The organism is Streptomyces sp. 130, assembly GCF_007096885.1.
Classification (GTDB): Bacteria; Actinomycetota; Actinomycetes; order Streptomycetales; family Streptomycetaceae; genus Streptomyces.
This window is the reverse complement of the sequence record NZ_VJNO01000048.1, coordinates 1-44,146: the sequence shown is the minus strand read 5'-3', so window position 1 is coordinate 44,146 and position 44,146 is coordinate 1. Positions and strand designations below refer to the sequence as shown.

Annotated in this window: 44 protein-coding genes; 16 read left to right on the top strand and 28 right to left on the bottom strand. The window is 74.1% G+C overall.

What is annotated here, in order from left to right; all coding sequences use genetic code 11:
• Nucleotides 1-124: 124 nt before the first annotated feature.
• From FKN01_RS28740 to argH, 4 genes are all read right to left on the bottom strand, one after another.
• Entirely contained in the window at nt 125-1,669 is a 1,545-nt protein-coding gene (locus FKN01_RS28740) for an MFS transporter (RefSeq protein WP_143625579.1), read from the bottom strand.
• On the bottom strand, nt 1,666-2,217 hold the full coding sequence (locus FKN01_RS28735) for a TetR/AcrR family transcriptional regulator (RefSeq protein ID WP_143625578.1): 552 nt from the start codon (nt 2,215-2,217) through the stop codon (nt 1,666-1,668). Before FKN01_RS28735 ends, FKN01_RS28740 begins: the two co-directional genes overlap by 4 nt.
• A 61-nt stretch (nt 2,218-2,278) precedes the next feature.
• Nucleotides 2,279-3,250 (bottom strand): aldo/keto reductase, encoded by a 972-nt coding sequence (locus FKN01_RS28730; RefSeq protein ID WP_143625577.1) that lies wholly within the window; start codon nt 3,248-3,250, stop codon nt 2,279-2,281.
• Nucleotides 3,251-3,315: 65 nt separating this feature from the next.
• Nucleotides 3,316-4,788 (bottom strand): argininosuccinate lyase, encoded by a 1,473-nt coding sequence (gene argH, locus FKN01_RS28725; RefSeq protein WP_143625576.1) that lies wholly within the window; start codon nt 4,786-4,788, stop codon nt 3,316-3,318.
• A 91-nt stretch (nt 4,789-4,879) separates the two neighbouring features.
• Here argH and FKN01_RS28720 point away from each other — a divergent pair, with 91 nt between their 5' ends.
• Nucleotides 4,880-6,049: a hypothetical protein gene (locus FKN01_RS28720; protein WP_143625575.1), complete on the top strand. Its 1,170-nt coding sequence runs from the start codon at nt 4,880-4,882 to the stop codon at nt 6,047-6,049.
• A gap of 50 nt (nt 6,050-6,099) precedes the next feature.
• Entirely contained in the window at nt 6,100-6,807 is a 708-nt protein-coding gene (locus FKN01_RS28715; protein WP_185993025.1) for a L,D-transpeptidase family protein, read from the top strand.
• Here the strand turns inward: FKN01_RS28715 and FKN01_RS28710 are convergent.
• Genes FKN01_RS28710 through argC form a run of 5 tightly spaced genes read right to left on the bottom strand, consistent with a single transcriptional unit; the run spans nt 6,804 to nt 11,637 of the window.
• Complete coding sequence (locus FKN01_RS28710; protein ID WP_143625574.1) at nt 6,804-7,340, bottom strand: arginine repressor; 537 nt, start codon at nt 7,338-7,340, stop codon at nt 6,804-6,806. The two genes, FKN01_RS28715 and FKN01_RS28710, sit on opposite strands and share 4 nt — an antisense overlap.
• Before the next feature lie 10 nt (nt 7,341-7,350).
• On the bottom strand, nt 7,351-8,562 hold the full coding sequence (locus FKN01_RS28705) for an acetylornithine transaminase (RefSeq protein ID WP_143625573.1): 1,212 nt from the start codon (nt 8,560-8,562) through the stop codon (nt 7,351-7,353).
• Nucleotides 8,559-9,461 (bottom strand): acetylglutamate kinase, encoded by a 903-nt coding sequence (argB, locus tag FKN01_RS28700; protein ID WP_143625572.1) that lies wholly within the window; start codon nt 9,459-9,461, stop codon nt 8,559-8,561. The genes FKN01_RS28705 and argB overlap by 4 nt, the downstream gene beginning before the upstream one ends.
• Nucleotides 9,458-10,612, bottom strand: a complete 1,155-nt coding sequence (argJ, locus tag FKN01_RS28695) for a bifunctional glutamate N-acetyltransferase/amino-acid acetyltransferase ArgJ (RefSeq protein ID WP_143625571.1) — start codon at nt 10,610-10,612, stop codon at nt 9,458-9,460. The genes argB and argJ overlap by 4 nt, the downstream gene beginning before the upstream one ends.
• Nucleotides 10,609-11,637 (bottom strand): N-acetyl-gamma-glutamyl-phosphate reductase, encoded by a 1,029-nt coding sequence (gene argC, locus FKN01_RS28690; protein ID WP_143625570.1) that lies wholly within the window; start codon nt 11,635-11,637, stop codon nt 10,609-10,611. Before argC ends, argJ begins: the two co-directional genes overlap by 4 nt.
• Before the next feature lie 99 nt (nt 11,638-11,736).
• Between argC and FKN01_RS28685 the strand changes: the two genes are divergently transcribed.
• The 4 genes from FKN01_RS28685 (at nt 11,737) to FKN01_RS28670 (ending at nt 15,897) form a co-directional block, all read left to right on the top strand.
• Nucleotides 11,737-12,171, top strand: coding sequence for a VOC family protein (locus FKN01_RS28685; protein WP_143625569.1), 435 nt, complete (start codon nt 11,737-11,739; stop codon nt 12,169-12,171).
• Nucleotides 12,171-13,127, top strand: coding sequence for a GlxA family transcriptional regulator (locus FKN01_RS28680; RefSeq protein ID WP_143625568.1), 957 nt, complete (start codon nt 12,171-12,173; stop codon nt 13,125-13,127). Before FKN01_RS28685 ends, FKN01_RS28680 begins: the two co-directional genes overlap by 1 nt.
• 118 nt (nt 13,128-13,245) lie before the next feature.
• Complete coding sequence (gene gap, locus FKN01_RS28675; RefSeq protein WP_143625567.1) at nt 13,246-14,244, top strand: type I glyceraldehyde-3-phosphate dehydrogenase; 999 nt, start codon at nt 13,246-13,248, stop codon at nt 14,242-14,244.
• A gap of 162 nt (nt 14,245-14,406) precedes the next feature.
• Nucleotides 14,407-15,897 carry an FG-GAP and VCBS repeat-containing protein gene (locus FKN01_RS28670; protein ID WP_260697052.1) on the top strand — a complete coding sequence of 497 codons (1,491 nt, stop codon included), beginning with the start codon at nt 14,407-14,409 and terminating at the stop codon, nt 15,895-15,897.
• Between the two features lie 58 nt (nt 15,898-15,955).
• On the opposite strand, the gene FKN01_RS28665 is transcribed toward FKN01_RS28670, so the two are convergent.
• A complete protein-coding gene (locus FKN01_RS28665; RefSeq protein ID WP_143625566.1) occupies nt 15,956-16,360 on the bottom strand; it encodes a DUF5997 family protein in 405 nt (134 codons plus the stop codon).
• Between the two features lie 58 nt (nt 16,361-16,418).
• Between FKN01_RS28665 and FKN01_RS28660 the strand changes: the two genes are divergently transcribed.
• From FKN01_RS28660 to FKN01_RS28645, 4 genes are all read left to right on the top strand, one after another.
• On the top strand, nt 16,419-17,210 hold the full coding sequence (locus FKN01_RS28660) for a LysR family substrate-binding domain-containing protein (RefSeq protein WP_185993024.1): 792 nt from the start codon (nt 16,419-16,421) through the stop codon (nt 17,208-17,210).
• Nucleotides 17,211-17,250: 40 nt separating this feature from the next.
• The gene (locus FKN01_RS28655) at nt 17,251-17,763 is read left to right on the top strand and encodes a DinB family protein (protein WP_143625565.1); all 513 of its coding nucleotides are present in this window, start codon (nt 17,251-17,253) and stop codon (nt 17,761-17,763) included.
• A gap of 45 nt (nt 17,764-17,808) precedes the next feature.
• Nucleotides 17,809-18,306 carry a peptidylprolyl isomerase gene (locus FKN01_RS28650; protein WP_143625564.1) on the top strand — a complete coding sequence of 166 codons (498 nt, stop codon included), beginning with the start codon at nt 17,809-17,811 and terminating at the stop codon, nt 18,304-18,306.
• Nucleotides 18,307-18,459: 153 nt separating this feature from the next.
• Nucleotides 18,460-19,215: a Clp protease N-terminal domain-containing protein gene (locus FKN01_RS28645; protein WP_143625563.1), complete on the top strand. Its 756-nt coding sequence runs from the start codon at nt 18,460-18,462 to the stop codon at nt 19,213-19,215.
• 17 nt (nt 19,216-19,232) lie between these two features.
• Here the strand turns inward: FKN01_RS28645 and FKN01_RS28640 are convergent, their stop codons facing one another.
• Together FKN01_RS28640 and FKN01_RS28635 are read right to left on the bottom strand one after the other, a co-directional pair.
• Nucleotides 19,233-19,796 (bottom strand): histidine phosphatase family protein, encoded by a 564-nt coding sequence (locus FKN01_RS28640; RefSeq protein WP_185993023.1) that lies wholly within the window; start codon nt 19,794-19,796, stop codon nt 19,233-19,235.
• A 69-nt stretch (nt 19,797-19,865) separates the two neighbouring features.
• Complete coding sequence (locus tag FKN01_RS28635; protein ID WP_143625561.1) at nt 19,866-21,323, bottom strand: PLP-dependent aminotransferase family protein; 1,458 nt, start codon at nt 21,321-21,323, stop codon at nt 19,866-19,868.
• Between FKN01_RS28635 and FKN01_RS28630 the strand changes: the two genes are divergently transcribed.
• Nucleotides 21,322-22,275: a DMT family transporter gene (locus FKN01_RS28630; RefSeq protein WP_143625560.1), complete on the top strand. Its 954-nt coding sequence runs from the start codon at nt 21,322-21,324 to the stop codon at nt 22,273-22,275. The genes FKN01_RS28635 and FKN01_RS28630 overlap by 2 nt on opposite strands.
• A 50-nt stretch (nt 22,276-22,325) precedes the next feature.
• Complete coding sequence (locus tag FKN01_RS28625; protein WP_143625559.1) at nt 22,326-22,568, top strand: DUF1918 domain-containing protein; 243 nt, start codon at nt 22,326-22,328, stop codon at nt 22,566-22,568.
• Here FKN01_RS28625 and FKN01_RS28620 read toward each other — a convergent pair.
• The gene (locus FKN01_RS28620; protein WP_260697053.1) at nt 22,545-23,822 is read right to left on the bottom strand and encodes a glycoside hydrolase family 10 protein; all 1,278 of its coding nucleotides are present in this window, start codon (nt 23,820-23,822) and stop codon (nt 22,545-22,547) included. The two genes, FKN01_RS28625 and FKN01_RS28620, sit on opposite strands and share 24 nt — an antisense overlap.
• Nucleotides 23,823-24,030: 208 nt before the next feature.
• Here FKN01_RS28620 and FKN01_RS28615 point away from each other — a divergent pair, with 208 nt between their 5' ends.
• Nucleotides 24,031-24,891, top strand: coding sequence for a 3-hydroxybutyryl-CoA dehydrogenase (locus FKN01_RS28615; protein WP_143625558.1), 861 nt, complete (start codon nt 24,031-24,033; stop codon nt 24,889-24,891).
• A 211-nt stretch (nt 24,892-25,102) separates the two neighbouring features.
• Here FKN01_RS28615 and FKN01_RS28610 read toward each other — a convergent pair whose 3' ends face one another.
• The 8 genes from FKN01_RS28610 to infC all read right to left on the bottom strand — a co-directional run bounded on the left by FKN01_RS28610 (nt 25,103) and on the right by infC (nt 34,278).
• Complete coding sequence (locus FKN01_RS28610) at nt 25,103-26,455, bottom strand: transcriptional regulator (RefSeq protein ID WP_143625557.1); 1,353 nt, start codon at nt 26,453-26,455, stop codon at nt 25,103-25,105.
• Between the two features lie 310 nt (nt 26,456-26,765).
• Entirely contained in the window at nt 26,766-29,276 is a 2,511-nt protein-coding gene (gene pheT / locus FKN01_RS28605) for a phenylalanine--tRNA ligase subunit beta (protein WP_143625556.1), read from the bottom strand.
• Complete coding sequence (pheS, locus tag FKN01_RS28600; protein ID WP_143625555.1) at nt 29,276-30,403, bottom strand: phenylalanine--tRNA ligase subunit alpha; 1,128 nt, start codon at nt 30,401-30,403, stop codon at nt 29,276-29,278. The genes pheT and pheS overlap by 1 nt, the downstream gene beginning before the upstream one ends.
• A 155-nt stretch (nt 30,404-30,558) precedes the next feature.
• A complete protein-coding gene (locus tag FKN01_RS28595; protein WP_143625554.1) occupies nt 30,559-31,674 on the bottom strand; it encodes a PAS domain-containing sensor histidine kinase in 1,116 nt (371 codons plus the stop codon).
• Nucleotides 31,675-31,789: 115 nt separating this feature from the next.
• Nucleotides 31,790-32,632, bottom strand: coding sequence for an RNA methyltransferase (locus tag FKN01_RS28590; RefSeq protein ID WP_143625553.1), 843 nt, complete (start codon nt 32,630-32,632; stop codon nt 31,790-31,792).
• A gap of 129 nt (nt 32,633-32,761) precedes the next feature.
• A complete protein-coding gene (gene rplT / locus FKN01_RS28585; protein WP_143625552.1) occupies nt 32,762-33,145 on the bottom strand; it encodes a 50S ribosomal protein L20 in 384 nt (127 codons plus the stop codon).
• Nucleotides 33,146-33,252: 107 nt separating this feature from the next.
• Nucleotides 33,253-33,447, bottom strand: coding sequence for a 50S ribosomal protein L35 (gene rpmI / locus FKN01_RS28580; protein WP_018103793.1), 195 nt, complete (start codon nt 33,445-33,447; stop codon nt 33,253-33,255).
• A gap of 120 nt (nt 33,448-33,567) precedes the next feature.
• A complete protein-coding gene (gene infC / locus FKN01_RS28575; protein WP_143625551.1) occupies nt 33,568-34,278 on the bottom strand; it encodes a translation initiation factor IF-3 in 711 nt (236 codons plus the stop codon).
• Nucleotides 34,279-34,619: 341 nt separating this feature from the next.
• Here infC and FKN01_RS28570 point away from each other — a divergent pair, with 341 nt between their 5' ends.
• Nucleotides 34,620-34,982: a DUF1844 domain-containing protein gene (locus FKN01_RS28570; protein ID WP_073967877.1), complete on the top strand. Its 363-nt coding sequence runs from the start codon at nt 34,620-34,622 to the stop codon at nt 34,980-34,982.
• Between the two features lie 303 nt (nt 34,983-35,285).
• On the opposite strand, the gene FKN01_RS28565 is transcribed toward FKN01_RS28570, so the two are convergent.
• Genes FKN01_RS28565 through FKN01_RS28555 form a run of 3 tightly spaced genes read right to left on the bottom strand, consistent with a single transcriptional unit; the run spans nt 35,286 to nt 37,955 of the window.
• Entirely contained in the window at nt 35,286-36,014 is a 729-nt protein-coding gene (locus FKN01_RS28565) for an SseB family protein (protein ID WP_143625550.1), read from the bottom strand.
• 34 nt (nt 36,015-36,048) lie between these two features.
• Nucleotides 36,049-37,221 (bottom strand): type VII secretion-associated serine protease mycosin, encoded by a 1,173-nt coding sequence (gene mycP, locus FKN01_RS28560; RefSeq protein ID WP_143625549.1) that lies wholly within the window; start codon nt 37,219-37,221, stop codon nt 36,049-36,051.
• A complete protein-coding gene (locus FKN01_RS28555; protein WP_143625580.1) occupies nt 37,218-37,955 on the bottom strand; it encodes a hypothetical protein in 738 nt (245 codons plus the stop codon). The genes mycP and FKN01_RS28555 overlap by 4 nt, the downstream gene beginning before the upstream one ends.
• A 308-nt stretch (nt 37,956-38,263) precedes the next feature.
• On the opposite strand from FKN01_RS28555, the gene FKN01_RS28550 reads away from it, so the two are divergent.
• Entirely contained in the window at nt 38,264-39,466 is a 1,203-nt protein-coding gene (locus FKN01_RS28550) for an amino acid deaminase/aldolase (RefSeq protein WP_143625548.1), read from the top strand.
• A gap of 190 nt (nt 39,467-39,656) precedes the next feature.
• On the opposite strand, the gene FKN01_RS28545 is transcribed toward FKN01_RS28550, so the two are convergent.
• From FKN01_RS28545 to FKN01_RS28535, 3 genes are all read right to left on the bottom strand, one after another.
• Nucleotides 39,657-40,616, bottom strand: coding sequence for a phosphotransferase (locus FKN01_RS28545; RefSeq protein ID WP_143625547.1), 960 nt, complete (start codon nt 40,614-40,616; stop codon nt 39,657-39,659).
• A complete protein-coding gene (locus FKN01_RS28540; RefSeq protein ID WP_143625546.1) occupies nt 40,613-41,095 on the bottom strand; it encodes a GNAT family N-acetyltransferase in 483 nt (160 codons plus the stop codon). The genes FKN01_RS28545 and FKN01_RS28540 overlap by 4 nt, the downstream gene beginning before the upstream one ends.
• A gap of 113 nt (nt 41,096-41,208) precedes the next feature.
• A complete protein-coding gene (locus tag FKN01_RS28535; RefSeq protein WP_143625545.1) occupies nt 41,209-42,150 on the bottom strand; it encodes a LysR family transcriptional regulator in 942 nt (313 codons plus the stop codon).
• A 71-nt stretch (nt 42,151-42,221) separates the two neighbouring features.
• Between FKN01_RS28535 and FKN01_RS28530 the strand changes: the two genes are divergently transcribed.
• The gene (locus tag FKN01_RS28530; RefSeq protein WP_143625544.1) at nt 42,222-43,364 is read left to right on the top strand and encodes a TDT family transporter; all 1,143 of its coding nucleotides are present in this window, start codon (nt 42,222-42,224) and stop codon (nt 43,362-43,364) included.
• A gap of 28 nt (nt 43,365-43,392) precedes the next feature.
• On the opposite strand, the gene FKN01_RS28525 is transcribed toward FKN01_RS28530, so the two are convergent.
• On the bottom strand, nt 43,393-43,938 hold the full coding sequence (locus FKN01_RS28525) for a helix-turn-helix domain-containing protein (RefSeq protein ID WP_143625543.1): 546 nt from the start codon (nt 43,936-43,938) through the stop codon (nt 43,393-43,395).
• Nucleotides 43,939-44,146 lie beyond the last annotated feature (208 nt).

Sequence of the window (44,146 nt, the reverse complement as noted above, 5' to 3'; positions counted from 1 at the left end):
GGGGGGCCCGCCGGCTCTCCCGCGCCCCCCCCCCCCCCCCCCGGCCGGCCCCGCCCCCCGCGGGCCCGGCCCCGGGGCCCCCCCCCCCCGGGGGGGGGGGGGGGGGGGCCCTCTCGTACGCGTCCTACTCGTGCGTGATGCCCTCCTCCAGCTCCTGGCCGCGCAGCAGGAACCAGGCGGCGGCCGCGGTCGCCACCAGGACGACGGCGCCGACGACCGAGGCGAGGTGCAGCCCGTCCACGAAGGCGTCCTGGGCGGCGGAGACCAGCTCGTGGGCCTCGGGCGGCGGCAGCAGGTGCGAGGACTCCACGGCACCGCCGAGCGATTCGTGCGCGGCGTCCGAGACGGCGGGCGGGGTGCCGGGCGGGGCCTGGAAGCTCTTGTAGGCGCCGGTCACGATGGAGCCGAGCAGCGCGATGCCCAGCGCCGCGCCCAGCTCGTAGGCCGTCTCGGAGACCGCGGAGGCGGCGCCCGCGTGCTCCTTGGGGACGCTGGAGAGGATGACGTCGGACGTCACGGTGAACGCGAAGCCCGCGCCCACGCCGACGATCAGGAGCAGCGCGCCGATCAGCGGGTAGGCCGTGTCCCGGTGGACGGCGGCGACCGCGGCCAGCGCCAGGCCGATCGCGCCGAGCCCGCCGGACACCACCGCCCGTACGGTGAACCGCCGGGCGACCGAGCCCGCCAGCAGGCCCGCGGTGACCGCGCCCACGGCGGCGGGCAGTTCGGCGAGCCCGGCCTCCAGCGGTCCGCGGCCCTGGACCAGCTGGAGGAACTGGGAGAGGAAGAAGACGATCCCGGACAGGCCGAGGATGGTCAGCAGATCGGCGAGGACCGCGCCGGAGAAGCCCCGGTGGTGGAAGAGCCGCATGTCCAGCAGCGGCGCGGTGAGCCGGAACTGACGGCGTACGAACCAGACCAGCGCCAGCAGGCCGGCGACGCCCACCAGGGCGGAGGTCCAGCTCGCGCCGTGCGCGGCCATCTCCTTGATGGCGTAGACGACCCCGATCATGCCGACCAGCGAGAGGCCCACGCTCGGCAGGTCCCAGGGTCCGGGCGCCGGGTTCTTCGACTCGGGGATAATCTTGACGCCGACCGCCACGAGCACCGCCATGACGGGCAGGTTGATCAGGAAGACCGAGCCCCACCAGAAGTGTTCGAGCAGGAAGCCGCCGACGACCGGCCCCACGGCCGCGCCGGCCGAGGCCATCGCGCCCCAGATGCCGATGGCGAGGCTGCGCTCGCGGGGGTCGTGGAAGAGGTTGCGGATCAGGGCGAGGGTGGACGGCATCAGGGTGGCGCCCGCGACGCCGAGCAGCGCCCGCGCCACGATCATCATCTCGGGCGTGTGCGCGTAGGCGTTGAGCACCGAGACCGCGCCGAACGCGGTGGCGCCGCACAGCAGCAGCTTCTTGCGCCCGATGCGGTCACCGAGGCTGCCCATGGAGACCAGGAGCCCGGCGATGACGAAGGAGTAGACGTCACCGATCCAGAGCAGCTGGGTGCCGGTCGGCTCCAGGTCCTCGCTGAGGAACGGGGTCGCCAGGCCGAGCACGGTCGCGTCGACGGCCACCAGCAGCACGGCGAGGACGAGGACGGCCAGCGCGATCCACCGCCCGGGGCGGTACGGGTCGACGGGGGGCTCCGGGTGCTCTTCGACGCTGCTCATTGCTCCACGCTCCGGCGTGCGCCGCCGAGCAGCAACTCGGCGATCATGTACGGGAAGTCCCGCGCGGCCACCCGGCCCGCCTGAACGGCCCACGCCCCACTGCCGATGAGCCCGTACAGCGCCTCGGTGAGCCAGGCCGGGGTCAGGTCGATGCGGAATTCGCCGCGCTCCTGGCCGCGCCGGAAGAAGGCGGCGACGCGGGCGTCCAGCCGGTCCCAGCCGGCGTTCTGGTCGCCGTCCTCCCAGAGCTGGTTCTCCGTCACGAGGAACGAGAGCAGCCCGGCGCTCGGCTCCACCGCGCGGACGAAGCGGCGCAGCGCCTCCTCGCTCGTGCCCTCGTCCATCGCGGCGGCGTCGAGGGCCGCCTCGAACTCCTGGATGCCCAGCTCCTCCAACGCCCTGACCAGGGCGTCCCGGCCGGCGAAGTGCCGGTGCAGGGTGGCGCGCCCGATGCCGGCCGCCTTGGCGACCTCGTCCATGGTGGCGGTGGATTTACGGGTCAGCAGGGCGGCGGCGCTGCGCAGCACCTGCTCACGATCAAGAGTCATGGGACAACACTAACCCGAATGAGACATCAGCGTCTCATTCGGGTGAGTGGCGTCCCGCCCGTCAGCTCCAGGGCAGCGAGGCGCGGTGCCGCCAGTACGCCTCCGGCTCCTCCACCAGGGCCTCCAGCCTCGTGCGCCGTTCCTCGTCGAGGAGGGGGACGGCCGCGTGCAGGTTGCCGGAGAGCTGGGCGACGGTGGCCGCGCCGGAGAGCACGACACCGGCCCACGGCTGATGGAGCACCAGGGCCAGGGCGACCGCGTCGCTCCCGAGCCCCTCCTCGTCGGCGATCTCCCGCACGACGGCGGGCGCCCGGTCGCCGGCGAGCCTGCCGTTGGCCATGCCCTCCTTGACGATCACGGTGAGCCCGGCGGCGTGCGCCTCGGCGAGCGCGGGCCCCGCCGAGGTCTCCAGCGCGTTGTAGGTGGCCTGGACGGTACGGAAGAGGGGGGCGCCGTCCACCGTGACGGCGAGCGCGGCGAGGATCGCCTCGGCCTGGGCGGGGCCGCTGGTGGAGATCCCGACGCCGACGCCCCGCGCGGCCAGTTCGGCGAGGCGGGCGTGGAGCTCCTTGTCGGTGAGCGCCGGGCTGTCCGGGGTGACCGAGTGGATCTGGTAGAGGTCGAGCCGGTCGCCGAGCAGGGCGGCGGTTTCGGCGCGCTGGCGTTCGAACGCGGCGAGGCTGTGGTCCTTGACCTCGTGCACCTCCGCGTCGAGGCCCCAGCCGGCGGTGTAGGTGTAGCCCCATTTGCTGCCCACGACGACGTCGTCCGCCTCGGGGTGCGCGGCGAGCCAGCCGGCCAGGAACTCCTCGGCGCGCCCGTAGGAGCGAGCCGTGTCGACGTAGCGGACGCCCTGCGCGTAGGCGGCGTCGAGGAGTTCGTGCGTACGGTCGCGCAGGGCGTCGGGCGACCGGTCCGGGGGCAGGTCGCGGTCGCGGTGGAGGTTGATGTAGCCGGGCCGGCCGACGGCGGCCAGGCCGAGCCCGATGCGGGCGGTGGGGGTGGTCGCTTCGGACAGTCGGGCGAACGGCATCGCGGGCTCCTCGTCGTCGGGCAGGACGCGCCTACCCTTCAACGTAGCCCGCGATGCGGTTTCGACTACTTGCGCGCGTCCGCCCAGGCGTGCTGCACGGCGAGGTCGGCCTTGACCTCGGCCAGCTGGGCGGCGACGGCCGAGGGGGCGGTGCCACCGCGCCCGCTGCGGGAGGCGAGGGCGCCGGCCACGTCGAGGACGGTGCGGACCTCCGGGGTCAGGTGCTCGGAGATCGTCGCGAACTGCTCGTCCGTCAGCTCGTCCAGCTCGATGCCGTGGCGCTCGCACTCCCTGACGCACTCGCCGGCCACCTCGTGGGCGACCCGGAACGGCACGCCCTTCTTGACCAGCCACTCCGCGATGTCCGTCGCGAGCGAGAAGCCGGCCGGGGCCAGCTCCTCCATGCGCTCCCGGTTGACCGTGAGCGTCGCCATCATGCCGGTGAAGGCGGGGAGCAGGACCTCCAGCTGGTCGCAGGAGTCGAAGACCGGCTCCTTGTCCTCCTGGAGGTCGCGGTTGTACGCGAGCGGCAGCGCCTTGAGCGTGGCCATCAGGCCCGTGAGGTTGCCGATGAGCCGGCCCGACTTGCCCCGGGCGAGTTCGGCGATGTCCGGGTTCTTCTTCTGCGGCATGATCGAGGAGCCGGTCGAGAAGGCGTCGTGCAGGGTGACGAAGGAGAACTCCTTCGTGTTCCAGATGATGATCTCCTCGGCGATCCGGGAGAGGTTGACGCCGATCATCGCGGTGACGAACGCGAACTCGGCGACGAAGTCCCGGGACGCCGTGCCGTCGATCGAATTGCCCACCGAACCCCGCTCGAAGCCGAGGTCGGCCGCGACGGCTTCCGGGTCGAGCCCCAGCGAGGACCCGGCCAGCGCGCCGGAGCCGTACGGCGAGACGGCGGTCCGCTCGTCCCACTGCCGCAGCCGCTCCGCGTCCCGGGACAGGGACTGCGCGTGGGCCAGGACGTGGTGGGCGAAGAGCACCGGCTGGGCGTGCTGGAGGTGCGTACGGCCGGGCATGGCGACGTCCGGGTGGGCCTCGGCGAGGCCGACCAGGGCGTCCTGGAGGTCGGCGACGAGACCGCCGATGACGCGGGCGTGGTCGCGCAGGTACATCCGGAAGAGCGTGGCGATCTGGTCGTTGCGGGACCGGCCGGCGCGGAGCTTGCCGCCGAGGTCGGGGCCCAGCCGCTCCAGCAGGCCGCGCTCCAGGGCGGTGTGGACGTCCTCGTCGGCGATGGTGCCGGTGAAGGAGCCGTCGGCCACGTCCGCTTCGAGCTGGTCGAGCCCGGCGGTCATCCGGTTCAGCTCGTCCTCGGTGAGCAGGCCCGCCTTGTGGAGGACGCGGGCGTGGGCGCGGGAGCCGGCGATGTCGTACGGCGCGAGGCGCCAGTCGAAGTGGACGGAAGCGGACAGCCGGGCCAGCGCCTCGGCCGGTCCGTCGGCGAAGCGGGCGCCCCAGAGACGTACGTCGCCGTTGCCGTTGCCGTTGCTCACTACGTGCTCCTCGGAAGTGCCACGATCACTAGTAGGCATAACTATGCAGAGGTCTGCATGGATTGTCAAAGCAGATGACGGGGCGGCCCGGTCGCCGGTACGGTCGGCCGCCGGAACACCTGGGGGGATCATGGACCACGCACGGACAGCGGCGCAGCGCCTCGCCGAGGGCCGGCCCCTGCGCGAAGTGCTCGGCTCGGCGGCCCCGCTCTGGCCCGCGCTCGACCGTGAGGTGCGCAGCCTGCCGCCGCACGAGCTCGGGAGCCTGCGGCGTCCGGGCCGCACGGAAGCCGCGACCGCCCTCGCCCTGTGCCACCCCGACGGGCGGCTCCGGGAAGCGGCGCTCGACAGCGTGTCCCACTACCCGGGCCTGCTGCCGCTCCTCGTCGTACGGTGCTCGGACTGGGCCGCTCCGGTACGCGACAGGGCCCGGGCCCTGCTCGCGGAGGCACCGCCCGCCGCCCTCGTCGCTCAGGCGGAGCTGATCCTGCTCCTGGGGCGGCGCGGGCGCGGCGGGTTCGCCGCGGAGCTGCTGGGCCGGGTCCTGCGCGAGGGCCCCGCCGAGGCCCTGCACCCGCTGCTGGAGAGCACCGACCGGGCCACGCGGAGGTTCGCCCACCGCGTCGCCGTCGAGCGCGGACTGCTGCCGCCGGCCCGGCTGGCCCGCGTCGCCGCGCGCTCGGGGGACGTCGTCCTCCAGGACCTGTGCGCCGAGGCCGCGATCGCCGCGGTGCGGGAGCAGGACGCCGACGACGGGGACGTCCTCGGCGTCCTGCTGGCGGCCCGCTCGCCCCGCGTCCGGGCCGCCGGAGTCACCGCGCTGCGGCGCGCCGGACGGTACGGGGAGGCGCGGGCGCACCTGACGGACCGTTCGGGCGTGGTGCGGGCCTGCGCCCGTTACGTGGTGCGCCAGGGCGGGATCGATCCGCTGCCGCTGTACCGGGAGCTGTGCACCGGCGAGGAGGTCGCGCCGGGCGCCGCCGCCGGGCTCGGCGAGTGCGGGGACCGGCGCCGGGACGCGGACACGCTGTGGGCCCTCGTCCGCCACCCGGTCCCGGCGGTGCGCGCCCAGGCGGTGACCGGGCTGCGGACGCTGGACGCGGTGAGGCGGGAGGGGCTGACGCCGTTGCTGGACGACCCGTCACCCGCCGTGGTGCGAGCGGCCACCCGGGCGCTGCTCCCCCACGCTGCCGACTTCCCGGTGGCGTGGCTGCGCGGGCGCGACGGTCCCCAGTCGCCCCGGGCGGTGCGGGTGGCGGCGCGGCGGCTGCTGCGGGCGGCGGGATTCCGTGTCGACTGACAGGCTGTTTTCCGGGGCGGCCGGGCGAATCGCGGCCTAGAGTCCCTGACATGCGAAGACTTGTGACTACCGCCGCCGTCCTGCTCGCCCTCGGCACCGTCGTCGGAGCCGGCCGGCCCCCGCTGGCCACCGCCCCGCTGCCGACCCGGCTCGCCGACACGGGCGGCGGCACCCAGCTGATCACCGCCATGGCCGGCTCCACCTCGTCCACCTCCGGCACCCTCACCTGGTGGGACCTGCGCGACGGGAAGTGGGTCGCCGCCGGCACCGCCACCGCCCGGTTCGGCTCGAAGGGGCTCACCGAGGGCAGCACCCGTCAGCAGAGCACGTACACCACGCCGACCGGTCTCTACGACCTGCCGTACGCCTTCGGGGTGAAGGCCGCGCCCGCCGGCACGCGCTACTCGTACCGGCAGGCCACCACCAAGTCCTGGTGGTGCGAGGACAACGAGTCCGCCGACTACAACCGCTGGGTCGAGCCGCTGCCCTCGGACTGCCGGGCCTCGGAGTCCGAGCAGATCACCGCGTACCCCACGCAGTACGCCCGTGCGCTCGTCATCGGCTTCAACTACGACGAGCCGGTACGCGGCCGGGGCGCCGGGATCTTCCTGCACGTCAACGGATCGGGCGCGACCGCCGGTTGCGTGTCCGTACCGGCGGACGCGATGGACCGCATCCTGGCCTGGGCCGACCCGGCCCGCAGCCCGCACATCGCGATCGGCACCTACGACGGCGCGACCGCGATCACCAATTACTAGCGCTCGTTCTGCGCGAGCCGCAGCAGATGGTCGGCGAGCGCCTGCCCGCCGGCCGGATCGCGGCTGATCAGCATGAGCGTGTCGTCGCCCGCGATGGTGCCGAGGATGTCGTGCAGTTCGGCCTGGTCGATGGCCGAGGCGAGGAACTGCGCGGCGCCCGGCGGCGTACGCAGCACCACCAGGTTGGCCGACGCCTCCGCCGAGATCAGCAGCTCGGCGGAGAGCCGGCGCATCCGCTCCTCCTTGGCCGAGCCGCCCAGCGGCGCCTGCGGGGTGCGGAAACCGCCCTCGCTCGGCACCGCGTAGATCAGCTCGCCGCCGGTGTTGCGGATCTTCACCGCGCCCAGCTCGTCCAGGTCCCGGGAGAGCGTCGCCTGGGTGACGCTCAGCCCGTCGTCGCCGAGGAGCTTGGCCAGCTGGCTCTGGGAGCGCACCGGCTGCCGGTTGAGGATGTCCACGATCCGGCGGTGGCGCGCCGTGCGGGTCTGCGGCACCGAAGGCCCGCCGAACTCGGATTCCTGCGCCTCGGTCATCGTCGTCGCCTCATTCTCCGGAGCGCTTCTCTCCGGATCGTCCGTCCCCGTATGCCGCGTCGAGGGCACCCGGCAGCGCCCGGAGGAACGCGTCCACCTCCGCGTCGCCGATGGTCAGCGGCGGCATGAGCCGCAGGACGTCGGGCGCGGGCGCGTTCACCAGGAGGCCGGCACCCTGAGCCGCCTGTTGCGCCTGGGGCGCGAGGGGCTCGGTGAGCACGATACCCAGCAGCAGCCCGGAGCCCCGGACGTGGGACACCAGGGGGTGCCCCAGCCCTTCCACGCCCTCCCGGACGCGCTCGCCGAGCCGCTTCACCTGGTCGAGGGCGCCGTCGGCGGCGAGGGTGTCCAGGACCGCGAGGCCGGCGGCGCAGGCGACCGGGTTGCCGCCGAACGTCGTGCCGTGCTGGCCGGGCGCGAGGAGGTCGGCCGCCGCGCCGAAGGCGACCGTGGCGCCGATCGGGAGTCCGCCGCCGAGCCCCTTGGCGAGGGTGACGACGTCGGGCTCGACGCCCTGGTGGGCCTGGTGCTCGAACCACGTGCCGCACCGGCCGATGCCGGTCTGGACCTCGTCCAGGACGAGCAGGGTGCCGGTGGCCCGGGTGATCTCCCTGGCCGCCTCCAGATAGCCCCTGGGCGGGACGACGACGCCGTTCTCGCCCTGCACGGGCTCGATGATCACCAGTGCGGTGTCGGTGGTGACGGCGGACCGCAGCGCCTCCACGTCCCCGTACGGGACATGGGTGACGTCGCCGGGCAGCGGGGTGAACGCCTCGCGCTTCTTGGGCTGGCCGGTGAGCGCGAGCGAGCCCATGGTCCGGCCGTGGAAGCCGCCGTCGGTGGCGACCATGTGGGTGCGCCCGGTCAGTCGGCCGATCTTGAACGCGGCCTCGTTGGCCTCGGCGCCCGAGTTGCAGAAGAAGACCTTGCCGGTGCGGCCGAAGAGCGCGAGGAGCCGTTCGGCGAGCGCGACGGGCGGTTCGGCGATGAACAGGTTGGAGACGTGCCCGAGGGTCGAGATCTGGGCGGTGACCGCCGCCACGACCGCCGGGTGGGCGTGGCCCAGGGCGTTGACCGCGATGCCGCCGACGAAGTCGAGGTATTCGGTGCCGTCCGCGTCCCACACGCGGGCGCCCTCGCCGCGCACGAGGGACAGCTTCGGCGTGCCGTAGTTGTCCATCAGCGCGTGCTGCCACCGCTGCGAAAGCTCGGCGTTGCTCATGACTCCCCCTGTGCGTCGGGCACGACCATCGTGCCGATTCCCTCGTCGGTGAAGATTTCCAGCAGGATCGAGTGCTGGACCCGGCCGTCGATGACGCGGGCGGTCTCCACCCCGTTGCGGACGGCGTGCAGGCAGCCCTGCATCTTGGGCACCATGCCGCTGGACAGGTCGGGCAGCAGCTTCTCCAGCTCGGTGGCGGTGAGCCGGCTGATCACGTCGTCGCTGTTCGGCCAGTCCTCGTACAGGCCCTCGACGTCGGTGAGGACCATCAGCGTCTCGGCGTCCAGCGCGGCGGCGAGTGCGGCGGCCGCGGTGTCGGCGTTGACGTTGTAGACGTGGTTGTCGTCGGCGGACCGGGCGATGGAGGAGATGACCGGGATGCGGCCGTCGTCCAGCAGGGCCTGGATGGCACCGGTGTCGATGGCGGTGATCTCGCCGACCCGGCCGATGTCGACGAGCTCGCCGTCGATGGTGGGCCGGTGCTGTACGGCGGTGATGGTGTGGGCGTCCTCGCCGGTCATGCCGACGGCGAGCGGCCCGTGCTGGTTGAGCAGGCCGACCAGCTCGCGCTGCACCTGTCCGGCGAGCACCATGCGTACGACGTCCATCGCCTCGGGCGTGGTGACGCGCAGCCCGGCCTTGAACTCGCTGACCAGGCCCTGCTTGTCGAGCTGGGCGCTGATCTGGGGGCCGCCGCCGTGCACGACGACGGGCTTGAGGCCGGCGTGGCGCAGGAAGACGACGTCCTGGGCGAAGGCCGCCTTCAGGTCCTCGTCGATCATGGCGTTGCCGCCGAACTTGATGACGACGGTCTTGCCGTTGTGCCGGGTCAGCCAGGGCAGGGCCTCGATGAGGGTCTGCGCCTTCGGGAGTGCGGTGTGCTTCCGCGCCGTCGTCATGAGCTGTACGCGCTGTTCTCGTGGACGTAGTCCGCGGTGAGGTCGTTGGCCCAGATGACCGCGGACTCGGTGCCCGCGGCGAGGTCGGCGGTGATCCGGACCTCCCGGAACCGCATGTCGACCAGGTCGCGGTCCTCGCCGACCGAGCCGCCCCGGCAGACCCAGACGTCGTTGATGGCGACGTTGAGCGCGTCCGGCTCGAAGGCGGCCTTGGTGGTGCCGATGGCGGAGAGCACCCGGCCCCAGTTGGGGTCCTCGCCGTGGATGGCGCACTTGAGGAGGTTGTTGCGGGCGATGGAGCGGCCCACCTCGACGGCGTCGTCCTCGGTCGCGGCGTTCACGACCTCGATCCGGATGTCCTTGGAGGCGCCCTCGGCGTCCCCGATGAGCTGCCGGGCCAGGTCGTCGCAGACGGTCCGGACGGCCTCGGCGAACTCCTCGCGCTCCGGGGTGATCCCGCTGGCGCCGGAGGCCAGCAGGAGCACGGTGTCGTTGGTGGACATGCAGCCGTCCGAGTCGACCCGGTCGAAGGTGGTGCGGGTGGCGTCGCGCAGGGCGGCGTCGAGGCCGGCGGCGTCCACGTCGGCGTCGGTGGTGAGCACGACGAGCATGGTGGCCAGGCCCGGGGCGAGCATGCCCGCGCCCTTGGCCATGCCGCCGACGGTCCAGCCCTCGCCGCCCGCGACGGCGGTCTTGTGCACGGTGTCGGTGGTCTTGATGGCGATGGCGGCCTTCTCGCCGCCGTGCTCGCTGAGGGCCGCCGCGGCCTTCTCGATGCCGGGGAGCAGCTTGTCCATGGGGAGCAGGATGCCGATGAGCCCGGTGGAGGCGACGGCGATCTCGCCCGCGCTGTGGCCCTGAAGGACCTCGGCCGCCTTCTCGGCGGTGGCGTGGGTGTCCTGGAAGCCCTGCGGGCCCGTACAGGCGTTGGCGCCGCCGGAGTTGAGGACGACCGCGGAGACCTCGCCGCCCTTGAGGACCTGCTCGGACCACAGGACGGGGGCGGCCTTGACGCGGTTGGAGGTGAAGACGCCCGCGGCGGCGCGGCGCGGACCGTTGTTGACCACGAGGGCCAGGTCCGGATTGCCGTTCTCCTTGATTCCGGCGGCGATGCCCGCCGCCGAGAATCCCTGTGCTGCCGTGACGCTCACGGTGCGACTCCGATCGTGGAAAGACCTGTGTCCTCGGGCAGTCCGAGGGCGAGGTTCATGGACTGCAGGGCCCCGCCCGCGGTGCCCTTGGCAAGGTTGTCGATGGCGCTGATCACGATGATCCGCCCGGCGGCCTCGTCGTACGCGACCTGGATCTGCACGGCGTTGGAGCCGTACACGGCGGCGGTGGCGGGCCACTGCCCCTCGGGCAGCAGGTCCACGAACGGCTCGTCCGCGTACGCCTTCTCGTAGGCGGCGCGTACGCTCTCGGCGCTCGCCCCGGGCTTCGCCTTCGCGCTGCACGTGGCGAGGATGCCGCGGGGCATGGGCGCCAGGGTCGGGGTGAACGAGACGGTGACCGGCTCGCCGGCGGCGGCGCTGAGGTTCTGGATCATCTCGGGCGTGTGGCGGTGGACGCCGCCGACGCCGTACGGGGACATGTTGCCCATCACCTCGGAGCCGAGCAGGTGCGGCTTGGCCGCCTTGCCGGCGCCGGAGGTCCCGGACGCGGCGACGATCACGGCCTCGGGCTCGGCGAGCTGTGCCGCGTACGCCGGGAACAGCGCGAGCGACACGGCCGTCGGGTAGCACCCGGGCACCGCGATCCGCTTGGTCCCGGCGAGGGCGGCGCGGGCGCCGGGCAGTTCGGGCAGGCCGTAGGGCCAGGTGCCGGCGTGCGGTGACCCGTAGAATTTCTCCCAGTCGGCGGCGTCCCGGAGGCGGAAGTCGGCGCCCATGTCCACCACCAGGACCTCGTCACCGAGCTGTTCGGCCACGGCGGCGGACTGGCCGTGCGGCAGGGCCAGGAAGACGACGTCGTGCCCGGCGAGCACGTCGGCGGTGGTGGCCTGGAGGACGCGGCCGGCCAGGGGGCGCAGGTGCGGCTGGAGTGCGCCGAGGGGCTGGCCCGCGTTGGAGTTGGCGGTGAGTGCGCCGATCTCCACCCCGGGGTGGGCGAGCAGCAGACGGAGCAGTTCCCCGCCCGCGTAACCACTCGCTCCTGCCACTGCTGCGCGTACCGCCATGGAAAGCCTCCTCATCGATGGCATGACTATACGCAGTGATGCACTTTTATGCAACGAATCCACGTGGAGCCGCCCCGGTCCGGCCTCTAGGGTGATCCCATGGCGACGATCAAGCAGGTCCAGGTGACCTTCGACTGCGCGGACCCCGAACGGGTGGGGCGTTTCTGGTGCGAGGTGCTCGGATACGTCCCGCCAAAGCCGCCGGAGGGCTTCGGCTCCTGGGACGCCTACACCGCCTCGCTGCCGGCGGAGGAGCGGAACACGTGGTTCGCCGCGTCCGACCCGACCGGGGCCGGCCCGCGGATGTACTTCCAGAAGGTCCCCGAGGGCAAGGTCGCCAAGAACCGGCTGCACCTCGATGTCCGGGTGGCCGCCGGGCTCAGGGGCGAGGAGCGGCTTGCCGTCCTCGAAGCCGAGTGCGCGCGGCTCCTCCCGCTCGGCGCGGTGCGCGGGAGGCTGCTCCTCGCCGACGAGGAGAACGAGTCCTGCCTCAACATGCAGGACGTCGAGGGCAACGAGTTCTGCCTCGACTGATGACCGGGCCCCGGCTGCACCGTGTCGCCGTCCTCGTGCTCGACGGGGCGAAGCCGCTCGACGTGGGCATCCCGGCCCAGGTGTTCACGACCCGGGCGAGCATGCCGTACGAGGTAAGGGTCTGCGGGGCCGCCCCGGGGCCGGTGACCGGGGGCGACGGGCTGGCGTACCACGTCACGCACGGGCTCGCCGCGCTGGCCTGGGCGGACATCGTCTTCGTGCCCGGGTACCGGCAGCCGGACCGGGAGGACCCGCCCCGGGCCGTGATCGAGGCGCTGGTCGCCGCGCACGAGCGGGGGGCGCGGCTCGCCGCCATCTCGACCGGGGCCTTCGCGCTCGCCGCGACCGGCCTGCTCGACGGCCGCCGGGCCACCACGCACTGGCACTACACGCGGGCGCTCGCCACGAAGTACCCGCTGGTCCGGGTGGACGAGAACGTGCTGTTCGTCGACGAGGGCAGCGTCCTCACCTCGGCCGGTGCCGCGTCCGGGATCGACCTGTGCCTGCACATCCTGCGCGGCGACCTGGGCGTCGCCGCGTCCAACCACGCGGCCCGGCGGCTCGTCGCGGCCCCGTACCGCAGCGGCGGGCAGGCGCAGTACGTGCCGCGCAGCGTGCCCGAGCCGCTGGGCGAGCGGTTCGCGGCCACCCGTGAGTGGGCGCTGCACCGGCTCGGCGAACCGCTCACGCTCGACGCGCTGGCCCGGCACGCGGCGGTCTCGCCCCGTACGTTCTCGCGGCGGTTCGCCGAGGACACCGGATACACCCCGATGCAGTGGGTGATGCGGGCCCGGGTCGACCTGGCCCGCGAACTCCTCGAACGCTCGGAGCGGGCCGTCGAGCAGATCGCCGCCGATGTGGGGCTCGGGACCGGGGCGAATCTGCGGCTGCACTTCCAGCGCATCCTGGGCACCACCCCGAGCGAGTACCGGCGCACCTTCGCCCGGGGCGAATGAGGAGGTACCGCCGCCCGGCGCGGCTGGCGGGATCCTTGCGGACCGTGGCGATCCCGCCGCTGTCCGGGGCGCGCGGCGGGCGCGATCGTGGGAGGCGAAGAGAGAAGGGACATCTCACGTGACTCGCATCGCCATCAACGGATTCGGCCGCATCGGACGCAACGTGCTGCGCGCGCTGCTCGAACGCGACAGCGACCTCGACCTGGTCGCCGTCAACGACCTCTCGGAGCCCGCCGCCCTCGCCCGGCTGCTGGCGTTCGACACCACCGCGGGCCGGCTGGGCCGCCCGGTCACGGTGGACGGGGACACCCTCGTCGTGGACGGCCGCCGCATCAAGGTGCTCGCGGAGCGGGAGCCCGCGCGGCTGCCCTGGGCGGAGCTGGGCGTCGACATCGCCGTGGAGGCCACCGGCCGCTTCACCTCGGCGAAGGCCGCCCGCGCCCACCTCGACGCCGGAGCGAAGCGGGTGCTGGTCGCCGCGCCCTCGGACGGGGCGGACGTGACGCTCGCGTACGGCGTCAACAGCGAGGCGTACGACCCCGAGCTGCACACGATCGTGTCGAACGCCTCCTGCACCACCAACGCGCTCGCGCCGCTGGCCAAGGTGCTGGACGACCTCGCCGGCATCGAGCACGGCTTCATGACGACCGTGCACGCCTACACCCAGGAGCAGAACCTCCAGGACGGGCCGCACCGCGACGCCCGCCGCGCCCGCGCCGCCGGCGTCAACATCGTGCCGACCACGACCGGTGCCGCGAAGGCGATCGGGCTCGTGCTGCCCCGGCTCGACGGCAAGCTGTCGGGCGACTCCATCCGCGTTCCGGTCCCGGTCGGGTCGATCGTGGAGCTGAACACCACCGTGGCGCGGGACGTGACCCGCGATCAGGTGCTGGAGGCGTACCGGACGGCGGCCGAGGGTCCCCTCGCGGGCGTACTCGAATACTCCGAGGACCCGCTCGTGTCGGCCGACATCACCGGCAACCCGGCGTCCTCCATCTTCGACTCGGAGCTCACCCGGGTCGACGGACGCCACGTCAAGGTGTCCGCCTGGTACGACAACGAGTGGGGCTTCTCCAACCGGGTGATCGACACGCTCACCCTGCTGGCCGGCCGCTAGGAGGGCTCGGGGGCGGTCCCCGGCCGCCCCCGACTCCCTTGGCCGCACGCCGAGTTCACCTTCCGTTCGGCGTGCAACCTTCTCCTCGTCGTACGTGTCTCCCATGCGAGCCCTCACACCTCGTACGCCGTCGGCTCCGCGTACGCGACCAAGGAGAATTCCGTGGGCATTCGCACCATGCTGACCGTGGCCGTGTGCGCCGCCACGGCGCTGACCGGCGGCGTGGCCGTCGCGGCGCCCGGGGGCGCGCACGCGGGCACGGCCGGAGCAACGGCAGGCACCACCGTCCGCGAGGACTTCGACGGGGACGGGTATCAGGACGTCGTCGTGGGCGCGACGAACGCGCCGGTGAACGGGCAGCTCTACTCCGGATACCTCACCATCGCCTACGGTTCGGCGCAGGGTCTGAGCGCCGCCCGCACCATGACCATCGACCAGAGCACTCCGGGGGTGCCGGGCGAACCCGCCGAGGGCAATCTGTTCGGCTTCCGGCTGGTCCCCGCCGACCTCGACCACGACGGACTGACGGACCTCGCCGTGTACACGAACGAGGCCCTCCCGACCAACCGCGGCTCCGTCATCGTGCTGTGGGGCCGCACCGGCGGCATCACGGGCGAGGGCGCCGTCCGCATCCCCGGGCCGGAGACCGGCGAGATGGGGAACAACGTCATCGCCGGCGACTTCGACGGCGACGGCAACGCCGACCTGATGCTGGCGCACGGCTGGGGGGAGGGAAGCCTCGAACAGCGAAGCGTGCTGTACGGGCCGTTCAGCCGGGCGGGCGAGCCCGTCCGCGAGCAGCGCATCACGATGTTCACCTCGGACAACGCCATGAGCAACCCCGCCGTGGGCGACTTCAACGGCGACGGCATCGACGACCTGTGCACCTTCTACTCCTACGAGGAGCACAGCGAGGGCGGGAGCCTGTGGCTGGGCACCCCCCAGGGCCTGTCGACGGCCTCGACACGGCTGCCCTCCGGCTCGTCCCCGGCGGTCGGCGACTTCGACGGCGACGGCAAGGACGACCTCGCCGTCCGCGTGGTGCCGAACGGCATCTACGAGGACTTCCCCACGGACCCGGGCACCGTCAAGATCTACTACGGCTCCGCGTCCGGTGTGATCACCTCCCGGACGAAAGTGATCACCCAGGACACCGCGGGCGTCCCTGGAGTGAGCGAGAAGGGCGACCAGTTCGGGGCCCGGCTCAGCGCGGGTGACGTCAACGGCGACGGGTACGACGACCTCGCGGTGGGCGTGCCCTTCGAGGCCCTGGAGTCCAAGGCGGGCGCGGGCGCGGTGGTGCTGCTCAGGGGCGGGCCCGGCGGGCTGACCGGCACCGGCGCCAAGTCCTTCCACCAGGACACGACGGGCATGCCCGGGGTGGCGGAGGCGGGCGACCACTTCGGCGGTGCGGTGCGGCTGCTGGACGTCACCGGGGACGGCCGGGCGGATCTCACGGCCGGCGCCCCCGACGAGGACCTGGAGGCGGTCGCGGACGGCGGCGCGGTCTGGTCGCTGCGCGGCACCTCGACGGGGCTGACCACGACCGGCGCCCTCGCCTTCAACCCGGTCGACCTGGGCGTCCTGGTCAAGAAGGCGCGGTTCGGCTTGAACCTGGCCGGCGACAACGGATTCGGACTCTACAGCTACTGAGCAACGCGAGGGGCCCCTCCCGCGACGGCGGAAGGGGCCCCTCGTGCGTGCGCGGGCTTCAGGCGCGCTCTTCGCGCGCCTTGGCCTCGCGCTCGGCGTTGCGCTCCTTGATGCGGATGTTCTCCTTGCGGACGTCCGCCTGGATGGCGCGCTCCTTCCGCAGCCACTCCGGGTTGTCCTGCTTCAGGGCGTCGATCTGCTCGGTGGTCAGCGCCTCGGTGACCCCGCCGCGGGCCAGTCCCGAGATGGAGACGCCCAGCTTGGACGCGACGACCGGGCGGGGGTGCGGGCCGTTGTCCCGCAGGTCGCGGAGCCACTGGGGCGGATCGGCCTGGAGGGCCGCCAGCTCGGCGCGCGAGACGACGCCCTCCTGGAATTCGGCGGGGGTGGCGTCGAGGTACACACCCAGCTTCTTCGCCGCGGTCGCGGGCTTCATCGTCTGGGCGGTCTGGTGGGACTTCATGGGGTCAAGGGTATCCAGCACGTGCGGCCCCCTCGACCACGGCCGGTAACCTGGCGAGGTGACTGGCCCCGAAGCAACCCCCTCGTTCCGGCTGGCGTACGTCCCGGGAGTGACCCCCGCCAAATGGGTGCGGATCTGGAACGAGCGCCTGCCGGACATCCCCCTGACCCTCGTCCAGGTGCCCGCGCACGGCGCCCAGGAGCTGCTGCGCGCCGGTGACGCCGACGCGGGGTTCCTCCGGCTGCCGGTGGAGGGCACGGACCTCAGCGCGATCCCGCTGTACACGGAGACCACGGTCGTCGTGGTCCCCAAGGACCACCTGATCGCGGCGGTGGACGAGCTGTCGGTCGCGGAGCTGGCCGACGAGATCGTGCTCCACCCGATGGACGACGCCCTGCCCTGGGAGCGGCTGCCCGGCCGCCCCGCGCTGGAGCGTCCCGCGACCACGGCGGACGCCGTCGAACTGGTCGCGGCGGGCATCGGCGTCCTCGTCGTCCCCCAGTCGCTGGCCCGGCTGCACCACCGCAAGGACCTGACGTACCGGCCGCTGACGGACGCGCCGGAGTCGCGCGTCGCGCTCTCGTGGCCGCAGGAGAAGACCACCGACCAGGTGGAGGACTTCATCGGCATCGTGCGCGGCCGTACGGTGAACAGCTCGCGCGGCCGGGCGGGGGCGGCGTCCGCCGCTCAGCCGAAGGCCAAGGACAGGGACAAGCCGAAGCGCGCTTCGGGTGCGGGGGCGGGGAAGGGCGCCCGGGGCGGCGCGGCCCGTTCCGGCGGGGCGAAGGGGGCACGGGGCGCGAAGGGCGGCGCCGCCCCGAAGCGCGGCAGGCCCCGCCGGAGGCCGTGATCCGGGGCGTTGTCGGACCCGCCTGGCAGCATCGGGGAGCATGACGCACACCGAACGCCCGATGCCGCCCCTTGACGCCGACGAGCGCACCGCCCTGGAGAGCTGGCTCGACTTCTACCGGGCCACCGTGGCCCAGAAGGTCGAGGACCTCACCGACGAGCAGGCCCGCAGCGCCTCCGTGCCGCCGTCGCCGCTGACGCCGATGGGGCTCGTCCAGCACCTCGCGGAGGTCGAGCGGAACTGGTTCCGGCGGGTCCTGACCGGCGAGGACGTGCCCCCGGTGCACGGCGGACCGCTCCGGCCCGAGGGCCATGACGGGGGCTTCGAGCTCGCCGGGAGCGCCACGCTCGCCGGTGCCCTCGCGGCCTGGCGGGAGGAGGTGGCGGTGGCCCGCGCGGTCTGCGCCGAGCGCTCCCTGGAGGACTCGGCGCCCTTCATGGGCGGCGAGGTGAAGCTCCGCTGGATCTACCACCACATGATCGGCGAGTACGCCCGCCACAGCGGTCACGCCGATCTCCTGCGCGAGCGGATCGACGGGAGCACCGGTGTGTGACGGGCCGGGCGTCGGGACCATTCGGGTAGATGTCAGGATGGTTCTATGACGAGCCAGGTTTACTTCGACATCACCATCAACGACGAGCCCGCCGGGCGGATCGTCTTCAATCTGTTCGACGACATCGTTCCCAAGACCGCCGAGAACTTCCGCCAGCTGGCGACCGGCCAGAACGGCTTCGGTTACAAGGGCTCCTCCTTCCACCGGGTCATCCCGGAGTTCATGCTCCAGGGCGGCGACTTCACGCGCGGCGACGGCACGGGCGGCAAGAGCATCTACGGCAACAAGTTCGCCGACGAGAACTTCCAGCTGAAGCACACCAAGCCGGGTCTGCTCTCGATGGCCAACGCCGGCCCGAACTCGAACGGGTCGCAGTTCTTCATCACGACGATCGTGACGTCCTGGCTGGACGGCAAGCACGTCGTCTTCGGCGAGGTCGCCGACGAGGACAGCATGGTCCTGGTCAAGCGCATCGAGAGCCTCGGCTCGCAGAGCGGCCGCACCCAGGCGAAGATCACCATCGCGGACTCCGGCGTCCTCTGATCCCGGCCCCGGCGCACCGCACGCGCCGTCCGACGTTTTCCGTCGGGCGGCGCGTTTCGCATTCGGGGGCGCTCCGGATACGTGGGGTGCGCGGGATACATGCACTGTCAACCGGTAGTTGACACCCCGGAGGTGTCAACTTACGGTTGACACATGACGAATCCCGTAGTCCCGTCGCAGCCCGTCCGCCTCGACGACCTGATCGCGGCCATCAAGAAGGTGCACACCGACGCCCTGGACCAGCTCCAGGACGCCGTCATCGCCGCCGACCACCTCGGCGACGTCGCCGACCACCTGATCGGCCACTTCGTGGACCAGGCGCGCCGCTCCGGCGCCTCCTGGACCGACATCGGCAAGAGCATGGGCGTGACCCGCCAGGCCGCCCAGAAGCGCTTCGTCGCCAAGGACCCCGGCGAGGGCGCCGCCCTCGATCCGAGCCAGGGCTTCGGCCGCTTCACGCAGCGCGCCAAGAACGTGGTGATGGCGGCCCAGAACGAGGCCCGCGCGGCCGGCAACACCGAGATCGGCACCACACACCTCGTCCTCGGTCTCCTCGGCGAGCCCGAGGGGCTCGCGGCGGCGTTCATCAAGGCCCAGGGCGTGGTCCTGGACACCGTCCGGCAGGCGGCCGCCGAGGCGCTGCCCCCGGCCGCCGAGGGCGAGATCCCCGAGCTGATCCCGTACAACGCTGACGCGCGCAAGGCGCTGGAGCTCACCTTCCGCGAGGCCCTGCGCATGGGGCACAACTACATCGGCACCGAGCACATCCTGCTCGCCCTGCTGGAGCACGAGGACGGCTCCGGGGTGCTCAGCGGCCTCGGCATCGACAAGGCGGCAGCCGAGCAGGGCATCGCCGAGGCGCTGTCCCTCCTCACGGCCGCGAAGGAGACGCCCGCCCGGGAGGGATGACCGCGCCCGGCGCGCCCCTACTCCAGGCGCAGGCTCCAGCGGCGCGAGCGGCCGGTGAGGGTGACGGTGGAGAGCGGGCCGACGTCGACGTTCCAGTAGGTGGCCGGCGGGGCCTTCAGCGCGTACACGAGGGCGGCGCGGACCACCGCGGGCTCGGCGACGGCCACGATCGCGCCGTCGCAGGCGGGGCGGGTGTCCAGCCAGCCGCCTATCCGCGAGATGAAGGCGAGCAGCGGCTCTCCGCCGTGCGGCGCGGACCGGGGGTCCGACAGCCAGGCGTCCACGGCCGCCGGTTCCCCGGCGGTGACCTCGGCGAGGGTACGGCCCCGCCAGCGCCCCATGTCGCAGTCGCGCAGGGCCGGCTGGACCAGCGGGTGGAAGCCCAGCGCCTCACCGGTGGCACGGCTGCGCGGGGTCGGCGAGCAGTAGCGCAGCTCGGCGGAGCCCAGGGGTGCCAGGGCCGGGGTGGCGAACCGCACCGCGTGCCACCCCGCCTCGTCGAGCGGCCGGTCGTCGTCGAAGCGCTCGCCGAGCAGGTCAAAGCCGCGCGCCGCGGCGAGGAGCGTGACCCGAACACTCATGGCCGCGATCGTGAGGCGGATCGCGGCGCCGGTCAAGAGGCCGTTCGCGCAGACCTGCGCCCGGGTGCGTCAGGCGCGGGCCGCCCAGGTGCCCTCCCAGGCCGTACGCAGTCGCCGTACGCCCTCCGTGATCTCGGCCGGGCCCGCGACCGCGAGGAAGCTCAGGCGGACGTGCGGTGCCGGGGGCTCGGCGGGGAAGTACGGGCGGCCGGGGGCGACGGCCACGCCCGCGCTCAGGGCGGACCGGACCATCGCGGACTCGCCCGCGCCCGCGTCGGAGCCGGGCAGGGTCAGCCAGAGGTAGCCGCCCCCGGACGGGACACGGGGCAGCCCGAGGCCCGGCAGGGCCACCCGCAGCGCCGCCGTCATCGCCGTACGGCGGGCGCCGAGCTCGGCCGACACGGCGCGCAGGTGGCGGCCCCAGGCGGGCGAGCCGACCAGTTCGAGCGCGGCCTCCTGGAGCGGGCGGGGGACGAAGAAGCTGTCCACGATCTGGATGGAGCGCAGCCGCTCCAGAGCCGGGCCGCGGGCGGCCAGCGCGCCCACCCGCAGGCTGGGCGAGGCGGCCTTGGTGAGCGAGCGGATGTGGACGACGACGCCGTCGGGGTCGTCTGCGGCGAGCGGCCCGGGCAGCGGTCCCGCGTCGTCGTGCGCGAGGAACCGGGCGAAGTCGTCCTCGACGACGAAGGCCCCCGCCTCCCGGGCGATCCGGACGACCTCGGGGCGCCGGGCGTCGGAGAGCACCGTGCCCGTCGGGTTCTGGAACAGCGGCTGGCACACGAAGACGCGGGCCCCGGTCGCCTGGAAGGCGGCGGCGAGCAGGTCGGGCCGGACGCCCTCGGAGTCCACCGGGACCGGCACCGGCCGCAGCCCGGCCGCGCGGGCGGCGGCCAGCATGCCGGGGTACGTGGGCGACTCGACCAGCACGGGCGTGCCCGGCGGGGCGAGGGCCCGCAGCGCGGTGGCCAGGGCGCTCTGCCCGCCCGCGGTGATCAGCACGTCGGCGGCACCGAGCGACGGCCCGATGTCGCGGGCGAACCAGGCGCGCAGTTCGGTGAGCCCGTCGACGGGCGGGCGGCTCCACGCCCCCGGGCGGCGGCCGGCCCGGGCCAGTGCGGCGGCCAGGGCCCGTTCGGGCTGGAGCGAGGCGTGCAGATAGCCGCCGTTGAGCTCGACGACCCCGGTGGGCGGGGCGGCCAGGCTGAACAGGAGGCCGGACGCGTCGGCGCTGCGGGGCACCGCCGACGGGGAGCCGTCACCGCTGAGGGCGACCTCCTGCCAGGAGGTGTCACCGGCCGGGGGCGCCGGACGCCCGGCAGGCTGCGCCCGGTAGGCGCCGGAACCGGGGCGGGTCACGACGAGCCCTTCGGCCGCGAGCCGGGCGACGGCCCGCGAGACGGTCACGGGGCTCGCCCGGAAGCGGTCCACCAGGGCCCGGCTGGACGGCAGCTTCTCACCCGGAGAGTAGCGGTCCAGCTCGGACCGCAGCACTGTCACCAGTTCCGCCACACTGCTACGCTCATGCATGAGAGCACAGAGTAGCGCTACTGCGCCGAACACGATAGCGGTCGCCCCCGTCGGCGGTCCCCGCCCCTCCGCCCCGGACGCCGCCCCGGCCCGCCGGGGGACGCTGCTCGCGCTGCTCGGCGTGGTGACGTTCTCGCTGACCTTCCCCTCCACCGCCTGGGGCCTGGAGGGCTTCGGCCCCTGGACCCTGGTCGCGCTGCGCGGCCTGCTCGCGGCGGCACTGGCCGGGGGCTTCCTCCTGGCGGGCCGGGTCCGGGTGCCGGCCCGGGAGCACTGGGCGGGGCTCGCCGTCGTGGCCGGCGGGGTGGTGGTCGGCTTCCCGCTGCTGACGACGCTGGCGCTGCGGACGTCCACGACCTCGCACGCCGCGGTGGTGGTGGGGCTGCTCCCGCTGACCACGGCGGTCTTCTCCTCCCTGCGGACCGGGGCGCGCCCGCCGCGCGCCTTCTGGGCGGCGGCGGTGGCCGGGGCGGCCGTGGTGATCGCCTTCACCGTGGCGCAGAGCGGCGGGGCGCTGTCGGCCGGGGACCTCTTCCTGTTCGGCGCGCTGCTGGTGTGCGCGGCCGGATACACGGAGGGCGGCAGGCTGGCCAAGGTGATGCCGGGCTGGCAGGTGACCGGCTGGGCGCTGGTCCTGACGCTCCCGCTCAGCCTCGCGGGGGCCGCCGTCGCGCTGGCGTACGAGCCGGTGCACCCGAGCGTGCACGCGGTCGTGGGGCTGGTCTGGGTGTCGGCCGTCTCCACCTTCCTCGGGCTGTACGTCTGGTACCGGGGCATGGCGGAGATCGGGGTCGCCCGGGCCAGCCAGCTCCAGCTCGCTCAGCCGCTGCTGACGCTGTTCTGGTCGTTCTTCCTGCTCGGCGAGGAGGTCTCGGCGGCGGCCCCGGCGGCGGCCGTCGCGGTCCTGGTCTGCATCGCGCTCACCCAGCGCGCGGCGCGCGGCCGGTCCTAGACTGGTCAGCAGCACGGCACGCAACGCCACCCGCGAGGAGGTCACTCCCGATGGAGGCACACCAGGGCGACCGGCTGCTGACACACGGCAGGACCGTGGGGCAGCAGGACCGGGTCGCGGAGATCGTCGAAGTGCTCGGGGCCGAGGGCTCTCCCCCGTACCGCGTCCGCTTCGAGAACGGACACGAACACCTGCTCGCACCGGGTCCCGACACCGTCGTCCAGCACACGGGGTGCGCTTCGGGCCGGGACGCGGACATCACGCAACCGTCAACGCGGCGGCCTCGCGCGTGACCGGTAGTGGTCGGCGACCACCCGGTCCATCGCGCCGATCCGGTCCGCCGCCACGCTCTTCGCCGAGAAGTACGCGTGACCGCGGACCTGGTCGTGGCCGGCCGCGAGGCCGATGTGGCGGGACAGCTCCGCCGGGTCCTGCCAGGCGGCGGGCTGTGCCGGGTCGCCGCACTTGTACAGCGCCTCGCCGATGAACAGGTCGACGCCCGTCCCGCGCACGGTGTCGGACCACCAGGGCACGAGTTCGGCGTAGTCCGCGGCGGGGTTACCGATGTGCCAGTACAGCTGCGGGACGACGTAGTCCAGCCAGCCCTTCTTGATCCACCCGCGCGTGTCCGCGTAGAGGTCGTCGTACGTCTGCACCCCCGCCCTCGTCGGCGAACCGGCCGGGTCCGTGTCCGCGTTGCGCCAGACGCCGAAGGGGCTGACGCCGAAGCGGACGCCGGACTTCAGCGCCTTGACGCGTTCGGACATCTCGCGCACCAGCCGGTCCGTGTTGGCGCGGCGCCAGGCCGCCCGGTCCGGGAAGCCGGCGCCGTGTTTCTCGTAGGCGGCACCGTCCGCGAAGCTCTGGCCGGCCACCGGGTACGGGTAGAAGTAGTCGTCCCAGTGCACGGCGTCGATGTCGTAGCGGCGGACCGCGTCGAGCATCGCGTCCTGGACGAAGGCGCGGACCTCGGGCAGGCCCGGGTTGTAGTAGAGCCTGCCGCCGTACGGGACGACCCAGCCGGGCTCGCGGCGCGCGGGGTGGGCGGCTGCCAGGCGGGACGGGTCGGTGTGATTGGCGACCCGGTACGGATTGAACCAGGCGTGCAGTTCCAGGCCCCGTCCGTGCGCCTCCTCGACGGCGGTGCCCAGCGGGTCCCAGCCGGGGTCCTTGCCCTGCGTCCCGGTGAGGCACGCGGCCCAGGGCTCGTACGCCGACGGCCACAGCGCGTCCGCGGTCGGGCGGACCTGGAGGATCACCGCGTTGAGCTTGTGCTCCACGGCCCGGTCGAGGAGGGCGGCCAGCTCGTCCCGCTGCGCGGCGGCGGCCAGGCCCGGCTTCGACGGCCAGTCCGTGTTGGCGACGGTCGCCACCCACACGCCGCGCAGCTCGCGCCGCACCACGTCCCGTGCGGCGGCGGGACCGGGCAGGGCCGGCGCCCGCCGGGGCCGGGCGGCGGCGTCACCGGCCACCGTCGCCGCCCCCACCGCGCCGGCGACCGCCCCGGCCGCCCCCGTCACGAAACCTCTCCGGTCCATTCCTCGCATCACGTCGCACCCGCTCTCTCTCCGTACCCGTCCGAGCCCTGCCGTTTCCCGGCAATCCGGGCACAGGGGGTGTCCGGAGCCGAGCATGCACGCCCCGGGCTGCTATCCCTGGTAAGACGCGGAGTAACGTCGGGGAGTCGTGGTGGAGCCCGGAACCAGACGGAAGCCGCCGAACGGGAACAGCGAAAGGCACGAGGTGACGGACTCTATGGCCGACATTGCACGCGTCGGAGTGGTGGGCTGCGGCCAGATGGGCGCGGGCATCGCGGAGGTGTGCGCTCGCAGCGGCCTCGACGTCAAGGTGGCCGAGACGACCGGCGAGGCGCTGGAGATCGGCCGGGCCCGGCTCCAGAACTCCCTGGCGAAGGCCGCCGAACGGGGCAAGATCACGGCGGAGGAGCGCGACGAGACCCTGGGCCGGCTCAGCTTCACCACGGACCTCGGCGAGTTCGCCGACCGGGACCTCGTCATCGAGGCCGTCGTGGAGAACGAGCAGGTCAAGACCGAGATCTTCCAGGTGCTCGACCAGGTGGTGACCCGCCCGGACGCGATCCTGGCCTCCAACACCTCCTCGATCCCGCTGGTGAAGCTGGCCGTCGCGACCTCCCGCCCGGACCAGGTCATCGGCATCCACTTCTTCAACCCGGCGCCGGTGCAGAAGCTGGTCGAACTGATTCCCGCGCTGACCACGTCGGACGAGACGCTCAAACGCTCGGAGGCCATGGTCCAGGACATACTGGGCAAGCACCCGATCCGGGCCCAGGACCGCTCCGGCTTCGTCGTCAACGCCCTGCTGATCCCGTATCTGCTCTCGGCGATCCGGATGTTCGAGTCGGGCATCGCCAGCCGCGAGGACATCGACAACGGCATGGAGATGGGCTGCGCCCACCCGATGGGCCCGCTCAAGCTCGCGGACCTCATCGGCCTGGACACCGTCGCCTCGGTCGCGGACTCGATGTACGCCGAATACAAGGAGCCGCTGTACGCCGCTCCCCCGCTGCTCCAGCGCATGGTGGACGCGGGCCGGCTGGGCCGGAAGTCGGGGTCGGGGTTCTACCCGTACGCGTGATGCCTCGCGGCGGGCCCGGCGCTCAGGCCGCCGGGCCCGCTGGGGCTCGTCACGCGAGGTCAGGGCGGTGCGAGAGGCTTCCGGTGCCGGATCGGTCATCCCCGCCGCGGTGGGTTCCCGGCGGTCGCGGTTGCCGACCATGGCATGGCCCGCGGGTGAGACACGACGCACGCCTCGTCCGCGTGCGGGCGCCGGGGCTTGAAGTACCGCCTCACAGCGGTACGCGCAGCGCCCCCTCCACGCGTTCGGCGGCCCGTTGTGCGGCGGCGCTCCCGCTGGCGGCCAGGTCCGCGCGGACCGCGCGCAGCCGGTCGCGCAGGCGCTGCGACTCCATGCCCCGGGCCCGGTCCGCCATCTCCACCGCCGTGGCCGCCGCCCGGTCCGCCTCGCCCCGGCGCAGCTCGACCGTGGTGAGCATGGCCAGGCGGTGGACCCGGCCCCGGTCGTGGGCGGGGGTCCGGACCGCCGCCACCGCGTGTTCCCGGGCCGCCGGCAGGTCCCCGAGGCTCAGCAGCGCCTCCGCGACCTGCACGTCGACCAGGCCCGGCTGGACGTAGCCCGTCTCGTCCGGCTCCCGGCCCGGCCGGATGCGGGCGGCCTCGGACTCGGCGCGGCCGATGCACGCCAGCGCGCTGCCCCGGTCCCCGAGCCGGGCGTACGCCTTGGCCTGCATCGCGTGGAGGTCGGCGGCGAGCGCCGGGGTGATGTCGCGCCCGGCCGCGCGCAGGGCCGCCTCCGCGAAGGCGACGGACTGGCGGAACTCCGCGAGGTACAGGGACTGGTTGACCAGCAGTGCGATCACATAGCCGCCGAGCGCCCGGTCCCCGCTCGCTTTGGCCAGCCGCAGCGCCTGGTGGAAGTAGCGCTGGGCGAGGCCGTGCGCGTCGGAGTCGTAGGCGCAGATGCCCGCGACGGCCACCAGCGCGCCGGCCGCGCGGTGCAGCTGACGGCCCGTCGCATCGTTGTAGCCGCCGCGCAGCAGCGGGGCGGCCCCGGCGTTGAGGAAGCCGACGACGCGCGCCCGCGTCGCGATCCCGCCCGCCTTGCGGTACATCAGTTCGTAGTGGTCACGGGCGGCCCGCAGGGTTGCCAGGTCGGCCGCGCCGACCCGGGACGGCCCGGTCCGCGACACATCGGCGTCCTCGGGCGGGTTCTCCCACTGCCAGACGGGCATCACGGCACCCGTCCCGGTGACGGCCGGGGCGGTGACCACGTACGGGCGCTGCTGGGCGTCGCAGCGCCACACCGCGGTGGCCCGCTCCACGAAGCCGGTGAGCGAGGAGCCCTGGACGGGCGGGTGGCCGCCGTCGGGGGCCGCCATGCCGATGTCGTCCAGCGTCACGGCCCGGCGCAGGCGGTTTCCCAGCACCTCGCAGATCAGGTCGGGTACCTGGCCGCGCGGGCGCTGGCCCTTCAGCCAGCGGGCGACGGCGGTGTGTTCGTACCGCAGTACGAGACCGCGCGCACGGCCGGCCCGGTTCACATGAGCGGCAAGTCCCGCCCGGGAGACGCCGGCCTCCTCGATCAGGGCCTCCAGCGCGGTGTTGGGCTCCCTTGGCCCCATGTCCCCCTCCGGTGGTTCGACACGCCAGGACGTGTCGCCCCAGTGGAGCACGATTCACACGGGGTGTGAACGGAATGCCCGAACCGTCCCCCCGCGCACGCTGCCGCACCGGGCCGGGGCTCGCTTGAATGATTGCCCTCGCAGGGCGCGTACGGGCCGTCCGCTCCCCCTCGTACAGCAGGGCGGCCCGCATCCGCGCGGTCCGCTCCGCCGGCCTGCCCGACACTCCGCGGCGGGGTCGGACGGCGAGCACACAGGAGGGGCGCATCCGGTGGCCGGATGCGCCCCTCCTTCGTACAGCCGAGTGGTCCTACGCTCCGCGCAGCACCGCGCCCGTACGCTCGGCGGCCAGGGCGACGGCCGCGTCACGGGCGGCGCTCGCCTCGTCGACCGTCAGGGTGCGGTCGGCGGCGCGGAAGCGCAGCGCGTACGCCAGGGACTTGCTGCCCGCGCCGATCTGCTCGCCCGTGAAGACGTCGAACAGCCGCAGCGACTCCAGGAGTTCGCCCGCGCCCTCGCGGAGCGCGCGCTCCACCTCGGCGGCGGGCACGTCCTGGCCGACGACCAGCGCGACGTCCTGGGTCGCCACCGGGAAGGTGGAGATCCTCGGCGCCCGCAGGACGCCGTCGACGGCCTGCTGCAGGATGTCGAGGTCGACCTCCGCCGCGCAGGTGCGCTCGGGCAGGTGGAGCTCCTTGATGACCCGCGGGTGCAGCTCACCCGCGTGTCCGAACAGGGTCTCCTCGCCGGCCACGGTCACGTACAGCGCGGCGCAGCGGCCCGGGTGCCAGGGGGCGTGCCGGTCGGCGCGGACGGTGACCTCGACCCCGGCCTCGCGGGCGATGGTACGCGCCGCCTCGACGGAGTCCGCCCAGTCGGCCGGGCGGCCCTTGCCCCACCAGCCGGCCTGCTCGCGGGCGCCCGCGAGGACGACGGCGGCGCGGCGCGGCTGGTGCGGCAGCGCGGCGTCGAGCGAGGCGATGTCCAGGTCCGAGGGGCGCCGGTCCACGGGCAGCCGGACGGGCTTGGTCTCGTCGCCGGTCGGCCGGAAGACGAGGCCGGTCTCGAAGAGCGCGAGGTCGTGGCTGCCGCGGCCGTCGTTGCGCCGCAGTGCGCCGAGCAGGCCCGGCAGCAGCGTGGTGCGCAGCGAGGGCTCCTCGTCGGAGAGCGGGTTGACCAGCTTGACCGTGCGGCGGCGGTCGTCGTCGGCCTCCAGGCCGAGCTGGTCGAGGACCGCCTCGCCGATGAACGGGTAGTTCAGCGCCTCGACGTAGCCCGCGCCCGCGAGCGCCCGGCCGACGCGGCGGTGCAGCCGCTGGCGGTCGGTGAGGCCGCGGCCGGAGGGCGGGGTCGGCAGCGTGGAGGGCAGGTTCTCGTAGCCCTCCAGGCGGATGACCTCTTCGGCCAGGTCGTTCGGCTCGGTGAGGTCGGGGCGCCAGGACGGCGTGGTGACCAGGAGCTCGTCCTGCCCGTAGACGTCGCAGCCGACCTCCTGGAGGCGGCGGACGACGGTCTCGCGGCCGTAGGCGACACCGGCGACCCTGTCGGGGTGGTCGGCCGGCATCGTGATGGTGCGGGGTGCGGACGGGGCGCTGACCTCGGTGACGCCCGCCTCGGCGGTGCCGCCGGCGAGCAGGACCAGCAGGTCGACGGTGCGCTGCGCGGCAGCTGCGGCGGCCTGCGGGTCGACGCCGCGCTCGAAGCGCTTGGACGCCTCGGAGGGCAGCTTGTGGCGGCGCGCGGTGCGGGCGATCGAGATCGCGTCGAAGTGCGCGGCCTCGATGACGACCTCGGCGGTGTGCGCGCCCTCGGCGGCGTCGGCGATCTCCGTGTCGGCGCCGCCCATGACGCCCGCGAGGCCGATGGGGCCGCGGTTGTCGGTGATGACGAGGTCGCCGGAGTCCAGCACACGGACCGCGCCGTCGAGCGTGGTGAGCTTCTCGCCCTGCTCGGCACGGCGGACGCCGATCGGGCCGTCGATGCGGCTGCGGTCGTAGGCGTGCAGCGGCTGGCCGAGTTCGAGCATCACGTAGTTGGTGACGTCGACGGCGAGCGAGATCGGCCGCATGCCCGCCTTCTGCAGCCGGCGCTGCATCCAGATCGGGGTGCGGGCCTCGGGCTGGAGTCCGGTGACGGTGCGCGCGGTGAAGCGGGAGCAGCCGATCGGGTCGGAGACCTTGACCGGGTAGCCGTACGCGTTGGGCGCGGGCACGTCCAGGAGCGCCGGGTCGCGCAGCGGCAGGCCGTAGGCGATGGCGGTCTCGCGGGCGACGCCGCGCATGGACAGGCAGTAGCCGCGGTCGGGCGTGACGGCGATGTCCAGGACCTCGTCGCGGAGCTCCAGGAGCTCGATCGCGTCGGTGCCCACCTCGTACTCGGGCGGGAGCACGATGATGCCGTGGGTGCCGTCGTCGCCCATGCCGAGCTCGTCGGCGGAGCAGATCATGCCGTGCGAGGTCTTGCCGTACGTCTTGCGGGCGGCGATCGCGAAGTCACCGGGGAGCACGGCGCCGGGCAGCACCACGACGACCTTGTCGCCGACGGCGAAGTTACGGGCGCCGCAGACGATCTCCTGCGGCTCGCCGGTGCCGTTGGCGGTGCCGACGTCGACCGTGCAGAAGCGGATCGGCTTCTTGAAGCCCTCCAGCTCCTCGATGGTCAGCACCTGTCCGACGACCAGCGGGCCGGTGAGGCCGGCGCCGGTCTGCTCGACCGTCTCGACCTCCAGACCGACGGCGACCAGCTTGGCCTGCACGTCACGGCCGGTCTCGGTGGCCGGCAGGTCGACGTATTCCCGCAGCCAGGAAAGCGGGACGCGCATCAGATCTCCATCCCGAAGGGCCGGGTGAACCGGACGTCTCCTTCGACCATGTCTCGCATGTCTTCGACGTTGTGGCGGAACATCAGCATCCGTTCGATGCCGAACCCGAAGGCGAATCCGCTGTACTTCTGGGGGTCGACGCCGCAGGCCGTGAGCACCTTGGGGTTGACCATGCCGCAGCCGCCGAGCTCGATCCAGCCCTCGCTGCCGCAGGTGCGGCAGGGGCGGTCCGGGTTGCCGACGGAGGCGCCGCGGCAGACGTAGCAGACCATGTCCATCTCGGCGGACGGCTCGGTGAACGGGAAGAAGTTCGGCCGCAGCCGGGTCTTCATGTCCGGGCCGAAGAGCGCCTGGACCATGTGGTCGAGGGTGCCCTTCAGGTCGGCCATGGTCAGGCCCTCGTCCACGGCGAGCAGCTCGATCTGGTGGAAGACCGGGGTGTGCGTGGCGTCGAGCTCGTCGGTGCGGTAGACGCGGCCGGGGCAGACGACGTAGACCGGGGGCTCGCGGTCGAGCAGGGTACGGGCCTGGACCGGGGAGGTGTGCGTACGCAGCACGACACCGGACTCGTCGTTCTTCGCGCCGTCGGGGCCCTGGACGAAGAAGGTGTCCTGCATCTGCCGGGCCGGGTGGTCGGGCACGAAGTTGAGGGCGTCGAAGTTGAACCACTCGGCCTCGGCCTCGGGGCCCTCGGCGATCTCGTAGCCCATGGCCACGAACACGTCGGCGACGCGCTCCATGAAGGTCGTCAGCGGGTGGCGGGCGCCGGCCGGGGTGCGGTCGTAGGGCAGGGTGACGTCCACCGCCTCCTCGACCAGGACACGGGCGTCGCGCTCGGCCTCCAGCTCCGCCTGGCGGGCGGCGAGGGCGCGGCCCACGGCGGCGCGGGCCTGGCCGACGCGCTTGCCGGCCTCGGCCTTGGCCTGCGGGGGCAGTGCGCCGATCTCGCGGTTGGCGAGCGACAGGGGCGAGGTGCCACCGGTGTGCGCGGTCTTCGCCTGGGCGAGCGCTTCGAGGTCGCCCGCGGCGGCGAAGGCGGCGAGCGCCTCGTCCCGGATGCGCTCGATCTCTTCCGGTTTCAGTGCCTCGACCTCGACTGGGTCGTACGACTTGTTCGGTGCCGACATCTCTTCCCGTACTTCCGATTGGCTGAGTGCTGCGCTTACCGGGGGATACTCCCGGACCCCCGTGACCTCGCTCGAAGACCGGAGGACGCAAAGGTGCCAAGGGTCGAGTCTAAGGGTCGCGGGGCGGGTGGGGCGCCCGTGGGCCGCTCGGGGCCTTAACTCAGGTAGGCCGGCGTGCTCACGGGCAGCATAAATCGGAACTCCGCGCCGCCTCCGGGGCCGCGGCCGACCGTGATGGTGCCGCCGTGGGCTTCGACGATGCCCTTGACGATGTAGAGGCCCAGGCCCGTGCCGCCGCGCTTGCTGCCCCGCCAGAAGCGGGTGAAGACGCGGCTCATCGACTCCTCGGGGATGCCGGGGCCTTCGTCGCTCACGGTGACGGCCGCTCCCCTCTCGTCGCTCTTCGCCGGTGCGGGTGCCACGTCGATGGTGACAGTTCCCTCGCCGTGCCGCACCGCGTTTTCCAGCAGGTTGCCGAGCACCTGGTCGACCTTGTCCGGGTCGGCCCACACCGCGGGCAGCGGCTGGCTGGTGCGGACGAGGAAGCGGCCGGGGTCCTGGCCGGCCGCGGTGTGCGCCTGGACGTGGCGCTCGACGGCGGCGGACAGGTCGACGGGCTGGCGGCGCAGCTCCAGGCGGCCGGAGTCGATCCGGGAGATGTCCAGGAGCTCGGTGATGAGGCGGGTGACCCGGTTGGCGTCCGCGTACACCGTCTCCAGCATCAGGCGCTTCTGGTCGTCGGTGAACCGCTCCCATTTGGCCAGGAGCGTCGCCGTGAAGCCCTTGACCGAGGTCAGCGGCGAGCGCAGTTCGTGGGCGACGGTCGCGATGAGCTCGGCGTCGCTGCGCTCGGTGCGGCGGCGGGCCTCCGTGCCGCGGAGGCTGACGACCAGGCGGCGGACGGGGCCGGTGGGGGTCTCGCGGACATAGCGGGCGGAGACCAGGACCTCGCGCCCGCCGGGCAGCAGGAGGTTGCGCTCGGGCTGGCCGGTCCGGGTGGCGAGGCCGCCGTAGGGGTCGGTCAGCTGCCACCAGCGGCGGCCCTTGAGGTCCTCCAGCGGCAGCACCTGCTCCACCGGGCGGCCGAGGGCGGCGGCCTTCGGCACGGCCGTGATGCGGACGGCGGCGGCGTTGAAGCAGATGACCCGGCCGGTCCCGTCCGCGACGACGAGCCCGTCGGGCAGGTCGTCTGGGTCCAGCCCGGGGCCCCCCGCCGCGGCGTCCGCGACGGCCGCGTGAGCCGCGCGCGGCCCGCTCATGCCGGCAGCCATTCCCGTACCCCACTCTCGCAACCGGTGGGCCCCCGAGTGCGTCACCCTACTAGTCGTCGGTGACGGAGCGACACCCCGTCGGGGCTCTCCGTCGAAGTGGGAGCGCGCGGCGGGGTCAGCCGGTGGTACGCCGGGGGCGCTGGGCGCGCGCGGAGGCGTACAGGCAGACGGCGGCTGCGGTGGCGAGGTTCAGGCTCTCCGCCTTGCCGTGGATCGGCACCCGCACCACGGCGTCGGCCAGGGCGCGGGTCTCCTCCGGCAGGCCCCACGCCTCGTTGCCGAAGACCCAGGCGGTGGGTCCGCCCATCGTGCCGGCGTCCAGTTCGTCGTCCAGGTCGTCGGCGCCCGCCCCGTCGGCGGCCAGGATGCGGACGCCCGCCTCGCGCAGCCCGCGTACGGCCTGTTCGACGGGGACGCCCACGGCGACCGGCAGGTGGAAGAGCGAACCGACCGAGGCGCGTACCGACTTCGGGTTGTACAGGTCGACGGAGGCGTCGGTCAGGACCACCGCGTCGGCGCCCGCCGCGTCGGCGCAGCGCAGGACCGTGCCGGCGTTGCCGGGGTCGCGGACGTGGGCCAGCACGGCGACCAGCTTGGGCCGGGCGGCGAGGATCGCGTCGAAGGGCGAGTCGAGGAAGCGGCAGACGCCGATGAGGCCCTGCGGGGTGACGGTCTGGGAGACGTCGGCGAGGACGTCGGGACCGGCGAGGTGGACGCGGGCGCCGGCCGCGTGGGCGGCGTCGATGATCGCGGCGTAGCGGTCGGCGGCCTCGACGGTGGCGAAGAGTTCGACCAGGGTCGGTTCGCCGTCGTCGCCCCGGTGCTCGGCGGCCTCGCGGACGGCCTGCGGCCCCTCGGCGATGAACCTGCGCTCCTTGCCGCGGAAGTTGCGCCTGGCCAGCCGCCGGGCGGCGGCGACCCTCGGCGAACGCGGGGAGATCAGTTCAGGGATGCCCATGGTCGGCGGCGAGCCTCTCTGCGTACGAAGGTGCGGGTCGTGACAGGGGGAGACGGGGGTGCAACGCACCGGACCCGCAGACGGCGAGCGCCTGCGGGTCCGGCTCAAAACCAGGAAGTGCGGCCTGGGTCAGGCGGCCTTCGGGGCGTTGACGTCGCTCGGGAGGGCCTTCTGGGCGACCTCGACGAGGGCGGCGAACGCGTTGGCGTCGTTGACCGCGAGCTCGGCCAGGATCTTGCGGTCCACCTCGACGTTGGCGGCCTTCAGACCCTGGATGAGGCGGTTGTACGTCATGCCGTTCTGGCGGGCAGCCGCGTTGATGCGCTGGATCCAGAGCTGACGGAAGTCGCCCTTGCGCTTCTTGCGGTCGTTGTAGTTGTAGACCAGGGAGTGGGTGACCTGCTCCTTGGCCTTGCGGTACAGGCGCGAACGCTGACCGCGGTAGCCGCTGGCCTGCTCGAGGATCGCCCGGCGCTTCTTGTGGGCGTTGACTGCCCGCTTGACGCGTGCCACTTGTTAACTCCTTGTAGCGGGGCCGTGGTCGTACTCACACGGCCCGGAAACGAATTGGTCCCGGTCGGATCGAGGGCGCGTCCCCGGACTCACCGGGGACGACGGCCTCACTTGCCGAGAAGCTTCTTGACCTTCTTGGCGTCGGCCGGAGCCGCGACGACCGTGCCGGTCAGCGAACGCGTCTTCTTGGACGACTTGTGCTCGAGCAGGTGGCGCTTGCCGGCCCTCTCGCGCAGCACCTTGCCGGAGCCGGTGATCTTGAAGCGCTTGCTGGCACCGCTGTGCGTCTTGTTCTTCGGCATCGCGCCGTTCTCTCCTCGTCAGTGGCGCCCCTCTCGGTGCGGGCACCGGACTGCAGGGGCGTCAGATCTTGATGGGGGTTCCGGGGGGACCCGGGGGTGCCTGGGTGGCACCCCCCGCGGTCACGCCTCGGAAGGTGTCTCGGCCTCGGCCTCGGGCGCCGCCTCGGCCGGAGCCTCGGGGGCCTTCTCCGCGGACTCGGCACCGGAGTTGTTCCCCTGGCGCCCCGCCTTGCGGGCGGCCTGGGCCTCGCGGGCCTCGGCCATGGCTTCGGTCTTCTTCTTGTGCGGGCCCAGAACCATGATCATGTTCCGGCCGTCCTGCTTCGGGTTGGACTCGATGAAGCCGAGTTCCTCCACGTCCGAAGCGAGCCGCTGGAGCAGTCGGAAGCCCAGTTCGGGGCGGGACTGCTCACGACCGCGGAACATGATCGTGATCTTGACCTTGTCGCCCTGCTTGAGGAACCGGACGACGTGACCCTTCTTGGTGTCATAGTCGTGCGGGTCGATCTTCGGCCGGAGCTTCATCTCCTTGATGACCGTGTGCGCCTGGTTCTTGCGCGCCTCACGGGCCTTCATGGCCGACTCGTACTTGAACTTCCCGTAGTCCATGAGCTTGCACACGGGCGGACGGGCGGTTGCCGCCACCTCGACCAGGTCGAGGTCGTACTCCTGTGCGAGTTCCAGGGCCTTGGCAAGCGGCACAATCCCGACCTGCTCGCCGCTGGGACCGACAAGTCGCACCTCGGGCACGCGAATCCGGTCGTTGATGCGGGGCTCGGCGCTGATGGATCCTCCTCGGTAGCACCACGCGACCGCCTGGCGGACAGCCACGTAACGTCTGTTTCAGACAGACCAACCGCGTCGGAGCAAGAAAAATGCCCCGGACGGGACACAGGCGGGGCTCCTGGAAAACCGGAACACCGCCACGGTGAACCGCGGGGCGCATCGGGCGGCTCCATCGTCCGTACGGAACGATGGGCACCACCTGACCGGTGACCCGCCGCCCTGAGGGCGGCCAGGTGGGAGAGCGGAGCCTCCACTTGTGGGCCGGGCACATAGCTGTCCGGCCGGTCGTCACCCTAGGTTAGCAGCTCGGCCGGGCGGGCACCAACCGGCGTGCGCACCGGCTCCCGCGGGCGGGGGGCGTCCGCCGGGGGCCTATCGTAAGGCGCATGAGTGACGCGACCCCCAGCAGTGATTCCCCCGGCTTCGACGAGATGGCCCGCGACATCGCGGAGGTGCCCGCCGTCGAGGTGATCGTGACGGTCGCCGTCAACCTGATGAGCGCCGCCGCCGTGAAGCTCGGCCTGACCGAGGACGGCGACGCGCACAAGGACCTGGACGAGGCCCGCAAGCTGGTCCACGCGCTGGCCGGCCTGCTGGACGCCAGCACCACCGAGATCAGCTCCTTCCACGCCGCCCCGCTGCGGGACGGCCTGAAGTCCCTCCAGCTGGCCTTCCGCGAGGCGTCGCTCGTGCCCGACGAGCCGGGCCAGGGCCCGGGCGAGAAGTACACCGGCCCGGTCTTCGGCTGAGCGTTCCCCTTTCCTCCGTACGCGCGTGAGCCCCCTGGCGGTCCTTCCGGCGGGGGGCTCACGCGCGTACGGCCGGAGACCGCCGGCCGGCGGGGCCGCGATGAACAGCCGCGGCCGGGAGAGGGCCGTACCGCCCGCGGACAGCGCGGGCGGTACGGCCGCGGACAGCGCGGGACCGAGGTCCCGGTGAGCGGGATGCCGGCCAGGTGGATCGCCACGCGGGGGATGCCGATGGGCAGCCCGTCGAAGCCGACGGCCGCCGCCTTGTGGGTCACCGCCACGCGCACCGGGCCGCGCGGGAGGTCAGCGCGTGAACAGGGGCGCACCCGGCGTGTGCGCGCCGGCCGGGAGCAGCGCGAGGTCCAGGCCCCGGACCAGCCGGGCGCGCAGCACCTCGTCGGCGGCCAGCGCGCGGGCGACCCGGCCCGCCGCCTGGGCCGGGTCGGCGTCCGCCGCGAGAACCAGGGCGAGGGTGCCGTCCGCGCTGCCGGGGCCGAGATGGGCGCGGAGCACGGCGGGCTCGGCCGCGACCACCGCGCGGACGGCGGCCGTGACGGCGGGGTCGTCCAGCGGGTCGGCGCTGGTACGGCCCTCGGCGAGGGCGCGCAGGGCGGCCCCGGTCAGCTCGAAGGCCACCGGCCCGGCGAGGTCGAGCACCACGGTGTCGGCCTTCTCGTGCGCGGCGGCCTGGAGCGCCTGGTGCAGGGGTACGGCGACGGGGCGCGCCTGCGGGTCCCAGCGGGCCAGCGAGGCGGTGGAGGTGAAGGCGGGCAGGGCACGGCGGTCGCCGGCCTGGAGGGTGGGCACGGCCATGTCGCTGGTCTTCTCGCGCCGCAGCCCCCGCTCGTCCGTCTCCACCTCGCCGAGGACGGCCACGACGGGCACCAGGAGCCGGGCGCCCTTCAGCGCTTCGAGGACCGGAGCGACGGCGGTGCGGTCCTCGGCCCAGGCGGCGAGCGCCGAGGCCAGGGCGGGGTCGGCGGTGCCGTCGTCGTCGGAGAAACCGGGGTCCGGGATGTTCTTCTGCGCCACAGGGCGAGCGTAGTGCCTGGCCGGCGGCGCCCGGTCAGCGGTTCCCGGTGAACGGGGAGCGGCCCCGCCACAGCAGCACGCCCGCCGCCAGCAGGAGCACGCCGAGGCCCCCGGCCGCCGGGGCGAGCCAGCCGGCCGGTCCGCCGTCCCCGGGTCCGGGTGTGGGCCCGGCGCCGAAGTACCGCTCGCGGTAGCCGGCCGGGGCGGAGCCGCCGCGCGCGCCGGCGGAGCGGAGGCGCCCGCCCGCCTCGATGGCCGCCGCCGGGTCGACGATCCCGTGGCCGCGCGCGTCGTCACGGCCGCCGGCGGGGGCGTCGCGCGCGGTGTCGGTGAGCAGCTCTCTGATCTGCGCGGGCGTGAGTCCGGGGTGGGCGGACTTGACGAGGGCCACCGCGCCGGAGACGAACGCGGCGGCGGCGGACGTGCCCCACTCGACGTAGTACTTGCGGTCGGGCGCCGGTACGACGATGTCGTCGCCGGGGGCGCTCACGGTGGTGTACCAGCGGCGGGTGGAGAACGAGGCGTGGGTGCCGTACCGGTCCACGGCGGCGGCGGCGATCACCCCGGGGTAGGCGGCGGGGTAGGAGATGTGGTCGCCCTTCTCGCCGCCGTTGCCGGCCGAGGCGACGACGACGGCGCCCTTCTTCAGCGCGTACTGGACGGCGGCGTCCTCGCCGGGCTCCGGGTGCGCGGACTCGCTGTCGTCGCCGAGGGAGAGGTTGATGACGTCGGCGCCGTGGTCGGCGGCCCAGCGGATGCCGTCGGCGAGCGCGGTGGCCCGGGACCTGCGGGCCTCGGCCCGGTCCGGGTCGCTCGCTTCGAGGATGACGCGGACCGGGAGGATCTTCGCCTCCGGCGCGATGCCGAGGACGCCGTCGGCCCGGCCGCTGCCGTGGCCCCGGCCCGCGATGATCCCGGCCATGGCGGTGCCGTGCCGGGCCCACGCCTTGTCGCCGCGCCCGGCGCCGAAGCCGATGAGGTCCTTGCCGGGCAGGACCTGGCCCGCGAGGTCGGGCAGGCTTCCGTCGACCCCGGTGTCGACCACGGCGACGGTGACGCCCTTGCCGCGCGTGGTCTCCCAGGCCCGGTCGGTGTGCAGGGCTGCCAGGCCCCACTGCTGGGCCCGGATGGTGTCGGCTGCGGCGGGGGCGGCGGGGAGCAGGGCGAGGGCGAGGGCCGCGCTGAGGACGCCCAAGGCGTGTTTCATTCCGGCTGCTCCATGAGGTCGGCCACGTGGGTGCGGAGCGCCCGCTCGACGCCGTCGGACAGGCCCTTGGCCTCGTGACCGAGGCCGGCCTGCGCGGCGGGGGTGGTGGCGCCGGTGGCCATGGCCCGGTCGGCGGGCTGGGGCGGGGTGCTCACGCGTCCGTCGGCGAACCCGGTCACGGCGAAGGCGACGACCGGGATCTCGGTCAGCACGTGGACGGACCAGCTGGCGCGCTGCCGGGCGCCGAAGGAGGCGGCCGGGCTGTCCTTCACGGGGTAGGCGCGGGGCAGCAGGTCGGTGCGCCGGTCGAGGTGCTGGTCGGCGAACCGGGCGCCGAGGGCCCGCATCGCGTCGGGGTCGGCCTCGGTGAAGGCGAGCCCGACCGTCGTGACGCTGCTGGCGGTCGCGTCGGTGTACGTGGCGCGCAGGGCGTGGGCGCAGCCGACCGTACGCAGCGTCCTGGCGAGCAGCGGGTCGAGCGCGTCGGCGCAGCCGCCGTCGGGCGCGACGGCGAGCCGCGTCCAGACCCGGTCGGCGCCGCCGGGCCCGGCGCCGTCGCCCTTCAGGGTGCGGGGGAAGAGGGTGTCCACGGGGATGCTGTGCCAGGCTTCCCGGCCCACGGTGTAGGCGCTGCGGGCGGCGGGGTCGTCGTCGGGGCCGCCGGTGAGCCGGCTGCCGACCGCGGCGCCGGCGATCAGCCCGAGTCCGAGGACGCCGCAGACACCGGCGGCCACGGCCCGGCGGTGGCGGGCGGGGGCGCCGGGGGGCGGTGCGGGCTCGTGCGGCGGTGCGGCGGGGGGCGGCCGGCCCGGGGAGGCGGGCGGGGTCGTCGGGCGGGGTGGGACGGGGGCGCGCCGTGCCTCGGTGCTCATCCGCCCCCCTGGTCCGTTCCGTACCGCGCGTCCCGCCGCCTGCGGGCGGGGCCCCGTCCGCCGCGTGGGCGTCACTCTACGGGCTGCGGGGAGCGGGCGGTCCGCGTACCGGCCGATCTGCACGGATCTTCCCCCTACCCAGCGGTAGAACCGTCTGGCAAGCTGCGGCCATGACTGCCCGAGCCGCTGACCGGGCCCGTTACGACCGGGCCACCGCCCATCTCGACGCTCCCGTCGCCGTCGTGGATCTGGAGGCGTTCGACGCCAACGCGGACGATCTCGTACGCCGGGCGGCGGGCAAGCCGGTTCGGGTGGCGAGCAAGTCGGTGCGCTGCCGGGCCCTGCTGGAGCGGGTGCTGGCGCGGCCCGGTTTCGCCGGGATCATGTCGTTCACGCTCGCCGAGTCGCTGTGGCTGGCCCGGGCCGGGTTCGACGACGTGCTGCTCGCGTACCCCTCCGCCGACCGTCCGGCGTACGCGGAGCTGGCCGCCGACCCGAAGCTCGCCGCGGCCGTGACGGTGATGGTGGACGACCACGCCCAGCTGGACCTGATCGACGCGGCGCGCGCGGGCGGCACGCAGGAGATCCGGGTCTGCCTGGAGCTGGACACCTCGCTGCGGATGCTCGGCGGCCGGGTCCGGATCGGGGCCCTGCGCTCGCCGCTGCGCTCCCCCGCCCAGCTGGCCGACCTGGCCAGGTCCGTGGTCCGGCGCCCCGGTTTCCGGCTGGTGGGGCTGATGGCGTACGAGGGGCACATCGCGGGCGTGGGGGACGCGGTGGCGGGGCGTCCGCTGCGGTCCCGGGCGATCCGGCTGATGCAGGCCACGGCCCGCAGGGAGCTGGCGGCCCGGCGGGCCGAGGTGGTGCGGGCGGTCCGGGCCGTGGCGCCGGACCTGGAGTTCGTGAACGGCGGCGGCACGGGCAGCGTGCAGCACACGGCGGCGGAGGACGCGGTGACGGAGATCGCCGCCGGTTCGGGGCTGTACGTGCCGCGCCTGTTCGACAACTACACCTCGTTCACCGCCCGCCCGGCGGCCCTGTTCGCCCAGCCCGTGGTGCGGCGGCCGGGGGTGGGCGTGGTGACGGTCCTCGGGGGCGGCTACCCGGCGTCGGGCGCGGCCGGGACGGACCGGCTGCCGGTCCCGTACCTCCCGGAGGGGCTGCGCTACGACCCGCAGGAGGGCCCGGGCGAGGTGCAGACCCCGCTGCTGGGCGCCCCGGCCGACGATCTGCTGATCGGTGACAAGGTGTGGTTCCGGCACGCGAAGGCCGGTGAGCTGTGCGAGCGGTTCGACGCGCTGCACCTGATCGAGGGCGACCGGGTGGCGGCGACGGTTCCGACGTACCGGGGCGAGGGCCGTACGTTCCTCTAGGACCTGTCCGGGTGCACCACCGGGCTGCCGGCGGGTGACAGGTCCGCGAGGGCGAGCGGGGCGGTGCGCTCGGTCACGGACGGGTCCCCTCCTCGCGGGCCGGCGGGCGCGTCCCGGTACATGGGCGGAGGGGGTGTTGCGGGTACGGCGCCGGGGTGTTCCGCGCGCCGTACGGGGAAGGGCGCCGGGCTCAGAGCCTCCGGCGCAGCCAGGTCAGGGCGGCGGCGCCCTGGGCGGCCTGGAAGGCCCGGAGCGTCGGGAGGCCGGGCGGGCCGGGGCGCAGCGCCTGCTCCGCGAAGTACCCGGCGACGGCGGCGAGTACGGCGGTGACGGCGTCGGGGTCGGCGTCCCGGCCGAGCGGGTGGGCGGTGAACAGGGCGTCCGGGTCGGGGCCGCCCGTCCCTGAGGCGTAGCCCTGGGCGGCCACGCACGGGAGCATCACCAGCAGGTCGAACCAGGGCGCGGCGCGCACCGCGTGCGGCCAGTCCACGAAGACGGCCCGGTCCTCGGTGAGCAGGATGTTGTCGGCGCGCAGGTCGCCGTGGGCGAGGGTCTCCCCGGCGGCGGCCTCGGCCCAGCCGGACTCCAGCTCCGCGAGCGCGGCGAGGCGGCCGGCGGCCCAGGGGTCGAGACGGGGGTCGCCGCCGGCGGCGTGCAGGGTGCGCCAGCCGTGGAACAGCGAGGACTTGCCCTCGACGGCCGAGGGCGCACCGGCCGGGGCGGGGGTCAGGGCGCGGGCGAGGTCGCCGACGGCCGTCAGGACCCGGTCCAGCTCGCCCCGGTCCCAGGGCACCCGGGGCTGCCGCCCGTCGATGTCCTCCAGCACGAGGGCGACGCTGGTTCCGTCGTCGTAGGAGCCGAGCAGCCGGGGCGCGGGGGCGTGCGGCGGCAGGGCTGCCGTGACACGGGCCTCGGCGCGGTGCATGTCAGGGCTGTCCGGGTTCACTTCGGCGCTCACCGCCTTGACGAAGGCCCGGCCGCCGTTCGCGAGCCGGACCCGGGCGGCGACGCCGGGCGAGAAGCCGCCGTTCTGGGTGTGGGCCTCGGTGACCGGTGCGCCGAGGATGTCCTCGACGGCTTCGCGCACGGCGGCGGGCAGGCCGGACCAGGGGCGGCGGACGCCCCGCGCGGGCGGCGCGGTGGTGCTCATCGGCGGGCCTCCGTCGTGTCCGTCCAGGTCAGAGGCGTGGGTCCGCCGGGGTCGTCGTATCCCAGCGAGCGGTACAGGTCCTCGGCCTCCGGGGTCGCGGTCAGGTTGATCCGGAAGCACCCGGCCTCGACGAGGTGGTCGTGGACGGCCCGGAAGGTCAGGCGGGCGTAGCCCTTCCGCCGGTGGCCGGGGTCGGTGGCGACCGAGGCGATGTGCCCGACGTACGGGGCGCGGCCCGGGCGGGGCAGGGACCAGGTGTACTGGCCCACCGTGCTGGACAGCAGCCGGTCGCCGGCGTCGATCACATAGGCGACGAAGTGCGGGTCGGTGGCGAGCCGTTCGCGGAAGTACGCCTCGCAGACCGGGGTCCAGTCGGCTTCCGGGACGACGCCCATGGAGGCCAGCATCACCTTGCGGAGCCGGGTGACCTCGGCGGCGTCGTCCGCGCCCGCTCGTCTCAGGTGCGGCGAGGTACTCATGGGCGTCCTTTCGGTGAGGTGCCGTGGCCCCGCCATGGTGTCGTGCCCGGCCCCGGCGCGTCGTCCCGTTTTTCGCCGGGGCCGGCCGGGTCGGACCGGGTGGCCGGGGCCCGTCAGCGGGCCGCTCCCCGGGCGGGCTCCGACCGGGTCAGTGCGAGCAGGTCCCGGGCCGGGCCCGTGGGGCGGTGGCCCGAGGGCCAGACCGCGCGCAGCTGGCGGCGCAGGCGGGCCCCGGCGATGGGGACCTTGACCAGGCGGCGGGCGGACAGCTCCTCGCCGAGCGCGAGCTCGCTCAGGACGCAGGGGCCGGCGCCGCTCTCCGCCGCGCCCTTGACGGCGGTGGTCGAGGAGAGTTCGAGGAGCGGCGGGGCCAGCGGGCCGTGGACGGCGAGCGCGGCGTCCAGGACCTGGCGGGTGCCGGAGCCGTGCTCGCGCAGGATCAGCGGCGTCGCGGCCAGCTCGCCCGGGGTCAGCGGGGTGCGGCGGCGGGCCCACGGGTGGGCGGGGGCGACCACGACGACGAGGCGGTCGTGGGCGATGACCGTGCCGTCGAGCCCTTCCGGGACGGACAGCCCCTCCACGAAGCCCAGGTCCGCCTCGCCGCTCAGCAGCCGCTCGGCGACCACCGCGGAGTTCCCGGCGAGCAGCGAGACGGCGGTGCCGGGGCGCTCGGCGCGCAGGGCGATGAGCCAGCCGGGGAGCAGGTATTCGGCGATGGTCAGGGAGGCGGCGACCCGCAGCCGTGAGTCGCGGCGGTCGCGCAGCGCCTGGGCGCCCGCGTCGAAGGCCTCGGCGGCCTCCACGACCCGGCGCGCCCAGTCGGTCACCAGGGCGCCCGCGTCGGTGAGCCGGGAACCGCGGGGCGAGCGGTCGAGGAGGGTGAGGCCGAGCTGCCGTTCCATGGAGCGGACGCGGCTGCTGGCGGCGGGCTGGGTGATGCCCACGTCCCGGGCCGCCCGGCCGAGGCTGCCGTGCCGGGCGACGGCGAGGAGCAGTTCCAGCGCGCCCAGGTCGGGCACCCGGTGGGACAGGTGGGCGGGCGGTTCGCTGGGCATAAGTCCACTTTATGGCCTCATAGGACGGCGCTCCCTGGCGGGGTCCCGGTGCGGCCGGAAAGAATCGTGGCATGGCCATCCATCTGCGGACCCGCACCTCTCCCCCGTACTCCGGTCCCCTCCGGCGGCCCGCGCTGCGGCACTTCGGCCCCAACTGGTACGCCACCGTGATGGGCACCGCGATCGTGGCGAGCGCCGGTGCCGCGCTGCCGGTGCGTGTGCCCGGGCTGCGCGGCGCGTGCACCGCGGTGTGGCTGTTCTCGGCGCTGCTGCTCGCCGCCGTGCTGGCCGCCCGCGCCGGGCACTGGGCGGCCCACCGCGACCAGGCGCGCGCCCATCTCGCGGACCTCGCCGTCGCGCCGTTCTACGGTTGCCTGTCGATGGCGCTGCTGGCCGTCGGGGGCTCCGGCATGGCCGTGGGCAAGGACCTCGTCGGGCACCGGGCGGCGCTCGCGCTGGACGTGGTCCTGTACACGGCGGGCACGGTGGCCGGGCTGGTGGCGGCCGTGGCCGTCCCGTATCTCATGATCGTGCGCCACCGCCCGGAGCCGGGAACGGCCTCCCCGGTGTGGCTGCTGCCGGTGGTGGCGCCGATGGTGTCGGCCGCGCTCGGCCCGCTCCTCGTGGCGGAGCTCCCGGCGGGACAGGGGCGGGAGGCGCTGCTGCTGGGCTGCTACGCGATGTTCGGGCTGAGCCTGCTGGCGACGCTGGTCATGCTCCCGCTGGTCTTCGGCCGGCTGGTGCACGGGGGCCCGCTGCCGCTCGCCCTGACGCCCACGCTGTTCCTGGTGCTCGGCCCGCTGGGCCAGTCGACGACCGCGGTGAACGCGCTGGCCGATGTGGCGCCGGGCGCGGTTGCGGGCCCGTACGCCTCGGCGCTGCGGGCGTTCGCGGTGCTGTACGGGGTGCCGGTGATGGGCTTCGCCCTGATGTGGCTGGCCCTGGCCGTGGCGCTGGTGGTGCGGGCGGTGCGGGGCGGGATGACGTTCTCGATGACCTGGTGGGGTTTCACGTTCCCGGTCGGCACCTGTGTGACGGGCGCGTCGGGCCTGGCCCGGCACACCGGTCTGACCGCGTTCAGCTGGCTGGCCGTCGCGCTGTACGTGCTGCTGGTGGCGGCGTGGGCGGTGGCGGGAGCGCGCACGGTGCGCGGGCTGCTCAGCGGGGCGCTGCTCGCGGCGCCGCCGCGGCCGGCGGCGGCCCGTACCGCCTGAGCACGTCCCCGGCCGGCCCCGGACGCGGTCAGCGCCGGGGGTCGGACGTCGCGTCGATGTGTTCGGCGACCGCGACGCACAGCAGCCGGGTGCCGGGGAGGGTGGCCCGCCAGCGGTGGCGGACCCCGCCGGACAGGAAGAGCGTGTCGCCCTGGACGAGCCGGTAGGCCCGGCCCTCGGCCTCCACTTCGGCGGCGCCCTCGGCGACGTACAGGAGCTCGTCGTTGCGGTGCTGGAACTCGCGCCCGAGGTCGAGCTCCCCGGTGAATTCCAGGGCACTGAGCTGGTGGCGCCCGCGGACCACCCGGTGCACCCCGTCCTCGTGGGCGGCGCGCACGACGTCGACCGCGCGTGCGGAGTCGGCGGCGGCGCGCAGCCGGGCGGTGGTGGTCTCCAGGGCCTCGGCGACCCGGTCGAGCGACCGGGCGCTGGGTCTGGCGCGTTCGTTCTCGATCTGGCTGAGGAACGGTACGGAAAGGCCGCTGCGCGAGGCGACGGCGGCCAGCGTGAGTCCCAGGGATCTGCGCTGTCGGCGGACCGCGGCGCCCACCCGAAGTGTTTCCTTCTCGTCCATGTCCGGCTCCCTCCCGGCTCGCCATCCTTCCGGTTGCGAGCCCTTCGCGCACACCCTTACGCCAGGACGGCCCGGAAAGTGAGCACACCGGCACGCCGGAAGGGGCGGGGGGGGCCCCGCGGGGGGCCCCCCCCCGGCCCGGGCGGGGGCCGGGGGGGGGGGCGCGGCCGCGGGGCCGGGGGGGGGCGGGGGTGCGCGCGGGGCCGGG

Bases quoted from the DNA above. Each gene is read 5' to 3' on its own strand.
- FKN01_RS28740 (WP_143625579.1), bottom strand. From the start codon at position 1,669: ATGAGCAGCGTCGAAGAGCACCCGGAGCCCCCCGTCGACCCGTACCGC.
- FKN01_RS28735 (WP_143625578.1), bottom strand. From the start codon at position 2,217: ATGACTCTTGATCGTGAGCAGGTGCTGCGCAGCGCCGCCGCCCTGCTG.
- FKN01_RS28730 (WP_143625577.1), bottom strand. From the start codon at position 3,250: ATGCCGTTCGCCCGACTGTCCGAAGCGACCACCCCCACCGCCCGCATC.
- argH (WP_143625576.1), bottom strand. From the start codon at position 4,788: ATGCCTACTAGTGATCGTGGCACTTCCGAGGAGCACGTAGTGAGCAAC.
- FKN01_RS28720 (WP_143625575.1), top strand. From the start codon at position 4,880: ATGGACCACGCACGGACAGCGGCGCAGCGCCTCGCCGAGGGCCGGCCC.
- FKN01_RS28715 (WP_185993025.1), top strand. From the start codon at position 6,100: ATGCGAAGACTTGTGACTACCGCCGCCGTCCTGCTCGCCCTCGGCACC.
- FKN01_RS28710 (WP_143625574.1), bottom strand. From the start codon at position 7,340: ATGACCGAGGCGCAGGAATCCGAGTTCGGCGGGCCTTCGGTGCCGCAG.
- FKN01_RS28705 (WP_143625573.1), bottom strand. From the start codon at position 8,562: ATGAGCAACGCCGAGCTTTCGCAGCGGTGGCAGCACGCGCTGATGGAC.
- argB (WP_143625572.1), bottom strand. From the start codon at position 9,461: ATGACGACGGCGCGGAAGCACACCGCACTCCCGAAGGCGCAGACCCTC.
- argC (WP_143625570.1), bottom strand. From the start codon at position 11,637: ATGGCGGTACGCGCAGCAGTGGCAGGAGCGAGTGGTTACGCGGGCGGG.
- FKN01_RS28685 (WP_143625569.1), top strand. From the start codon at position 11,737: ATGGCGACGATCAAGCAGGTCCAGGTGACCTTCGACTGCGCGGACCCC.
- FKN01_RS28680 (WP_143625568.1), top strand. From the start codon at position 12,171: ATGACCGGGCCCCGGCTGCACCGTGTCGCCGTCCTCGTGCTCGACGGG.
- FKN01_RS28665 (WP_143625566.1), bottom strand. From the start codon at position 16,360: ATGAAGTCCCACCAGACCGCCCAGACGATGAAGCCCGCGACCGCGGCG.
- FKN01_RS28655 (WP_143625565.1), top strand. From the start codon at position 17,251: ATGACGCACACCGAACGCCCGATGCCGCCCCTTGACGCCGACGAGCGC.
- FKN01_RS28650 (WP_143625564.1), top strand. From the start codon at position 17,809: ATGACGAGCCAGGTTTACTTCGACATCACCATCAACGACGAGCCCGCC.
- FKN01_RS28645 (WP_143625563.1), top strand. From the start codon at position 18,460: ATGACGAATCCCGTAGTCCCGTCGCAGCCCGTCCGCCTCGACGACCTG.
- FKN01_RS28640 (WP_185993023.1), bottom strand. From the start codon at position 19,796: ATGAGTGTTCGGGTCACGCTCCTCGCCGCGGCGCGCGGCTTTGACCTG.
- FKN01_RS28630 (WP_143625560.1), top strand. From the start codon at position 21,322: ATGAGAGCACAGAGTAGCGCTACTGCGCCGAACACGATAGCGGTCGCC.
- FKN01_RS28635 (WP_143625561.1), bottom strand. From the start codon at position 21,323: ATGCATGAGCGTAGCAGTGTGGCGGAACTGGTGACAGTGCTGCGGTCC.
- FKN01_RS28625 (WP_143625559.1), top strand. From the start codon at position 22,326: ATGGAGGCACACCAGGGCGACCGGCTGCTGACACACGGCAGGACCGTG.
- FKN01_RS28620 (WP_260697053.1), bottom strand. From the start codon at position 23,822: ATGCGAGGAATGGACCGGAGAGGTTTCGTGACGGGGGCGGCCGGGGCG.
- FKN01_RS28615 (WP_143625558.1), top strand. From the start codon at position 24,031: ATGGCCGACATTGCACGCGTCGGAGTGGTGGGCTGCGGCCAGATGGGC.
- FKN01_RS28610 (WP_143625557.1), bottom strand. From the start codon at position 26,455: ATGGGGCCAAGGGAGCCCAACACCGCGCTGGAGGCCCTGATCGAGGAG.
- pheT (WP_143625556.1), bottom strand. From the start codon at position 29,276: ATGCGCGTCCCGCTTTCCTGGCTGCGGGAATACGTCGACCTGCCGGCC.
- pheS (WP_143625555.1), bottom strand. From the start codon at position 30,403: ATGTCGGCACCGAACAAGTCGTACGACCCAGTCGAGGTCGAGGCACTG.
- FKN01_RS28595 (WP_143625554.1), bottom strand. From the start codon at position 31,674: ATGGCTGCCGGCATGAGCGGGCCGCGCGCGGCTCACGCGGCCGTCGCG.
- FKN01_RS28590 (WP_143625553.1), bottom strand. From the start codon at position 32,632: ATGGGCATCCCTGAACTGATCTCCCCGCGTTCGCCGAGGGTCGCCGCC.
- rpmI (WP_018103793.1), bottom strand. From the start codon at position 33,447: ATGCCGAAGAACAAGACGCACAGCGGTGCCAGCAAGCGCTTCAAGATC.
- FKN01_RS28570 (WP_073967877.1), top strand. From the start codon at position 34,620: ATGAGTGACGCGACCCCCAGCAGTGATTCCCCCGGCTTCGACGAGATG.
- mycP (WP_143625549.1), bottom strand. From the start codon at position 37,221: ATGAAACACGCCTTGGGCGTCCTCAGCGCGGCCCTCGCCCTCGCCCTG.
- FKN01_RS28550 (WP_143625548.1), top strand. From the start codon at position 38,264: ATGACTGCCCGAGCCGCTGACCGGGCCCGTTACGACCGGGCCACCGCC.
- FKN01_RS28545 (WP_143625547.1), bottom strand. From the start codon at position 40,616: ATGAGCACCACCGCGCCGCCCGCGCGGGGCGTCCGCCGCCCCTGGTCC.
- FKN01_RS28540 (WP_143625546.1), bottom strand. From the start codon at position 41,095: ATGAGTACCTCGCCGCACCTGAGACGAGCGGGCGCGGACGACGCCGCC.
- FKN01_RS28535 (WP_143625545.1), bottom strand. From the start codon at position 42,150: ATGCCCAGCGAACCGCCCGCCCACCTGTCCCACCGGGTGCCCGACCTG.
- FKN01_RS28530 (WP_143625544.1), top strand. From the start codon at position 42,222: ATGGCCATCCATCTGCGGACCCGCACCTCTCCCCCGTACTCCGGTCCC.
- FKN01_RS28525 (WP_143625543.1), bottom strand. From the start codon at position 43,938: ATGGACGAGAAGGAAACACTTCGGGTGGGCGCCGCGGTCCGCCGACAG.